The sequence below is a fragment of the Ponticoccus litoralis genome (genome assembly GCF_039769985.1).
In the GTDB taxonomy this organism is placed as follows: Bacteria; Pseudomonadota; Alphaproteobacteria; order Rhodobacterales; family Rhodobacteraceae; genus Ponticoccus; species Ponticoccus litoralis.
Genome location: NZ_JBDNCH010000002.1, coordinates 2,966,063 through 3,023,733, shown reverse-complemented (window position 1 = coordinate 3,023,733; position 57,671 = coordinate 2,966,063). Strand labels below are relative to the sequence as shown.

The 57,671-nt window shown below is 68.9% G+C and carries 41 protein-coding genes and 11 pseudogenes (2 of these 52 running past the window's edge); 32 read left to right on the top strand and 20 right to left on the bottom strand.

The window, feature by feature from the left end; translation table 11 throughout:
* From ABFB10_RS16015 to ABFB10_RS16005, 3 genes and pseudogenes are all read left to right on the top strand, one after another.
* On the top strand, window positions 1-739 hold the 3' portion of the coding sequence (locus tag ABFB10_RS16015) for an MBL fold metallo-hydrolase (RefSeq protein WP_347167268.1). Its footprint begins 62 nt before the window's first position; only the last 739 of its 801 coding nucleotides appear in the window; its start codon lies beyond the left edge, outside the window; it ends in the stop codon at window positions 737-739.
* Window positions 740-1,002: 263 nt separating this feature from the next.
* Window positions 1,003-1,938, top strand: a complete 936-nt coding sequence (locus ABFB10_RS16010; RefSeq protein ID WP_347167267.1) for an AEC family transporter — start codon at window positions 1,003-1,005, stop codon at window positions 1,936-1,938.
* Window positions 1,939-2,377: 439 nt separating this feature from the next.
* A pseudogene (locus ABFB10_RS16005) lies at window positions 2,378-3,308 on the top strand (DMT family transporter).
* A gap of 85 nt (window positions 3,309-3,393) precedes the next feature.
* Here the strand turns inward: ABFB10_RS16005 and ABFB10_RS16000 are convergent.
* Both ABFB10_RS16000 and ABFB10_RS15995 read right to left on the bottom strand, forming a co-directional pair.
* Window positions 3,394-4,062, bottom strand: a complete 669-nt coding sequence (locus ABFB10_RS16000) for a thiamine diphosphokinase (protein ID WP_347167266.1) — start codon at window positions 4,060-4,062, stop codon at window positions 3,394-3,396.
* A gap of 6 nt (window positions 4,063-4,068) precedes the next feature.
* Complete coding sequence (locus ABFB10_RS15995; RefSeq protein WP_347167265.1) at window positions 4,069-4,410, bottom strand: hypothetical protein; 342 nt, start codon at window positions 4,408-4,410, stop codon at window positions 4,069-4,071.
* Window positions 4,411-4,798: 388 nt separating this feature from the next.
* Between ABFB10_RS15995 and ABFB10_RS15990 the strand changes: the two genes are divergently transcribed.
* From ABFB10_RS15990 to ABFB10_RS15920, 15 genes and pseudogenes are all read left to right on the top strand, one after another.
* On the top strand, window positions 4,799-6,772 hold the full coding sequence (locus ABFB10_RS15990; RefSeq protein WP_347167264.1) for a hypothetical protein: 1,974 nt from the start codon (window positions 4,799-4,801) through the stop codon (window positions 6,770-6,772).
* A 235-nt stretch (window positions 6,773-7,007) separates the two neighbouring features.
* Window positions 7,008-7,379 carry a preprotein translocase subunit SecG gene (secG, locus tag ABFB10_RS15985; RefSeq protein WP_206566601.1) on the top strand — a complete coding sequence of 124 codons (372 nt, stop codon included), beginning with the start codon at window positions 7,008-7,010 and terminating at the stop codon, window positions 7,377-7,379.
* 192 nt (window positions 7,380-7,571) lie between these two features.
* Window positions 7,572-9,215, top strand: a complete 1,644-nt coding sequence (gene pyrG, locus ABFB10_RS15980) for a CTP synthase (RefSeq protein ID WP_347167263.1) — start codon at window positions 7,572-7,574, stop codon at window positions 9,213-9,215.
* 544 nt (window positions 9,216-9,759) lie between these two features.
* A complete protein-coding gene (locus tag ABFB10_RS15975; protein WP_347167262.1) occupies window positions 9,760-10,536 on the top strand; it encodes a 23S rRNA (adenine(2030)-N(6))-methyltransferase RlmJ in 777 nt (258 codons plus the stop codon).
* A gap of 85 nt (window positions 10,537-10,621) precedes the next feature.
* Complete coding sequence (locus tag ABFB10_RS15970) at window positions 10,622-11,065, top strand: tellurite resistance TerB family protein (protein WP_347167261.1); 444 nt, start codon at window positions 10,622-10,624, stop codon at window positions 11,063-11,065.
* Between the two features lie 161 nt (window positions 11,066-11,226).
* On the top strand, window positions 11,227-11,667 hold the full coding sequence (locus ABFB10_RS15965) for a tellurite resistance TerB family protein (RefSeq protein ID WP_347167260.1): 441 nt from the start codon (window positions 11,227-11,229) through the stop codon (window positions 11,665-11,667).
* 377 nt (window positions 11,668-12,044) lie between these two features.
* Window positions 12,045-12,820: pseudogene (locus tag ABFB10_RS15960) on the top strand (ABC transporter ATP-binding protein).
* A gap of 62 nt (window positions 12,821-12,882) precedes the next feature.
* Complete coding sequence (locus ABFB10_RS15955; protein WP_347167259.1) at window positions 12,883-13,611, top strand: transporter substrate-binding domain-containing protein; 729 nt, start codon at window positions 12,883-12,885, stop codon at window positions 13,609-13,611.
* Window positions 13,612-14,038: 427 nt separating this feature from the next.
* Window positions 14,039-14,920: an ABC transporter permease gene (locus ABFB10_RS15950; protein WP_347167258.1), complete on the top strand. Its 882-nt coding sequence runs from the start codon at window positions 14,039-14,041 to the stop codon at window positions 14,918-14,920.
* Between the two features lie 90 nt (window positions 14,921-15,010).
* The gene (locus ABFB10_RS15945; RefSeq protein ID WP_347167257.1) at window positions 15,011-15,817 is read left to right on the top strand and encodes an ABC transporter permease; all 807 of its coding nucleotides are present in this window, start codon (window positions 15,011-15,013) and stop codon (window positions 15,815-15,817) included.
* A gap of 105 nt (window positions 15,818-15,922) precedes the next feature.
* Complete coding sequence (locus ABFB10_RS15940) at window positions 15,923-17,269, top strand: glutamine synthetase family protein (RefSeq protein ID WP_347167256.1); 1,347 nt, start codon at window positions 15,923-15,925, stop codon at window positions 17,267-17,269.
* A gap of 73 nt (window positions 17,270-17,342) precedes the next feature.
* Window positions 17,343-18,025: pseudogene (locus tag ABFB10_RS15935) on the top strand (type 1 glutamine amidotransferase).
* A gap of 65 nt (window positions 18,026-18,090) precedes the next feature.
* Window positions 18,091-19,449, top strand: coding sequence for a glutamine synthetase family protein (locus ABFB10_RS15930; RefSeq protein WP_347167255.1), 1,359 nt, complete (start codon window positions 18,091-18,093; stop codon window positions 19,447-19,449).
* Window positions 19,450-19,596: 147 nt separating this feature from the next.
* The gene (locus tag ABFB10_RS15925) at window positions 19,597-20,901 is read left to right on the top strand and encodes an NAD(P)/FAD-dependent oxidoreductase (RefSeq protein WP_347167254.1); all 1,305 of its coding nucleotides are present in this window, start codon (window positions 19,597-19,599) and stop codon (window positions 20,899-20,901) included.
* Window positions 20,902-21,003: 102 nt separating this feature from the next.
* Window positions 21,004-22,203 carry a DegT/DnrJ/EryC1/StrS family aminotransferase gene (locus ABFB10_RS15920; protein ID WP_347167253.1) on the top strand — a complete coding sequence of 400 codons (1,200 nt, stop codon included), beginning with the start codon at window positions 21,004-21,006 and terminating at the stop codon, window positions 22,201-22,203.
* Window positions 22,204-22,534: 331 nt separating this feature from the next.
* Here ABFB10_RS15920 and phaR read toward each other — a convergent pair whose 3' ends face one another.
* Window positions 22,535-23,071, bottom strand: a complete 537-nt coding sequence (gene phaR, locus ABFB10_RS15915; RefSeq protein ID WP_347167252.1) for a polyhydroxyalkanoate synthesis repressor PhaR — start codon at window positions 23,069-23,071, stop codon at window positions 22,535-22,537.
* Between the two features lie 126 nt (window positions 23,072-23,197).
* A complete protein-coding gene (gene xseA / locus ABFB10_RS15910; protein WP_347167251.1) occupies window positions 23,198-24,742 on the bottom strand; it encodes an exodeoxyribonuclease VII large subunit in 1,545 nt (514 codons plus the stop codon).
* A 146-nt stretch (window positions 24,743-24,888) separates the two neighbouring features.
* Between xseA and purD the strand changes: the two genes are divergently transcribed.
* Window positions 24,889-26,151 carry a phosphoribosylamine--glycine ligase gene (gene purD, locus ABFB10_RS15905; RefSeq protein WP_347167250.1) on the top strand — a complete coding sequence of 421 codons (1,263 nt, stop codon included), beginning with the start codon at window positions 24,889-24,891 and terminating at the stop codon, window positions 26,149-26,151.
* A gap of 285 nt (window positions 26,152-26,436) precedes the next feature.
* Here purD and ABFB10_RS15900 read toward each other — a convergent pair.
* A pseudogene (locus ABFB10_RS15900) lies at window positions 26,437-26,868 on the bottom strand (5-formyltetrahydrofolate cyclo-ligase); the annotation flags it as partial.
* Between the two features lie 128 nt (window positions 26,869-26,996).
* Window positions 26,997-28,389 (bottom strand): annotated as a pseudogene (gene mgtE / locus ABFB10_RS15895) (magnesium transporter).
* Window positions 28,390-28,516: 127 nt separating this feature from the next.
* Between mgtE and guaD the strand changes: the two are divergent.
* Window positions 28,517-29,818 carry a guanine deaminase gene (gene guaD, locus ABFB10_RS15890; protein ID WP_347167249.1) on the top strand — a complete coding sequence of 434 codons (1,302 nt, stop codon included), beginning with the start codon at window positions 28,517-28,519 and terminating at the stop codon, window positions 29,816-29,818.
* Window positions 29,819-29,956: 138 nt separating this feature from the next.
* Here guaD and ABFB10_RS15885 read toward each other — a convergent pair whose 3' ends face one another.
* From ABFB10_RS15885 to ABFB10_RS15870, 4 genes are all read right to left on the bottom strand, one after another.
* Window positions 29,957-30,373, bottom strand: a complete 417-nt coding sequence (locus ABFB10_RS15885) for a CAP domain-containing protein (protein WP_347167248.1) — start codon at window positions 30,371-30,373, stop codon at window positions 29,957-29,959.
* A 48-nt stretch (window positions 30,374-30,421) separates the two neighbouring features.
* Complete coding sequence (locus ABFB10_RS15880) at window positions 30,422-31,771, bottom strand: 8-oxoguanine deaminase (protein ID WP_347167247.1); 1,350 nt, start codon at window positions 31,769-31,771, stop codon at window positions 30,422-30,424.
* Between the two features lie 88 nt (window positions 31,772-31,859).
* Window positions 31,860-32,666 carry a histidinol-phosphatase gene (hisN, locus tag ABFB10_RS15875; RefSeq protein ID WP_347167246.1) on the bottom strand — a complete coding sequence of 269 codons (807 nt, stop codon included), beginning with the start codon at window positions 32,664-32,666 and terminating at the stop codon, window positions 31,860-31,862.
* Between the two features lie 49 nt (window positions 32,667-32,715).
* On the bottom strand, window positions 32,716-33,087 hold the full coding sequence (locus ABFB10_RS15870) for a helix-turn-helix domain-containing protein (protein ID WP_347167245.1): 372 nt from the start codon (window positions 33,085-33,087) through the stop codon (window positions 32,716-32,718).
* A gap of 415 nt (window positions 33,088-33,502) precedes the next feature.
* On the opposite strand from ABFB10_RS15870, the gene ABFB10_RS15865 reads away from it, so the two are divergent.
* The gene (locus ABFB10_RS15865) at window positions 33,503-34,342 is read left to right on the top strand and encodes an NADPH:quinone oxidoreductase family protein (protein WP_347167244.1); all 840 of its coding nucleotides are present in this window, start codon (window positions 33,503-33,505) and stop codon (window positions 34,340-34,342) included.
* An 85-nt stretch (window positions 34,343-34,427) separates the two neighbouring features.
* On the opposite strand, the gene ABFB10_RS15860 is transcribed toward ABFB10_RS15865, so the two are convergent.
* A complete protein-coding gene (locus tag ABFB10_RS15860) occupies window positions 34,428-35,396 on the bottom strand; it encodes a Gfo/Idh/MocA family protein (RefSeq protein WP_347167243.1) in 969 nt (322 codons plus the stop codon).
* A 64-nt stretch (window positions 35,397-35,460) separates the two neighbouring features.
* Complete coding sequence (locus ABFB10_RS15855) at window positions 35,461-35,940, bottom strand: Lrp/AsnC family transcriptional regulator (RefSeq protein ID WP_347167242.1); 480 nt, start codon at window positions 35,938-35,940, stop codon at window positions 35,461-35,463.
* A gap of 118 nt (window positions 35,941-36,058) precedes the next feature.
* On the opposite strand from ABFB10_RS15855, the gene phhA reads away from it, so the two are divergent.
* Complete coding sequence (gene phhA, locus ABFB10_RS15850; protein WP_347167241.1) at window positions 36,059-36,847, top strand: phenylalanine 4-monooxygenase; 789 nt, start codon at window positions 36,059-36,061, stop codon at window positions 36,845-36,847.
* An 83-nt stretch (window positions 36,848-36,930) separates the two neighbouring features.
* Here the strand turns inward: phhA and rpoH are convergent, their stop codons facing one another.
* Window positions 36,931-37,827, bottom strand: a complete 897-nt coding sequence (gene rpoH / locus ABFB10_RS15845; RefSeq protein ID WP_347167240.1) for an RNA polymerase sigma factor RpoH — start codon at window positions 37,825-37,827, stop codon at window positions 36,931-36,933.
* Between the two features lie 265 nt (window positions 37,828-38,092).
* Here rpoH and ABFB10_RS15840 point away from each other — a divergent pair, with 265 nt between their 5' ends.
* On the top strand, window positions 38,093-38,746 hold the full coding sequence (locus tag ABFB10_RS15840; RefSeq protein WP_347167239.1) for a DUF4386 domain-containing protein: 654 nt from the start codon (window positions 38,093-38,095) through the stop codon (window positions 38,744-38,746).
* Here ABFB10_RS15840 and ABFB10_RS15835 read toward each other — a convergent pair.
* Window positions 38,730-39,758 (bottom strand): RluA family pseudouridine synthase, encoded by a 1,029-nt coding sequence (locus ABFB10_RS15835; protein ID WP_347167238.1) that lies wholly within the window; start codon window positions 39,756-39,758, stop codon window positions 38,730-38,732. The genes ABFB10_RS15840 and ABFB10_RS15835 overlap by 17 nt on opposite strands.
* A 1-nt stretch (window position 39,759) precedes the next feature.
* Here ABFB10_RS15835 and ABFB10_RS15830 point away from each other — a divergent pair, with 1 nt between their 5' ends.
* On the top strand, window positions 39,760-40,077 hold the full coding sequence (locus ABFB10_RS15830; protein ID WP_418591739.1) for a DUF6476 family protein: 318 nt from the start codon (window positions 39,760-39,762) through the stop codon (window positions 40,075-40,077).
* Between the two features lie 69 nt (window positions 40,078-40,146).
* Here the strand turns inward: ABFB10_RS15830 and ABFB10_RS15825 are convergent.
* Window positions 40,147-41,551 (bottom strand): annotated as a pseudogene (locus ABFB10_RS15825) (pyridoxal phosphate-dependent decarboxylase family protein).
* A 191-nt stretch (window positions 41,552-41,742) separates the two neighbouring features.
* Between ABFB10_RS15825 and ABFB10_RS15820 the strand changes: the two are divergent.
* The gene (locus tag ABFB10_RS15820) at window positions 41,743-43,026 is read left to right on the top strand and encodes an O-acetylhomoserine aminocarboxypropyltransferase/cysteine synthase family protein (RefSeq protein WP_347167236.1); all 1,284 of its coding nucleotides are present in this window, start codon (window positions 41,743-41,745) and stop codon (window positions 43,024-43,026) included.
* Here the strand turns inward: ABFB10_RS15820 and ABFB10_RS15815 are convergent.
* The gene (locus tag ABFB10_RS15815) at window positions 43,008-43,766 is read right to left on the bottom strand and encodes an SIMPL domain-containing protein (protein WP_347167235.1); all 759 of its coding nucleotides are present in this window, start codon (window positions 43,764-43,766) and stop codon (window positions 43,008-43,010) included. The genes ABFB10_RS15820 and ABFB10_RS15815 overlap by 19 nt on opposite strands.
* A 2,137-nt stretch (window positions 43,767-45,903) precedes the next feature.
* On the opposite strand from ABFB10_RS15815, the gene ABFB10_RS15810 reads away from it, so the two are divergent.
* Together ABFB10_RS15810 and ABFB10_RS15805 are read left to right on the top strand one after the other, a co-directional pair.
* Complete coding sequence (locus ABFB10_RS15810) at window positions 45,904-46,548, top strand: hypothetical protein (protein WP_347167234.1); 645 nt, start codon at window positions 45,904-45,906, stop codon at window positions 46,546-46,548.
* A 4-nt stretch (window positions 46,549-46,552) separates the two neighbouring features.
* Complete coding sequence (locus tag ABFB10_RS15805) at window positions 46,553-47,398, top strand: hypothetical protein (RefSeq protein WP_347167233.1); 846 nt, start codon at window positions 46,553-46,555, stop codon at window positions 47,396-47,398.
* Between the two features lie 216 nt (window positions 47,399-47,614).
* On the opposite strand, the gene hppD is transcribed toward ABFB10_RS15805, so the two are convergent.
* Window positions 47,615-48,712 carry a 4-hydroxyphenylpyruvate dioxygenase gene (gene hppD, locus ABFB10_RS15800; RefSeq protein ID WP_347167232.1) on the bottom strand — a complete coding sequence of 366 codons (1,098 nt, stop codon included), beginning with the start codon at window positions 48,710-48,712 and terminating at the stop codon, window positions 47,615-47,617.
* A gap of 165 nt (window positions 48,713-48,877) precedes the next feature.
* On the opposite strand from hppD, the pseudogene ABFB10_RS15795 reads away from it, so the two are divergent.
* Window positions 48,878-49,320 (top strand): annotated as a pseudogene (locus tag ABFB10_RS15795) (Lrp/AsnC family transcriptional regulator).
* A gap of 275 nt (window positions 49,321-49,595) precedes the next feature.
* On the opposite strand, the pseudogene ABFB10_RS15790 reads toward ABFB10_RS15795, so the two are convergent.
* Window positions 49,596-52,035, bottom strand: a pseudogene (locus ABFB10_RS15790) (ligase-associated DNA damage response DEXH box helicase).
* 232 nt (window positions 52,036-52,267) lie between these two features.
* Between ABFB10_RS15790 and ABFB10_RS15785 the strand changes: the two are divergent.
* Together ABFB10_RS15785 and ABFB10_RS15780 are read left to right on the top strand one after the other, a co-directional pair.
* Window positions 52,268-53,317, top strand: a complete 1,050-nt coding sequence (locus ABFB10_RS15785) for a CaiB/BaiF CoA transferase family protein (protein ID WP_347167231.1) — start codon at window positions 52,268-52,270, stop codon at window positions 53,315-53,317.
* 25 nt (window positions 53,318-53,342) lie between these two features.
* Window positions 53,343-54,017, top strand: a complete 675-nt coding sequence (locus ABFB10_RS15780; protein ID WP_347167230.1) for a nitroreductase family protein — start codon at window positions 53,343-53,345, stop codon at window positions 54,015-54,017.
* 119 nt (window positions 54,018-54,136) lie between these two features.
* On the opposite strand, the pseudogene ABFB10_RS15775 reads toward ABFB10_RS15780, so the two are convergent.
* Window positions 54,137-55,068 (bottom strand): annotated as a pseudogene (locus ABFB10_RS15775) (aldo/keto reductase).
* Window positions 55,069-55,375: 307 nt separating this feature from the next.
* Between ABFB10_RS15775 and ABFB10_RS24210 the strand changes: the two are divergent.
* On the top strand, window positions 55,376-55,750 hold the full coding sequence (locus tag ABFB10_RS24210) for a type 1 periplasmic-binding domain-containing protein (RefSeq protein WP_430523023.1): 375 nt from the start codon (window positions 55,376-55,378) through the stop codon (window positions 55,748-55,750).
* A gap of 21 nt (window positions 55,751-55,771) precedes the next feature.
* Window positions 55,772-56,111, top strand: a pseudogene (locus tag ABFB10_RS15765) (ATP-binding cassette domain-containing protein); the annotation flags it as partial.
* 115 nt (window positions 56,112-56,226) lie between these two features.
* On the opposite strand, the pseudogene ABFB10_RS15760 reads toward ABFB10_RS15765, so the two are convergent.
* A pseudogene (locus ABFB10_RS15760) lies at window positions 56,227-57,671 on the bottom strand (ATP-dependent helicase) (it continues 914 nt past the right edge of the window).

The window sequence follows — 57,671 nt, the reverse complement described above, 5'->3', positions numbered from 1 at the left end:
CGGCGGCCATTGGGGCGATTGCGACCCGGAGAACCCGAAGAACCGCCGCCGCCGCTGCGCGCTGCTGGTCGAACGGGAAACCGGCGCGGGCACGACCCGCGTGCTGATCGACACCGGCCCGGACATGCGCGCGCAGCTGCTGGACGCCGGGGTCGGGCATCTCGATGCGGTGGCCTGGACCCATGCCCATGCCGACCACGTCCACGGCCTCGACGATCTGCGCCAGATCGTCTTCAACACAAGCGAGCGCCTGAACGTCTGGGCGGATGGCGATACCCAGACCAGCCTGCTGTCGCGCTTCGGCTATGCCTTCGTGCAGCCCGAAGGCTCGCCCTATCCGCCGATCCTGAACCTGCACACCATCGACGGCCCCTTCACCGTCGAGGGCGCGGGCGGGCCGGTGACCCTGACCCCGTTCGAGGTGAACCACGGCAGCATCGACGCACTGGGGTTCCGCATCGCCGATCTGGCCTACCTGCCGGACGTGGCAAAGATGTCCGACGCGGCCTGGCCGCATCTGGAAAACCTCGACTGCTGGATCCTCGACGCCCTGCGCCGCAAGCCGCACCCCACCCACGCGCACCTCGACCTCGCGCTGGAGTGGATCACCCGCGCCGCGCCGCGCCGTGCCGTGCTGACCAATATGCACATCGACCTCGATTACGCGACCGTGGAGGCCGAGACCCCCACCAATGTCACCCCCGCCTACGACGGCATGGTGCTGAGCTATGCGGACTGACCTGCTGACAGCCCCCGGCGCGCCAAGATGCCGCGCCCCCCGGCCCGACCGGACGCCCCCAGCGCGCCAAGGGACAGAGATCGCAAGGCCCCGCCCCCGAAACACAGGCAGCCGAAGCCTGCCCCCCGCCCGCCGCCCCCTCCGGTACGGCGCAGACGGCCCCGCGAAGGCACAGCCCATGTTTCTTCTTGGCCCAAATACCTCTTTACCCGATGTCCAACCGCGCGCCGCCAGCCCGGACATACAGCCAAGGGCCTTCCCCCATGCAGGGGCTGATCGACGTCATCCTCCCGGTCTTCCTGGTGATCGGGGCGGGCTATTTCGCGGTCTGGCGCCGCATCGTCTCGGACGCGGCGGTGGACGGCATCATGGCCTATGCCACCGGCTTCGCGGTTCCCTGCCTGCTCTTCCGGGCCATTTCCAACCTGCACCTCGAAGAGGCCTTCGATCCCTGGATCCTGATCAGCTTCTACAGCGGTTCCGTCGCCGCCTTCGCCGCCGGGCTGCTGGGGGCGCGCTATGCCTTCACGCGTTCCTCGGAGGATTCGGTGGCCATCGGCTTCTGCTGCCTCTTCGCCAACTCTCTGCTCATGGGGCTGGCCATCACCGAACGCGCCTATGGCCCGGACGCGCTGCAGGCCAATTACCTGATCGTCTCGATCCACGCCCCGCTGTGCTACGCCATCGGCATCACGGCGATGGAACTGGTGCGCGCGAAGGCCTCGGGCGCCTCGCTACGCCACCTGCCCGCCAAGGTCGACCGCGCGATCTTCCGCAATGCGCTGGTGATCGGCATTCTGCTCGGGGCGCTGGCGAATCTCTCGGGCCTGTCCCTGCCCGGCCCGGTCGCAGAGGCGCTGGACATGGTGGTGCGCACGGCGCTGCCGGTGGCGCTTTTCGCCATCGGCGGGGTGCTGTGCCGCTACAAGCCCGAGGGCGACACGCGGGTGATCGCCATGGTCTGCGTGATATCGCTGCTGATGCACCCGGCGATCACATGGGGGATGGGATCGCTGACCGGCATCTCGACAGAGGCCTTCCGCTCGGCGGTGCTGACCGCCTCCATGGCACCGGGCGTGAACGCCTATGTCTTCGCCAACATGTACGGCACCGCCAAGCGTGTCGCGGCGACAAGCGTGCTGGTGGCCACCGGACTGTCGGTCGCCACCGCCTGGCTCTGGCTGACGCTGTTGCCGTAGCGGGACGGCCCCGCCCTCGCGCGCCGAAGCGGTCGGGACAGCCCCGCGACACGGGCTGACAGCCAGCGCCCCTCCCGTCTCGCGGCGCTCTGAAACGATCGCCGCCCCCGCCGGGTCCGCGAAGCGGCGCGAAAATGCGCCTGTCCGACACCGCTTTCCCCGCCCAGCCCCCCCGAAGAGCCCCGCCTTCACTTCAAGACAACCTGACAGGCTGGCGGCTGGCCAGACCGACCCACTGGTGTTCTCAGACCGCTTGCCAATCTCTCCTCAAACGAAGGAACCCGGGTCCGTTCACCTCGCCCCACAGCCGGGTCCGGGGACAAGCCCCCGCCCGCATCCCCCACGGGACGGTGGGCGGGGCGAGGTCGCGCGCAGCGAGACCAGCGCCCGCCCCCGTCCGCGCTGGACGCCGCTCCGATCCCTCCCTAGGCTCCGCGCCATGGCTACGGATCGTCCCCTTCTCGGTATCGCCCTCATGCTGGGCTTCTGCATGCTGGCCCCGCTGGGCGACGCGCTGGCGAAACTGCTGGGACCCGAGATGGCCGTGGGACAACTGGTCTTCCTGCGCTTCGCCTTTCAGGCCGGGCTGCTGCTGCCCCTGGCCCTGCTGACCCGGCGCCCCCTGCGCATGACCCGCCGCGTCGCCGCCCTCGTGGCGCTGCGCACGATCCTGCACATCCTCGGCATCGGGCTGGTCTTCACCGCCCTGCTCTACCTGCCGCTCGCCGATGCCATCGCCATCGCCTATGTCATGCCCTTCATCGCGCTTCTGCTGGGGCACTGGATCTTCGGCGAAACAGTCGGGCCCCGCCGCCTGATCGCCTGTGCCGTGGGTTTCGCGGGCACGCTGATGGTCGTGCAGCCCGCCTTCGCCGAGGTCGGCTGGCCCGCGCTGCTGCCGCTGGGCGTGGCCCTCGGTCTTCGCGCTCTTCATGCTGACCACCCGCGCCATCGCCCCCAGCACCGATGCGATTGCCATGCAGGCGGTCTCGGCGCTCTTGGCGCTGGCGCTGACCGGCCCCGCGCTGCTTCTGTTTAGCGACGCGCCGGGCCTCGGCTGGACCGCGCCCTCGGCCCGCGGCTGGGGCCTGATTGCCGCCATGGGCTGCGCCGGCACCTTCGCCCACCTGCTGATGACATGGTCGCTGCGCTACGCCCCAACGGCAACGCTCGCGCCCATGCAATACCTCGAGATCCCCTTCGCCACCGCCATCGGCCTGCTGCTCTTCGACGACCTGCCCGGGCCGCTCGCCACGCTGGGCATCGCCGTCACCATGGGCTCGGGCCTCTACGTGATCCTCCGAGAGCACCGCGACGCCCGCGCCCGCCCGGTGCCCAAGCCGATCCACAGCGGCACCCCGCCGGCCTGAGCCGCCCCCGGCGGCGCCGCCAGCACCGGTCCCGCGCGCGCCCCCCGCAGGGAATCGCGCCCTCGGACCCAACCCCGGCCCGCCGTCACCAACCCGGCGCCCTCTCCAGCCCGGCCAGCAGGGCGTCGAGGCAATCGACCGGCAGAATCAGCAGCATCAGCGGCGCCTCCAGCGTCAGCGTCACCGGTCCAAGCGCCTCGTTCGAGGTTCCGCCCTGCACGGCGGGCGCGAAGTCGAGGCCGTCAATCGGCCAGCGCAGCCCCTCGGAGCGCCCCCGCACCGGCCCCATGGGAAAGAGCGAGACCCGCTCTCCCGCCGGAAGATCCAGCGCCAGCCGGGGCGGGCAGAGGCAGACCACATCCTCGGCCCCCACCAGCACGCAGCGCTGCGCCGCGCGCCGGACAAGCACGATCATCGCCGCAAGCTGATGGTCCAGCCGCTTGCCGAGAAAGCCGTGGCCCAGAACCAAGGGTGCCGCAATGGAACGCAGCCCCTTGTCGAAATCGGTGCTGTCCTGTTCGGATATCTCGTGCAGGACATGCGCCGGAATCCGCGCCCGTATCTCCGGGCGCAGCGAATCCATGTCCCCGATCACCGCGTCCGGCGTCCGGCCCGCCGCCAGAACCGCCTCTGTCCCGCCATCGGCGGCCACGACCACGCGCCCGGTCATCGCGGCTTTCAAGGCCGGCAGATGGCAGGCGCCACCCCCGACCAGGACAACCGTCTCCGGACTTTCTACAATCTTATCATTCATGGCGAATTAATGGCGCTTTGGGAAACCGACCACAATCAGGTCACGAAATGATACCCTTCGGGGCACAGATTCGGTCGGCTTTCGTCCCGGTGACCGGTGTAAACACTTTGTTGCAAAACGAATGAAAGTGAGCAGCACATGGTGAGTTCGAGCAAGATCCTGACGGTGTCCTACGGCACCTTCTCGTGCACCGCCGAAGGGTTCGACGACCCGCTCGCCGTGGTCAAGGATACCACGCAGTTCTTTCGCGGCGTCGTCGGTGAAGATCGCTTCTTTGGCGCCGAGCCCCCGCAATTCGACCCCGAGCTGGCGACGGAACTGATGCGCGAGCAGCTGGGCACGACCCATGGCGCGGGCACCGTGTCGCTGGGCCGGCCCGGCGCCGCCTCTTCCGGCGCGATGAGCGCCGCGCTCTCGGCCGGTCCCGCCCGCACCCGGGCCGAGGCCCCCGCCCTGCCCGACGACGACACGATCGAGGCGACCGCCGTCCTGACGGAACGGCCGCTGACCGACGGCGGCCTGACCGCACCGCTGGCGCAGGATACCGCCCCGACCGCCGCGCCCCGACCCGATCCCGGCCTCGACGGGGCCCCGGCAGAGGGGCTGCGCGCCGATCCCGAAGCCCCGGCGCCGGTGACCGACACGGCCCCGGACGACGGGCTGACCCCGGCCCTCGACAGCGCCGATCTTGCAAAAACGTCACAGCAGCTGCGTGCGGACGACAGTGGCGCAACGGATGCCATTGCCCCCCGCCGACATGGTGGAAACCCCCGCAACCCCGGTCGGGGCTGCCACCCCGACCATGGTCCCCGAGGCACCGGCCTTGGAGGGGGACGCGCCTGCTCCGCGTCCCTCCGACCATGGGGGCATCGCCGCCAAGCTCGACCGGATTCGCGCCGTCGTGGCCGGGAACGCCGGTGCCCCCGTCGCGGCGGTGGCCGCCGCCGCGGGCCCGATGGGGGCCCAGTCCTTCATGCCCGAGACCCCGGCCCAGGAGGCATCCGACACCGACAGCCGCGAAGCGGACGAGGCCTCCGGCCCCGGCGACCAGGTCGACGATGCCGCGCTCTCGGCCCTGCTGACCGAGCTGGAAGCCGAGGACATGGGCACCGAGGTCGAAGAGACCGCCCTGAAAGCCACGGAAGAAACGGCGGAAGACGACGACGACAGCCGCTTCGCGGACAGCCTCGCCGGGCTGATGGCCGAGGAACGCGCCATGGCAGAGGGCACCGGCACTCTGGCCGGTGACGGCCCGGACGCCCCCGCCGCGGTGGCCGCATGGGATCGGGACGGCGAGGATGACCGCCAGCCCTTCGAATCCTTCGACGATGCAGAAATCTCCGACGCGGTGGCGCCCGCCGCGACGGTCGACGCCGAGAACGACGGGGATGACGCGGATGACGGCTTCGACGACGAAGCCCTCGCGCCCCGACCCGATGCCCCGCAGCGCACCGCAAACCCGATCCGCGCCCGCGTGGTGAAGGTCAAGCGCGCAGACTTCGAAAAGGCCGTCGCCTCGGGCACGCTGGAAGAGATCGAGGACGACAGGCCCGCGCCCGCCACGGGCAGCAGCCTCTCTGCCGAGGAAGAAGAGGAACTCGCCCGCGAACTCGCCGCCGTGAAGGCAGAGCTTTCCGCCGGTTTCGAAGACTGGGACGACGAGGACGAAGACACAGAGACCGCCAGCGCCAAGGACGCCGATGCGCATGCCGCTGCCGGTGACTGGGACGCGGACGATCTGGACGACGAGGCGGACGAAGACGACTTCGACGCCCGCCTGACCGGCACCGAACCGCTGCGCCTCGACAACCCCATTGCGCGGCCCGACCGCGACTGGGGCACCGATATCGACGCGCTCGACGCCCGGGCCTCTGCCGCCTTCGGCCAGGACCTGGCGCAGGACGAGGACGACGAGGACGCGGAGGACACCCCCCGTCCTGCCATCGACGAAGCGGTCCGCGACAGCGCCCGCAAGGCGGTGAAGATGGCCAGCCCCGCCCGCGCCATGCTGACAGAGCGCGAGGTCGCGGATCAGGACACCTCGCGGCTGATCGACCAGACCAACTCCGAGATGGACGAACCCGAGGGCAACCGCCGGCGCTCTGCCATCGCGCATCTGCGCGCCGCCGTCGCCGCGACCAAGGCCGACCGGCTGCTGGGCCGCAAGGCGCAGGCCGAGGACGAGGAAGAGGCCTATCGCGAAGATCTGGCCAGCGTCGTGCGCCCGCGCCGCCCGCAGGCGCCCGCCGAACGGACCGAGCGTCCCGCCCAGCCCGCAGCACCGCTGAAGCTGGTGGCCGAACAGCGGGTCGGGGAAGAGGCCGCGCCCGCCGCCACGCCGCAGACCGTGCCGATCCGCCCGCGCCGCGTGCGCCGGGTGGCCGACGCACCGTCCCCGCGCGACCTTGCCCGGTCCGAAGAGGCAGAGACCGGCTTCGCCGCATACGCCGAAAGCGTCGGCGCGGACGCCCTGCCCGAGCTGCTGGAAGCCGCCGCCGCCTACATGTCCTATGTCGAGGGACGCGACCAGTTCTCGCGCCCGCAGTTGATGACCACCGTCCGCCAGGCCGAGGCCACGGAATCGAGCCGCGAGGACCGGCTGCGCAGCTTCGGCCAGCTTCTGCGCGAGGGCAAGATCCGCAAGACCACCTCCGGCCGCTTCACCGCCTCGGACCGGATCAGCTTTCGCCCCGACCGCGAAGCGGTGTGACCGCCGCCGCCGCGCCCCGCCGGGCCGGCCCGTGACACCATGCCCCGCCCGCCGCCCGTGAACCGGGTCGGCGGGCGGGCGCTTTTCGGCGCAGCCGGAACAGAGCCGCCCCGGCCCGGCGGCACAGCGCCCGGCGCCGCGCCGCCCATCCCGCCACCGGGGCAATGCCCGCTTGCACCCCGCGGCCCGATCCCATACATCACCCCCGATACCTTCGACCGATGCACTGGGCCCCATGGAAAACGTCATCCTGATCATCCACCTTCTCCTTGCCCTCGGCCTGATCGGGGTCGTGCTGCTGCAACGATCCGAGGGCGGCGGCCTTGGCATGGGTGGCGGCGGCGGCGCCATGAGCGCCCGCAGCCAGGCCACGGCGCTCGGCAAGGTCACCTGGATCCTCGCCATAGCCTTCATCGTGACGTCGATCACCCTGACGATCTTCGCGGCGCGCAACGCCTCGGGTTCTTCGATCCTCGACCGGCTCGGCTCTGGCCCCGCCGCCGAGCAATCCGAGGACGCGGACGCCCCGGCGCTCGACTTCGAGCTTCCCCCGCCCTCCGCGGAGGAGGGCGATGCCGACGCGCCCCTGACACCGCGCGCCGACTGATCCACTAGACATGGCCTGAACATATCCGACCGCAACAGCATCTTGCGGTCGGCTGGACAAACCGTTCCGAATCCGATAAGCGTCAAATCCCGTGATGCTGCCGTCCTCAGGGCCGGCGGGATGGCAAGACATTGGCCCATGGTCCGACAGGAACCGGGTCAGAACACAGTCAGAATTCACGGGGTCGCCCACATGGCACGCTTTATCTTCATCACCGGCGGTGTGGTTTCTTCGCTCGGCAAGGGTCTCGCCTCTGCCGCGCTCGGGGCGCTGTTGCAGGCGCGTGGCTATTCGGTCCGGCTGCGCAAGCTCGACCCCTACCTGAACGTCGACCCCGGCACCATGTCGCCCTTCGAGCACGGAGAGGTCTTCGTGACCGACGACGGCGCCGAGACCGACCTCGACCTCGGCCATTACGAGCGTTTCACCGGCGTCGCCGCGCGCAAGACCGACTCGATTTCCTCGGGGCGCATCTACACCAACGTGCTCGAGAAAGAGCGCCGCGGCGACTATCTTGGCAAGACGATCCAGGTGATCCCGCACGTCACCAACGAGATCAAGGACTTCATCTCGATCGGCGAGGACGAGGTCGACTTCATGCTCTGCGAGATCGGCGGCACCGTCGGCGACATCGAGGGCCTGCCCTTCTTCGAAGCGATCCGCCAGTTTTCTCAGGACAAGCCGCGCGGCCAATGCGTCTTCATGCATCTGACGCTGCTGCCCTTTGTCAAGGCCAGCGGCGAGCTGAAGACCAAGCCGACGCAGCACTCGGTCAAGGAGCTGCGCTCCATCGGTCTGGCGCCCGACATCCTCGTCTGCCGCTCTGAAGGGTCGATCCCGGCGAAAGAGCGCGAGAAGCTGGCGCTGTTCTGCAACGTCCGCCCCGAAAGCGTGATCGCCGCGCAGGATCTGAAATCGATCTACGAGGCCCCCATCGCCTACCACCGCGAGGGGCTGGACCAGGCGGTGCTGGATGCCTTCGGCATCGCCCCCGCGCCCAAGCCCAACCTCGACAAGTGGGAGGATGTGGCCGACCGCGTCTTCAACCCCGAGGGCGAAGTGACGGTTGCCATCGTCGGCAAGTACACGCAGCTGGAAGACGCCTACAAATCCATCGCCGAGGCGCTGACCCACGGCGGCATGGCCAACCGCGTCAAAGTCAACATCGAGTGGGTCGACGCCGAGCTTTTCGACCGCGAGGACCCGGCCCCGCATCTGGAAAACTACGACGCGATCCTCGTGCCCGGCGGCTTTGGCGAGCGCGGCACCGAGGGCAAGATCAAGGCCGCGCAATACGCGCGCGAGCACAAGATCCCCTATCTGGGCATCTGCCTCGGCATGCAGATGGCGGTCATCGAGGCGGCCCGCAACGTCGCGGGCGTGGCCAAGGCGGGTTCGGAAGAGTTCGACCATGAGGCCGGGGAAAAGCGTTTCGAGCCGGTGGTTTACCACCTGAAGGAATGGGTGCAGGGCAACCAGAAGGTCAACCGACGCCCCGACGATGCCAAGGGCGGCACCATGCGCCTTGGCGCCTACGACGCGGTGCTGGCCGAGGGGTCGAAGGTGGCGAAGGCCTACGGCACCACCACCATCGACGAGCGCCACCGCCACCGTTACGAGGTCGATGTGACCTACAAGGCCAAGCTGGAAGAGGCGGGCCTGCGCTTCTCCGGCATGTCCCCGGACGACCGCCTGCCCGAGATCGTGGAATGGCCCGACCACCCGTGGTTCATCGGCGTGCAGTTCCACCCCGAGCTGAAATCGAAACCCTTCGACCCGCACCCGCTCTTCCGCGACTTTGTCCGGGCGGCGAAAGAGGTGTCGCGGTTGGTGTGAGCGGCACGCCGCGTCACGCAAACCCGACCGTACCATACACCGAAACGCACGATTTTCCTTGGAAGCAGTAAGATCCCTTTGCTTTTCTTTCTTTGAAAGGCAAAGGGATGGCTTTCGCCTCGAAGACAGCTCTCAGGCGGCTTTCCTGATCCAACGAGAGGCCCTCGGTGTGTCCACCGGTGTCGCAAACGTGGCACATGCACAGCCCCCACGTCTTTCGACCAGGCCAAGGGCCGGGCGCAAAGTGGAATTCTCACAAGTGTCACACCTGTAGTGCGTCCTCGTCTCGATGCTGCTCATTCCGAACATTCCACATTTCTGAGGGGGTCGGATCACGATCTGATCGCGCAGTCTCGAATGCACAGGGAATCGCCGCTCTGAGCCGGGCCAGCGCCGACCGGCGGGGGGCGCGCGTCCGGCGCTGGCCGCCAGCCCCCCCTAGAACCTCGCCGCCACAGCCGGACCCGACCAAAGCGCCGCCCCCGCAGGCGGGACCGGGCAGTCGCCCCTTCATCCCCCCGCCGAAACCGCGTAGACCCCTGCCATGCTGTCCTATCAACACGCCTATCACGCCGGAAACCTCGCTGACGTGCACAAGCACGCGGCGCTGGCCCTTGTCTGCGACTACCTGACCCGCAAGGACAAGCCGCTCAGCTACATAGAGACCCACGCGGGCCGGGGTCTCTACGACCTGCGCAGCCCCGAGGCCAGCCGGACCGGCGAGGCCGAACAGGGCATCCTGCGCGCCGCCCCGTGGTTCCCCGAAGACCATCCCTATAGCCGCGCCCGCGCCCGGATCGCCGAGACGCACGGCCCCGACGCCTACCCCGGCTCGCCGCTGATCGCCCGGACGCTGCTGCGCGCCACCGACAGCCTGCACCTTGCGGAACTGCATCCGCAGGAACACACCGCCCTGCGCAGCGCGCTGCGGGCGCCGAACGTGCATGTGCACCACCAGGACGGCTTTGCCCTGGCGCAAAGCCTTTGCCCGCCGACGCCGCGCCGGGGCCTGATGCTGGTGGACCCCAGCTGGGAGGTGAAGGAGGATTACGCCTCGGTGCCGAAGTTCCTTCAGCAGATCCATGCGAAGTGGAACGTCGGCGTGCTGATCCTGTGGTATCCGATCCTCTCGGACGCCACGCATCGCCCGATGACCCGCGCGCTGGCCGGGGCCTTCCCCGAGGGGCTGATCCACGAGGTCGCCTTCCCGCCCGCGCGCAAGGGCCACCGGATGACCGGCTCTGGCCTCTTCGCGGTGAACCCGCCCCGGGGGCTGGCCGAGGCACTGGCGCGCCTGTCGGACCGCTTCGCCACGCTGTGAGGCCCCGGGGACAGCCCCTGTGTTTCCCCGTGACCGCGGCGGCGCGCGGTGCTAGGATTCGGACAACCGGAAAAGGGGCAAGCCCATGTTCGAGCACCTGAAATCCTTCTTCGACCGCAAGGCTCCGGCGCCGAAACCGCTGCCGGAACCGGACGCCAAGCTTGCGCTTGGTGTGCTGCTGGTCCGCACCGCCTGGGCGGACCAGGCCTATCTCTTCGAGGAGATCGAACAGATCGACCGCATCCTCGCCCATGACAACGGGCTGAACCCGGTCGAGGCGGCCAAGATGCGCGCCACCTGCGAGCGGCTGGCGCATGAGATCCACGACGACATGCACATGGCCGAGCTGATCCGCGAAAGCGTCGATTACACCCACCGCCATGAAACGGTGCAATCGCTCTGGGCCGTCGCCCGCGCGGACGGCATCGCCGACGAACGCGAAGCTGCCCTGGTCGAACTGATCGAATCGACGCTGGGGATAGAGCCGCAGGATTCCGAGGCCGCGCGGATGCAGGCCGTCATTCCCTGACACGGGCCGACCGCGCCGGGCGCGGGCTGTCCCCGCCCTCCGACCGGCGTCGGGGCGCAGCGGTAGGGCCGTCCCGGCGCCACGGACCGCCGTACAGGCCAAAGCCCCCGCGCATACCTCCGCCATTGCCCCCTTGCGGCCTGCGGCATATATCCAGACGCATGTTTGCCGATTTCCTCAAGCGCCTGACCGCGCCGCAGCCCGACCCGCTTGCCGATGCCGACGCGCGGCTGGCCCTGACCGCGCTGCTGGTGCGCGTCGCCCGTGCCGATGCGCATTACGACGCCTCTGAACAGGCGCGCATCGACAGGATCGCCGCCAACCGCTTCGGACTGTCCCCTTTCGAGGCCTCGAAGCTGCGCGGCAAGGCCGAGGCGCTGGAGGCCGAGGCCCCCGACACCGTCCGCTTCACCCGCGCCATCAAGGATGCCGTGCCCTACGAGGACCGCATCGGCGTGATCGAGGCTCTGTGGCAGGTGGTTCTGGCCGACGGCCAGCGCGAGGCCGAAGAGGACGCGCTCTTGCGGCTGGTGTCCAACCTGCTGGGCGTCTCGGATCGCGACTCGGCGCTGGCCCGGCAAAGGGTCGACAGCGCCAGCTGATCCTCGACCTGCCGATGACGGGGCGGCTCGGGACCACCGCGGCCAGCGATACGCTTTGGCAAAGGGTCCGCGACCGGCTGGCTGGCGGCCCCAAAGGCCCGGACCGCGACCGCATTCACCGGGGCTTGCGGAAGGCGCCGGACCTCGTGCCGGGCCAGACCGGCCCTGTGCCCCAAGAGACAGGGCTGCGCGCCAAGGGCGTCGCCCCCGCCGCCCAAGGCCCCTGTCGCGCCCTGCCCGACCCGCCCGCTGACCGGGCTGGGCGCTTGTGACCTTCCGTCATCCCGGGCATTAACCGCCCGGGGCAGGCGTTTTCGTGATTGCATCCCGCGAAGGTCCTGCGTCATGCTGCCCGCATAGCGACAGCAAGGTGGGACGTGACCAGCCAGGACCCCGTTATCGAGATCCGCGATCTGCACAAGGCCTACGGGCAGCTCGAAGTCATCAAGGGCGTATCCATCTCGGCCCCCAAGGGGCATGTGGTCTCTCTGATCGGTTCTTCGGGCTCTGGCAAATCCACGCTTCTGCGCTGCTGCAACCTGCTGGAGGACAGCCAGCAGGGCGAGATCCTCTTCAAGGGCGAGCCGGTGCGCTGGAAGGAGAGGGCCACAACCGCCGCCCCGCAGATCCGAAACAGGTGCTGCGCATCCGCACGAACCTGTCGATGGTCTTCCAGCAGTTCAACCTGTGGGCCCATATGACCATCCTGCAAAACGTGATGGAGGCGCCCTTGACCGTGCTGGGCCGCGACCGGGCCGAGGTCGAGGCCTCTGCCCGCGGCTATCTCGACAAGGTCGGCATAGGCGACAAATGCGATTCCTATCCGGCGCAGCTTTCGGGCGGCCAGCAGCAGCGCGCCGCCATCGCGCGCGGGCTGTGCATGGAACCCGAGGCGCTTCTGTTCGACGAACCCACCAGCGCGCTCGACCCCGAGCTGGAACAGGAAGTCGTCAAGGTCATCAAGGACCTCGCCCGCGAAGGGCGCACCATGATGATCGTCACCCACGACATGAAGATGGCCAGCGATGTCAGCGATCACGTCGTGTTCCTGCATCAGGGCCTGATCGAGGAAGAAGGCCCCCCCGATACGCTCTTCGGGGCGCCGAAATCGGAACGGTTGCAGGGCTTCCTGCGCTCGACCGTTCACGCCTGAGGCCACGGCCCAAGGCATATGACAGGCGGGACAGCCGCCGCATGACAACAGGGAGTAAAACCATGAAAAACCTTCTGATCGGGACAGCCGTCCTTGCGATGACCGCGGGCGCCGCGCTGGCGCAGGACGTGGTGCGCCTTGGCACCGAGGGCGCCTACCCTCCGTATAACTTCCTCGACGACAACGGCGAGGTCGCCGGGTTCGAGCGCTTCCTTGGCGACGAGCTGTGCAAGCGCGCCGAGCTGACCTGCGAATGGGTGACCAACGACTGGGATTCGATCATCCCGAACCTGGTGTCGGGCAACTACGACGCCATCATCGCGGGCATGTCGATCACGCCCGAACGCGAGGAAGTCGTGGCCTTCACCCAGAACTACACCCCGCCCTCGCCCTCGTCCTACGTGGGCACCTCGGATGGCATCGATCCGACAACGGCGGTGATCGCGGCGCAGACCGGCACCATCCGGGCAGCGCATGTCTCGACCATGGAAGGCGCGACGCTGGTCGAATTCCCCAGCCCGGACGAGACGGTGGCGGCGGTCATGGGCGGCGAGGCCGACCTGACGCTGGCCGACAAGGACTTCCTGATCCCGGCGGTCGAGGAATCCGGCGGCGCACTGGTCTTCGTCGGCGACGACATCCCGCTGGGCGGCGGCATCGGCATGGCCTTCCGCCAGTCCGACCCCGAGCTGCGCGACAAGTTCGACGCCGCGGTCCAGTCGATGAAGGACGACGGCACGCTGAACGAGATGATCCTCGAGCATCTGGGCGCCAACAGCCCGACCTTCTGATCCAACGCCAAAGACAGATCCTGCAAAGGCCCCCGGACCCCCGGGGGCCTTTCGCGTTTCGGCGCCCCTGCCCCCTCAACGGCAGCCCTGCCGCCCTTGGCGCGACAGGCCCTTGCCCTCTTCCCAAGCGGTCACCCCGGAGGGATCCCGGCCCGCAGTCCGCCGCCGGGGCATCCGGGGCTGCACCGGTTGGGCCGGGGCCGACACCTCCTGTCCGGGGCCGCTGCCTTGCGGACAGGCGCGCGCCGGAGCCGCCCCGCCGGTCCGCCCCTGCCCGCCCCGGCGCCTGCTGCCGATCGCGGCATCGGCGGCATCGGGGCCGCAGGGCGCGGTCTGACGCAGCGAAACACCAAGGAAAGTCTTGCGCGAGTCGCGGATTTCCGCGCAGGCTGGGCAAAACCAGACAGGACTGACAAAGCCCGCCCTCGTGTTTTCCTACTGCGCCGATCCCTCCGCCCTCGAAGGCCTGTCGTGGTACCTTTGCTACCTGACAACGGGTAAGCACATGGCCTTCTACAGCTCTTTCGGAACGGTGCTGCTGTTGCTGGCGATCACCGCGCCGGTTGCCCTTGGCTTCGGCTTCCTGGGCGCCATGTCGGCGCGGTCGCAGTTTGCGCCGCTGTCCTGGCTGGGCAAGGGCTATATCGCCGTGGTGCGCGGCGTGCCGGACATCGCCTTCTTCCTGTTCTTCGTGATTGCGCTGGACCAGTTCTTCGAATGGGTCCGGCACGAGGTGAAATGCCCCGACTGGGAGCAACCGATCCGGCAGGGCAACGATTTTGTCGTCTGCGCGGCGGCCAAGCTGCCGCTGGGCAACGCGCCGCAGATGGTACACGAGATCTACGGCTTCTCGCTGGCGGTGCTGACCTTCGCCATCGTCTTCGGCGCCTTTGCGGCCAACGTGCTGTTCGGCGCCATGCGCGCGGTGCCGCGCGCGCAGCTGGAAACCGCCGAGGCCTATGGCATGAGCCAGCGCCAGTGTTTCTGGCGCATCCTGGTGCCGCAGATGTGGGTCTATGCGCTGCCCGGGCTGTCGAACCTCTGGATGGTGCTGATCAAGGCGACGCCGCTGCTGTTCCTGCTGGGGGTCGAGGACATTGTCTTCTGGGCACGCGAGCTGGGCGGGGCCAAGACGCCGCGCTTCACCGACTACCCGCATGGCGACTGGCGGATGTGGTATTTTCTTGCGCTGCTGGTCTTCTACCTTGCCTTCACGCGGGTCTCCGAAGTGGTGCTGGACCGGCTGATGACGCGGCTGACCCGCGGACAGGCGACGCTGGCGGGCGAAGCGCAGAGGAAGGCCGCATGAGCCTGCTTGCCACGGTCGAAGGGGGCTCTGCCCCCGCGCGTGCCGCGCTCCCCGGGATATTTCGGGACAGAAGAAACGCCGGGGGCGCGCATGAGTTGCTGGGAGACCCTTGCCGATTACGGGCTGCGGTCCCCGGGGATCGGCGAGCGGCTGTTGCCGCGGGACAATTTCACCCTGTGCCAGCAGGTGGTGCTGATCGGCTCGGGGATGATCTGGAACATCTACTTCGGCGTGCTGGCGCTGTGTTCGGGCTTCTTCCTTGCCACCGCCGTGGCGCTGGGGAAGGCCGCCGCAAACCCCTGGCTGCGCAAGCCTGCGGAGTGGTTCATCTTCGTCTTCCGGGGCTCGCCGCTGTTCATCCAGTTCTTCTTTGCCTATTTCGCCTTTCTCAGCCTGAAAAGCGTCTCGCCCATCTTCGATCCGCTGACGGCGGCCTGGGCCGGGGCGCTGATCGTGCTGTTTCTGAACACCGCCGCCTATTCCGGCGAGATCTTCTACGGCGCGCTTCTGTCGATCCCCAAGGGCGATCTGGAGGCGGCGGATGCCTATGGCTTCACCGGCTGGGCCAAGTTCCGCAAGATCACCTGGCCCACCATGCTGCGGCTGGCCTGGCCCGCCTATACAAACGAGGCGATCTTTCTCTTTCACGCGACGACGCTGGTCTTCTTCTCGGGCTTTCCGGCCTGGCAGCAGCGCGGCGACGCGCTGTATTACGCCAGCTATTTCGCCGACAAGACCTTCAACCCCTTTGTACCCTACCCCATCCTCGCGGGCTATTTCATCGCCCTGACGCTGGTGGTGATCGGCCTCTTCGGCCTGGCGAACCGGCGGCTGAACCGGCACCTGCCGCAGGCCGCGGGGCGGCGGCTGAAGATCCGGCCCAACCTGATCCGCTGAGAAGTCCCGCAGCGCGGCGCCCGGTTCCGCGCAGGGCGGCCCCCCTTGCCAGCCCTCCGGTCCCGGTCTATCAATTTGATCAAATTCCAACCCCAAGAGGCCCCCATGCCCGCCCCCAGTGCCGACTGGCTCACCGATCGCCCGCAAGTCAGAACCATCCGCGCCGCCGCCTGCGACCTGAACGGCGTCGCCCGCGGCAAGCGCATGCCGATCCCCTCGGCGCGCAAGCTGCTGACGGAGGGCACGCGCTTTCCGCTGTCCGCGCTGAGCCTCGACATCTGGGGCGAGGACATCGACGACAGCCCGCTGGTCTTCGATACCGGCGACCGCGACGGCACCCTGTTTCCGACCGAGCGCGGTTTCGTGCCGATGCCATGGCTGGAGGCGCCGACCGCGCTGGTGCCGATCTGGATGTACCGCGAGGACGGGCGCGCCTATGACGGCGACCCGCGCCACGCCCTGCGCTTCGTCATGGAACGGTTCAAGGCGCGCGGGCTGACGCCGGTGGTCGCGGTCGAGCTGGAGTTCTTCCTGATCGACGATTCGGGGCGCAACCTTCAGGTGCCGATCTCGCCTCGGTCCAACAAGCGGCGCAAGGCGGCAGAGATCCTGTCGATCCGCGCGCTGGATGCCTTCGACAGCTTCTTCACCGACCTTTACGAGGCCTGCGAGGCCATGGATATCCCCGCCGACACCGCCATTTCCGAGGCGGGTCTGGGGCAGTTCGAGATCAACCTCGTGCATACCGACGACGCGCTGAAGGCGGCGGACGATGCCTGGCTGTTCAAGATGCTGGTGAAGGGGCTGGCGCGGCGGCACGGTTTCGCGGCCTCTTTCATGGCCAAGCCCTACGAGGATTACGCGGGTTCGGGCATGCACGCGCATTTCTCGGTGCTGGACGAGGAGGGGCACAACATCTTCGACGACGGCACCCCGCGCGGCACGGATGTGCTGCGCCATGCCATCGCCGGCTGCCTGAACGCCATGTCGGACAGCACGCTGGTCTTTGCGCCACACCTGAACAGCTACGACCGGCTGGTGCCCGACGCCCACGCGCCCATCGGCATCGCCTGGGCCTACGAGAACCGCACGGCGGCGATCCGCGTGCCCTCGGGTGCGCCGGTGGCGCGGCGGATCGAACACCGGGTCTCGGGCGGCGACGTGAACCCCTACCTTGCGCTGGCCGCCATCCTGGGCGCGGCGCTGACCGGCATCGAGGACGGCGTCATGCCGCCCGAGCCGATCACCGGCAATGCCTATGCGCTGGACCTGCCGGTGATCCCCACGGACTGGGGCTCGGCCATCGCGGCTTTCGAAACCTCGGAGCTGATCCCGCGCATCTTCCCGGCGGAACTGATCCGCAACTTCCTGCTGACCAAGAAGCAGGAGCGGCACTACATGGCCGAACTCAGCGAGACCGAGCAGGTCGAAATCTACCTCGACACGGTCTGAGAAGACGCGCGCGGGCCGCTTGCGGCGCGGCGCCCGCGCGCATACGGTCGCCGCGATCTCCAACAGGTGACTCATGAAGATCGGCATTCTGCAAACGGGCCTCGTGGTGCCCGAACTGGCAGCCGAATACGGCCAGTACCCCGACATGTTCGCGCGCCTCCTGGCCCGCGAGGGCTTTGACTTCGAAAGCTGGTCGGTGGTCGAGGGCGACTTTCCCCCGGCCCCGAGGCGGCGGAGGGCTGGCTTATCACCGGCTCGAAACACGGCGTTTACGAGGATCATCCCTGGATTCCGCCGCTGGAGGCGCTGATCCGCGCCATCGTCGCCGCCGACAAGCCGCTGATCGGGGTCTGTTTCGGCCACCAGATCATCGCGCAGGCGCTGGGGGGCCGGGTCGAGAAATACCCCGGGGGCTGGGCCGTCGGGCCCCGGGTCTACCAATTCCCGGACGGGCCCAAGGTGATCCAGGCCTGGCACCAGGACCAGGTGACCCAGGCGCCCGAAGGCGCGGTGACCGTGGCCTCGAACGATTTCTGCCAGCACGCCGCGCTGCTCTACCCGGGCAAGGCCTACACGGTTCAGCCGCACCCGGAATTTGGCGCCGGTTTCACCCGTGGCCTGATCGAGAAGAGGGGCCGGGGCGTGGTGCCGGATGCCGTGCTGGACGAGGCCCGGCGGACCGTGGACAGGACGCTGGACAGCGCCGATATCGCACAACAGTTCGCGCGGTTCTTCCGCGACAGGACGCTCTCGTGACCGCCCGCCACACCCCGCCCGCCCCGGCGGAGACCGGGGCCCCGCGCCCCGCAAAGGAGACCCCCATGACCGACTGGACCGACACCCTGCCCGAGTCCGCCACCGCCTACCTGGAGGGCCGGCGGCTGGACGAGGTGGAATGCGTGATCTCGGACCTGCCGGGCATCGCGCGCGGCAAGGCGGTGCCTGCCAGCAAGTTCGCCAAGCAGAAGCATTTCCACCTGCCCGACTCGATCTTCTTCCAGACCATCACCGGCGACTGGTCCGAGGCCGCGGACGAGGACGGCTTCATCGAGAAGGACATGATCCTGAAGCCCGACATGAGCACCGCCACGGCGGCGCCCTGGACCGGGGACTGGACGCTGCAGGTGATCCACGACGCCTACGACCGCCATGGCGCGCCGATCCCCTACGCGCCGCGCAACGTGCTGAAACGGGTGGTGGCGCTCTACGAGGCGCAGGGCTGGACGCCGGTGGTGGCGCCCGAGATGGAGTTCTTCCTGATCGCCCGCAATCTCGACCCGGCCAAGGATATCGCGCCGATGACCGGGCGCTCGGGCCGCCCCGCCGCAGCGCGGCAGGCCTATAGCATGACCGCCGTGGACGAGTTCGGGCCGGTGATCGACGACATCTACGATTTCGCCGAGAGCCAGGGCTTCGAGATCGACGGCATCACCCAGGAAGGCGGGGCCGGGCAGCTGGAAATCAACCTGCGCCACGGCCACCCGGTCAAGCTGGCCGACGAAGTCTTCTACTTCAAGCGGCTGATCCGCGAGGCGGCGCTGCGGCACGACTGTTTCGCGACCTTCATGGCCAAGCCCATCGCCGACGAGCCGGGCAGCGCCATGCACATCCACCACTCGATCCTCGATATCGAGACGGGACAGAACCTGTTCTCCGGCCCGCAGGGCGGCGAGACGGACATGTTCTATCACTTCATCGGCGGGTTGCAGACCCATCTGCCCGCGGCCATCGCGGTCATGGCGCCCTATGTGAACAGCTACCGGCGCTACGTGAAGGACCACGCGGCGCCGATCAACCTGGAATGGGGCCGCGACAACCGGACCACCGGCATCCGCATCCCGCTGTCCGAGCCGCAGGGCCGCCGGGTCGAGAACCGGCTGGCGGGGATGGATTGCAACCCCTACCCGGGCATCGCGGCCTCGCTGGCCTGCGGCTATCTGGGGCTGATGGAAGAGCGCCGCCCGACCAAGCAGTTCCGGGGCGATGCCTACGAGGGCGACGGCGACTTCCCGCAGGTGCTGGGACAGGCGCTGGACGTCTTCGACGAGGCCAGCGCGCTGCACGAGGTGCTGGGGCCGGAGTTCTGCCGGGTCTATGCCACGGTGAAGCGGGCGGAATACGAGGAGTTCCTGCAGGTGATCTCGCCCCGGGAGCGCGAGCACCTGCTTCTGAACGTCTGATCCGCTGCGGGTTCCCGGCCCGCCCTTTCACCGGATGGGCGCCTTGCGGCGCGCATTCACTCTTGGGGGCCTTGCCCCCAAACCCCCGCCGGGGCGCTGCCCCGGACCCCGGGATAGTTTTGGACAGAAGAAGCCGGGAGACGCTCCGTGGACCTGTTGTTTTCCAATGATCGGCGGGGCGAGTACCCCGGAAGCTGGTATGCCGCCTCTGTCGATCTGCCCGAGGCGCGGCCCGCGCTGGAAGGCACGGTGCGGGCCGATGTCTGCGTGGTCGGCGGCGGCTATACCGGGCTGTCGGCGGCGCTGCATCTGGCGGAGGCCGGGCTGGAAGTGGTGCTGCTGGAGGCGCATCGGGCGGGCTTTGGCGCCTCGGGGCGGAACGGCGGGCAGCTGGGATCGGGCCAGAGGCAGGACCAGCAGGTGCTGGAGAGCATGGTCGGCATGGAGGCCGCGCGGCGGCTGTGGGATCTGGGCGAGGACGCCAAGGCCCTGGTGCGGGACCCGGTGGCGCGGCACGGCATCGACTGCCACCTGAAGGACGGGGTGGCCCGGGCCGCGTCCTCGGAGCGGCATTTCCGCGATTTCGCCGGCTATGCCGAACACATGCAGCGGCGCCATGGCTACGGGATCGAGGTGCTGGAGCGCGAGGCCTTCCATGCGCTCTGCCCCTCTCCGGCCTATCGCGGCGGTCTCCTTGATATGGGCGCCGCGCATCTGCATCCGCTGGCGCTGGCCTTGGGGCTGGCGCGGGCGGCGGAGGGCGCCGGCGCGCGGATCCACGAGGGATCCTGGGTCACCGGGATCGCGCACGGGGCACGGCGGGTGACGGTGCGGACCGAGCGTGGCAGCGTCGAGGCGGATCATCTGATCCTGGCCTGCAACGGCTATCTTGGCGGGCTGGACGGTCAGGTTGCCGCCCGCGTCATGCCGATCAACAATTTCATCGTCGCGACCGAGCCGCTGGGCGCGCGCAGCGCCGAGGTTCTGACCCGCGACGTCGCGGTCGCCGACGACAAGTTCGTCGTCAACTATTTCCGGCTGTCGCATGACGGGCGGCTCTTGTTCGGCGGCGGCGAGAGCTATGGCTACCGCTTTCCCGCCGACATCGCCGCCAAGGTGCGCAAGCCCATGCTGGAGATCTATCCGGCCCTGAAGGACGTCAGGATCGACCATGCCTGGGGCGGCACCCTGGCGATCACCATGAAGCGGCTGCCCTTCCTTGCCCGCCTGGCGCCCAATGTGCTGACCGCATCGGGCTATTCCGGCCATGGTGTCGGCAATGCCGTGCAGGCGGGCAAGCTGATGGCCGAGGCGGTGCGCGGGCAATCCGCCGGTTTCGACAGCTTCGCCGCCCTGCCCGCCCCGGCCTTTCCCGGCGGCGCCGCGCTGCGCACCCCGCTTCTGGTGCTGGCGATGAGCTGGTTCGCGATGCGCGACCGGCTGGGGCTGTAGATTTCACACAGATGTAACCAAACGGAGCATTTCCGGCGGGACAAGACTGTCTTCGCCGTGATATAAGCATTTTGAAAGACAGAATTCAGGAAATCGAAAGATATGCTTCCAAACATGCATGACGCAGAGCCGATCCCGGCCGAGGCCCGCGCCGAGATCGACCGCCTTCTGCAAAGCGGCGACCTCTTCCGCTACACCGCCGCCGAGGATGCCCCCGTCACGCTGCTGGAACGCGAGTTCGCCGCCCATCTTGGTGCGCGTTACGCGCTGGCCGTCTCCAGCTGTTCCGCCGCGCTGTTCCTGTCGCTGAAGGCGCTGGACCTGCCGCGCGGCGCCCGCGTGCTGATCCCCGGCTTTACCTTTGCCGCCGTACCGTCCTCGATCATCCATGCGGACTGCCTGCCCGTGCTCTGCGAGGTGGGCGAGGATTACCGCATCGACATCCGCGACTTCGAGGCGAAGCTGGACGGCGTGCAGGCGGTCATCGTCAGCCACATGCGCGGGCATACCTCGGACATGGACGCCATCATGGCGCTCTGCGCGCAGCGCGACATCCCGGTCGTCGAGGACGCGGCGCATTCGCTGGGCACCACCTGGCATGGCCGCAATATCGGCACGCTGGGCCGCATCGGCTGCTTCAGCTTCCAGAGCTACAAGCTGCTGAACGCGGGCGAAGGCGGCATCCTCGTCACCGACGACGCCGACCTCGTGGCGCGGGCGGTGATCCTGTCGGGCGCCTACGAGCATATGTGGAAGAAGCATTTGGACGACAGCGACCCGGCGCTGGCCGAGGCCTTCGACCGCTGGCAGAACCAGCTGCCGCTGTACAATCTGCGCATGTCGAACCTTTCGGCGGCGGTGATCCTACCGCAGATGCCGCATATCGCGCAGCGTGTCGCCGACGGGCGGCGCAACCACGACCGCGTGGCTGCGCAGATCGACCGCAGCGCCTGGATCTCGGTCCCGGCCAAGCTGCCGCCCGAGGAACGCGCGCCGGATTCGCTGCAATTCAACCTCTGCGGCATGGATGACGCGCAGGTCGCCCGCTTTGTCGAGGCGGCGGGCGCGGAGGGCGTCAAGGTGCAGGTCTTCGGTCAGAGCCAGGACAATGCCCGGGCCTTCTGGAACTGGCAGTTCCTGCCCGAGATGCCCGAGCTTCCGCGCACCCGCGCCATGCTGGCGCGCGCCTGCGACACCCGCCTGCCCGCCCGGCTGACAGAGGCCGATTGCGATGCGGTGGCGGGCGTGCTTCTGGCCGCCGCCGAGGCTGCCATGGGCGAGGTCAAGCGATACGGCACCTGACCCCAGTGCAGGGACCCGGGACAATCAAGCGGGCGCGGTGCATGCCATCCGTGCCCGCTTTGCCTGCCCGGCGGGGCGACCCGGCGCGGTCGGCAATTCGGTCAAATCCGGCCCGCTGGGTAGCGATCGGCGGGGGGAGAGATCAGCGGGCGTCGACGGCGGCAATGGCCCAGCGGGCGGTTCCCCCACGAAGCGTCAAAGCAGGCGATACGCCAAAGCCCCTGTAACCGCGCGCGCGGGTGGCCCCTGCGACGGGGACAACGGCGATCATGGGTACAGAGGAAGACCCGGCGCCCCGGCCCACAGCGTCAGACCGCGCGGGCGGCGGTGATCACTTGCCGAGTTTGGCCAGCTTCTTCTGAAGCTCTGCGAGTTCCTTCTTGATCGCGTCCAGATCCTCTGCGCCCTCTTCGCGCGCGGGACCAGAGCCTGCCGCCATGCCGCCGGTCATGGCCTTCACGAAGGCCTCTTGCTGGGCCTGCATCGCCTCGAAGCCCTTCACGGCCATGGGGTTCACCGAACCCATGTTCTCGACCCACTTGGACTGGCTGTCGCGGAACATCTCGAAGGTATGCGCCAGAAAGGCCGGCACCGCGCTGGTGGCCTGCGTGGTGTAGGATCGCACCAGATCGGTCAGGACATTGATCGGAAGGACCGATTCCCCCTTGCTCTCATGCTCTGCGACGATCTGCAGAAGATACTGCCGGGTCAGGTCGTCGCCGGATTTCAGGTCGACGATCTGGACGTCGCGGCCTTCGCGGATGAAGCCCGCGATATCCTCGAGCGTGACGTAATCCGAGGTCTCCGTGTTGTAGAGACGGCGACTGGCGTATCGCTTGATCAGAAGCGGCTTTTCAGTCATGGCCAAGGGCTCCCCTTCCTCGTGTCTCGCCGCTGTCATGCAGCGTTGCAGAAAAGCCTATGTGAGCGCAGAACAAAAAGGAAGCGTTTGTTTCGGTGATGATTTTTGCGGGTTTCGCGGGCCGAGGGAGGCCTAGAAAAGGCTTCCCTGCTCCGGCGGCCTGGATTTTGCCGCAGGTGCAGCGCGGCGGGCCGGGCCGCCGCCAAGCTTCAGCCTGCCATCCGCGAACTCGATCTCCAGCGCGGTGGCCGCCTCGGCCTGCGCCTTGCTGGTCAGGACCTGGCCCTCGCCGCGCACCACCGCATAGCCGCGCGCCAGCGTGGCGCGGTAGCCCAGCGTCTCGCGCAGACGGTCAAGCGCCTCGACCCGCGCCGTCAGATCGGCCACCCGCGCACCCTGCGCGCCATCGAGACGGCGGGTCAGCTCGGCCAGCCGCTCGCGACCGGTGGCGATGTCGCGCTTCAGCGGCCGCAGGTCCAGCCGGTCGGCGCGCCGCGCCAGCGCCTCGCGCCGGGCGATCACCAGCCGCGTCAGCGCGGGCCCCAGCCGCGCGGCGCGGTCGGCGGCGCGGTTGCGCTCTGCCACGATGGCCCGGTGCAGCGTGGCCGGGCGCAGGCTGCCGGACTGCTCGGTCAGGATCAGGCGCTTGCGGTCGACGGCACGGCGCAGCGCGCCCGGCAGCCGTTCGTCGAGGTGATCCAGTCCCTGGCGCGGGCCGTCCAGCAGCTCCATCGGTCGGGGCAGCGCGCGGGCCAGATCGCGCAGCCGCTGGCCGCGCTGCTCGACCCGGTGGCCCATGGCCCGCGTCATGCGGGCGCCGAAATCCCGCGTCGCCGCCAGAAGCTCCAGCCGCACCGGCACCGCCATTTCGGCGGCGGCGGATGGGGTCGGCGCGCGGCGGTCCGAGGCGTAGTCGATCAGCGTCGTATCGGTCTCGTGCCCCACGGCGGAAATCAGCGGGATCGCACTGGCCGCCGCGGCGCGCACCACGATCTCTTCGTTGAAGCCCCAGAGATCCTCGACCGACCCGCCGCCCCGCGCCACGATCAGCAGGTCGGGCCGCGGCAGCGCGCCGCCCGGGGTCAGGCGGTTGAACCCCTCGATGCCCCGCGCCACCTCGGCGGCGCATTTCGCGCCCTGAACCGCGACCGGCCAGATCAGCACCTTGCGCGGAAACCGGTCGCGCAGCCGGTGCAGGATGTCGCGGATCACCGCGCCAGAGGGCGAGGTCACCACCCCGATGACCTCCGGCAGATAGGGCAAGGGCCTCTTGCGGGCGGCATCGAACAGCCCCTCGGCCTGCAACTGCGCCTTGCGCTTCTCCAGCATGGCCATCAGCGCCCCGGCACCGGCGGGCGCCATGTCCTCGATAACGATCTGGTACTTCGACTGCCCGGGGAAGGTGGTCATGCGCCCGGTGACGATAACCTCCATGCCCTCCTCGGGGCGCATCTGAAGCCGCGCGGCCACGCCCTTCCAGACAATCCCCGAAATCACCGACCGGTCGTCCTTCAGGTCGAGATAGACATGACCCGAGCGCGGGACCATCACCCGTCCCAGCTCGCCGCGCACCCGGACAAAGCCGAACTCGCCCTCGATGGTGCGCTTCACCGCCCCCGAAAGTTCCGAAACGGTGAATTCCGGCGTATTGCCCGGCTCGTCGTCCAGCAGGTCCATGGTGCCTCTCTTGCCCTTTGCGCCGCCCGACCTTAAACCGGCGCGCAACAAAGCGAAACCTGCCCTTCTTCTGTCCTGAAATATCCCGGGGGCGAGCGCAGCGAGCGGGGCAGAGCCCCGTGCCACGCTGCAAAGGAGACCGACCCGTGAACATCCTCATCCTCGGCAGCGGCGGGCGTGAACATGCGCTGGCCTGGGCGACCCTGCAGAACCCCAAATGCGACAAGCTGATCGTGGCCCCGGGCAACGCGGGCATAGCGCTGATCGCCGAATGCGCGCGGCTGGATATCGAGGACGGCAACGCGGTGGCCGAATTCGCGGGCGAGAACGCCATCGACCTCGTGATCGTCGGGCCAGAGGCGCCGCTGGCCGCCGGGGTGGCGGATCGCCTGCGCGACGCGGGCTTCGCGGTCTTCGGCCCCTCTGCCGCGGCGGCCCGGCTGGAGGCCTCGAAAAGCTTCACCAAGGAAATCTGCGACGCGGCACAGGCCCCCACCGCCGCCTACGGCCATTTCACCGATGCCGAGGCCGCCAAGGCCCATGTGCGCGCAGAGGGCGCGCCCATCGTGGTCAAGGCCGACGGGCTTGCGGCGGGCAAGGGCGTGATCATCGCCGAGAGCGTGGACGAGGCCTGCGCCGCCATCGAAGACATGTTCGGCGGCTCCTTCGGCGCGGCGGGCGCCGAGGTGGTGATCGAGGAATTCATGACCGGCGAAGAGGCCTCGTTCTTCGTGCTGGTCGACGGCGAGACCTGCCTGCCGGTGGGCACCGCGCAGGACCACAAGCGCGTCGGCGAGGGCGACACCGGCCCCAATACCGGCGGCATGGGCGCCTATTCTCCGGCGCCGGTGATGACCCCCGAGGTCACGCAGCGCGCGCTGGACGAGATCGTCCGCCCCACCATGGCGGAAATGGCGCGGCGCGGGACGCCCTATCAGGGGGTGCTCTACGTCGGCCTGATGATCGAGGACGGCGCCCCCCGGCTGGTGGAGTACAACGTCCGCTTCGGCGACCCCGAGTGCCAGGTGCTGATGATGCGGCTTGGCGCGCAGGCGCTGGACCTGATGCAGGCCGCCGCCGAGGGCCGCCTGGCCGAGGCACAGGTGACATGGGCCGACGACCATGCCATGACCGTCGTGCTGGCGGCGCGGGGCTATCCCGGCGCCTATGAAAAGGGCAGCGTGATCAAGGGGCTGGATGCCCTGCCCGAGGACAGCTTTCACATGACCTTCCACGCCGGCACCACGACGAAGGACGGGGCGGTGACCGCCTCTGGCGGGCGCGTCCTGAACGCAACCGCGCGCGGCGCCACGCTGGCAGAGGCACAGGCCCGCGCCTATGCGCTGGTCGATGCCATCGACTGGCCCGAGGGCTTCTGCCGCCGCGACATCGGCTGGCGCGCGCTCTGACACCGCGCCCCGCCCCGCCCGTCACGCGCGGGGCGGCGCATCCGGCGGCGCTCCATTGCAATCCGATACGCGATTGCCACGGGGCGAGCCGCGCCGCCGTGACGGCATGGCGCGGGGGCACCAACAAACCCGCAACGCGCGGGGGCACCGACAAACCCGCAACCGCAAGCGCACCCCGCCCCGTAGGCCGGCAGATCTTCTCCGGCCTGCCGACCCTATGGACATCAGGCCGCCCGAACGGCTTTGCAATGTAGCGCCAGCCCGGCCCGTGTCACCCGGCCTGCGTCACCCGACCGGCGTGATCACCTCGCGCTCGGTCACGATCAGGTCAAGCGGCTGGTCGGTCGGCTCCAGCGGCAGGCCCTCCATCTCCTGCGCGGCAAAGGCAAAGCCCACGGCCAGCGTGGACCGCTTCGCGCGCAGCCTCTCCAACGTGCGGTCGTAAAAGCCACCGCCATAGCCCAGCCGTCCACCGGCGCGGTCGAAGGCCACCAGCGGCACGATCAGCAGCTCCGGCTCCATCCACTCGGGCGTCTCTGGCACCGCCGCGCCGAAGGGGCCGTCGATCAGCGGCATGTCCGGTTCCCACAGCGCGAAGCGCAGCGGCAGCCCGGCGCCCTCGATCACCGGCACGCCGACCGGCCCATGGGCCGTGGCCTCGGCCATGGCGGGCAGCGGGTCGATCTCTGTCCTGATCGGCAGGAAGCCCGAGACCGGCACCCCCCGGTAACCTGCCAGGACCTCGCTCAACCGGCCTGCCGCGCCGGGGATCCCGGCCTGAAACGCAAGTTTCCGGGCTGCAAAGGCCGCCTTGCGGGCCGCGGCCTTGGCCTCTTCCAGCGGCGTCACAGCAGCACCAGAACGGCAAGGCCGAGGAAGGCGAAGAACCCGACCACATCCGTGACCGTTGTCACGAAAGCGCCCGAGGCCAGCGCCGGGTCGACGCCCGCCTTCTCCAGCAGGACCGGGATCATGATCCCGGCCAGACCCGCGATCACCAGGTTGATGACCATGGCAGAGGCGATCACGCCCCCCAGCGCCGGAGAGCCGAACCAGACGATGCCCACGATCCCCATGATCACCGCGAAGGCGCAGCCGTTGATCAACCCCACCGCCGCCTCGCGCCGGACGACGCGCCAGATGTTCGCGGTGGTCAGGTCCTTGGTCGCCAAGGCCCGCACCGCAACCGTCAGCGACTGCGTGCCCGCATTGCCCCCCATCGAGGCGACGATGGGCATCAGCACCGCCAGCGCCACGACCGTCGCGATGGCATCCTCGAACTGCGCGATCACAAGGCTCGCCAGCACCGCCGTCACCAGGTTCACCGCCAGCCAGTGGAAAGCGCCGCTTGGTGGTTTCCACCACGCTATCGGACAGGCTCGATTCCTCGTCCACACCGGCCAGGCGCAGGATGTCCTCGGCGTTTTCCTCGTCCAGCACCGCCATGGCGTCATCGATGGTGATCTGGCCCACCAGCCGGTCGTTTTCGTCCACCACCGGGGCCGAGATCAGGTGGTACTGGTTGAAGGCATAGGCCACGTCGCCCTCGTACTGGGTGACGGGGATGGTGTGAAAGGTGTCCTCGACGATGGACTTCAGCAGCACTTCGCGGCGCGAGGCCATCAGCTTGCCCAGCGTGACATTGCCCACGGGGCGCAGCTTGGGGTCCACCAGAACGATGTGGTAGAACTGTTCGGGCAGGTGGTCCGAGTTACGCAGGAAGTCGATCATCTCGCCGACGTTCCAGTATTCCGGCGCCATCACCACCTCGCGCTGCATCAGGCGCCCGGCGGAATACTCCGGGTAGGTCAGCGACTGTTGCACGGCGGCGCGGTCGCCCGCCTCCAGCGCGCCAAGGATGGCCTCTTGCTGCGGCGCGTCGAGGTCTTCCAGCAGGTCGACCACGTCGTCGCTGTCCAGCTCGCGCACGGCGTCGGCCAGCACCTGCGGGTGCAGGATGCCGATGACTTCCTCGCGGATCGCCTCGTCCAGTTCCGACAGGATCTCGCCGTCGAACTCCTTGCCGTAGAGCTTGATCAGCCGCATCCGGTCGAAGGCGTTGATCTGCTCCAGAAGGTCGGCGATGTCGGCGGCGTGCAGCGGCTCCATCAGGGCGACCAGCTGCGCGCGGTCCTCGACATCGACCGCGTAGAGGATCTGCGCCACCGCCTTGCGGTCCAGCGTATAGGCGTCCTCGCGCTCCGCCTCCGCCGCCGGGGCCTCTGCGTCTTCTGCCATGTTCTGCCCTCCGGATTCCTGCTGGCCGAAACCTAGGGCAAGGTCGCGCGCGGCAACAGGGGGCACGAACGATTTACCTTTCTGCACGCGCAGCATAGGCTGATTTTCGACCAATTGGAGAGCGCGCATGGCCGAAGAAACCCTGCACCTGGGCCAGACCCTGCATTTCGAGGCCGATCCCTTCGCCGCCGGCCCGTCAGCCGCGCGCCACGACAGCGCCGGCGCGATTCTGGTCGCGGGCGGCAGGATCCGCGCGCTCGGCAGCGCCGCCAGCCTGCGCGCCGCCCATCCGCGGGCCCGGGTGGTGGACCACGGACAGGCGCTGCTGACCGCGGGCTTCGTCGATGCCCATGTGCACTACCCGCAGACCCGAATCATCGCCAGCTGGGGCAAGCGGCTGATCGACTGGCTGAACAGCTATACCTTCCCCGAGGAAATGCGCCTTGCCGACCCCGCCTATGCGCGCGCCGTGGCGGAAGATTACCTCGACCTCGTGCTGGCACAGGGCACGACGACGGTCTGCAGCTATGCCACCATCCACCCCGGCTCGGTCGATGCGATTTTCGAGGCGGCAGAGGCGCGCGGCATGCGGGTGCTGGCGGGCAAGACCTGCATGGACCGCAACGCGCCCGAGGGCCTGCGCGACACGGCGCAATCCGCCTATGACGACAGCAAGGCGCTGCTGGACCGCTGGCACGGGTGCGGGCGCGCCTCCTACGTGATCACACCGCGCTTCTCGCCCACCTCGACCCCCGAACAGCTCTCGGCGCTCGGCGCGCTCTGGGCCGAACACCCGGACTGCCTGATGCAGACCCACCTCAGCGAACAGCTGGACGAAATCACCTGGGTCCGGTCGCTGTTTCCGCAGGCGCGCGACTACCTCGACACCTACGAGGCACACGGGCTCCTGGGCCCGAACGGCCTCTACGGCCACGCCATCCACCTCGACCCCCGCGAGATCGACCGCCTGTCCGAGGTCGGCGCCGCCCTCGTCCACTGCCCGACCTCGAACAGCTTCATCGGCTCCGGCCTCTTCGACATGGCCGGGCTGACCGCGCGCGGCCTGCGCGTGGGGCTGGCCACCGACACCGGCGGCGGCTCGTCCTTCTCGATGCTGCGCACCATGGCGGCGGCCTACGAGATCGGCCAGCTGCGCGGCACGCCGCTGCATGCCAGCCAACTGATCTGGCTCGCCACCCGTGGCTCGGCCCGCGCCCTGCGCCTCGACGACCGCATCGGCAATCTCGCCCCGGGGATGGAGGCGGATTTCATCGCGCTGGACCTCGCCTCGACACCGGCCATCGCGCAGCGCGCGGCACGGGCCGAGGACATCTGGGAAGCCCTCTTCGCGACGATCATGATGGGCGACGACCGCGCCATCGCGGGGACATGGGTCGCAGGCCAAAGGACGTCCCCCGCCGCATCCTGAACGCGCCCCGCGCTTCTTCTGTCCGAAAATATCCCGGGGGGCTCCGCAGGAGCGGGGGCAGAGCCCCTCTTTGCGCGCCCCTCCGCGCGGTCATTCCCCGGGCCGGGTTCCGACCGCCGCCCCCACCGGAGCCGCGCCTCAGCAGCCGTCGCGGCCCAGCACCAGCACCCAGATGTCGCCCTGCGCGCGCACCAGCCCGTAGTCCGTGACCTGCGGCATCGCAAGGTTGGCGCGGTGGCCCGGCGATGCGACCCAGTCGCCCATGACCTCCGCCAGACCGCCCTGTCCCCTTGCGATGTTCTCGGCCACCGCGCAGGCGCCGTAGCCTGCCCGGCGGACCCGCGCCATGACATCGCTGCCGTCAGAACCGCGATGATCGAAGAACCCGCCCCGCATCATGTCCAGCGCATGGGCCATGGCCGCCGCCTCCAGCGCCTCGGAGGCAGTGACCGGCCCAAGCCCCTGCTCGGCCCGAAACCCGTTCAGCATCTGCCGCGCCTGTTGGGCGCCTGCCGGGTCCACCCCGGCCCCGCAGGCGGCCAGCCCAATCAGCAAAGGGACTATCCACCGCGAAGCCGTCATGACACCCCTCCGAAACCGGTCTCAGGCGCGCTCGGCCAAAGCCCCGGCCAGACGGGTCTGATTGCGGATCGCCTGTTCAAGGTCGAAGCTGACGATCCGTCCGTCCCGCACCACCGCGCGCCCCTCGACCAAAAGATGGCACACGCGGGTCGGCCCGGCCAGCAAAAGTGCCGCCGGATCCCAGCTTCCGGCGCTCTCGATGCCCGAGACATCCCAAAGCGCCAGATCGGCGCGCTTGCCCACCGCGACCTGCCCGCAATCGAACCGGCCCAGCACCTCGGCCCCGCCGCGTGTCGCGATCCACAGCGCCTCGCGCGCGCTCATGGCGTCGGCGCCGCGCGCCACCCGCTGCAGCAGCATCGCCTGCCGCGCCTCGCCCACCAGAGACCCCGCATCATTCGAGGCCGATCCGTCGACCCCTAGACCGACCCTTACCCCGGCGTCGCGCATGGCGCGGACCGGGGCGATCCCCGACCCCAGCCGGCAATTGGAACAGGGGCAATGCGCCACCCCGGTGCGCGACCGGGCAAAGAGGTCGATCTCGGCCCCGTCCAGCTTCACGCAATGGGCGTGCCAGACATCCTCGCCGGTCCAGCCCAGATCTTCGGCATATTGACCGGGGCGGCAGCCGAACTGCGCCTCGGAATAGGCGATGTCCTCGTCGTTCTCGGCCAGATGCGTGTGCAGCATCACGCCCTTGTCCCGCGCCAGCAGGGCGGCGTCGCGCATCAGCTCGCGGCTGACGCTGAAAGGCGAACAGGGCGCCACGCCGACGCGCACCATGGCACCCTCACGCGGGTCGTGGAAGGCGTCGATCACCCGGATGCAATCCTCGAGGATCGCCGCCTCGCGCTCCACCAGCGCATCCGGCGGCAGCCCGCCCGCGCTTTCGCCGATGCTCATGGCGCCGCGCGTCGGATGAAAGCGCAGCTCGACCTCGGCGGCGGCATGGATGGTGTCCTCCAGCCGGGCGCCGTTGGGATAGAGGTACAGGTGATCCGAGGACAGCGTGCAGCCCGACAGCGCCAGTTCCGCCAGCCCGATCTGGGCCGAGACGAAGATCTCTTCGGGGCCGAACCGGGACCAGATCGGATAGAGCGTCTTGAGCCAGCCGAACAGCAGCGCGTCCTGCCCGCCCGGCACCGCGCGGGTCAGGGTCTGGTACAGGTGGTGGTGCGTGTTCACCAATCCCGGTGTCACGACATGGCGCGCGGCATCGATCACCTCGGCCCCCGCCGGATCCAGCCCCGGCCCGATCCCGGCGATCACCCCGTCGCGGATGCGGATGTCGGTGTTTGCAAGCTCTGCCCCGGCATCGTCCATGGTCAGGACGGTGCGCGCATTGCGAATGAGAATGTCGGTCTGTGTCATGTCAGCCCCTCACGATCTGCCCTTTTCGGTGAGAGACGAAAACGACGCCCGCCGGAAAAGGGAAAGTGCGCGGGGCCGCGCGGCAAGCCTAGACCGTGGACCGCAGGAGGTCCAGCGCCGCCGCATGAACCGACGGGTTCGCCGCCGCCAGCGCGCGACCGCCGCCATGCGCCGGGCCACCCTGCCAGTCGGTGACGACGCCGCCCGCCGCCTCGATCACCGCGATCGGCGCCTGGATGTCATAGGCCTGAAGCCCCGCTTCGATCACAAGGTCGATCTGTCCCGCCGCCAGCAGCGCATAGGCGTAGCAATCCATCCCGTAGCGCACCAGCTTGACCTGCTCGGCGACGCGTTGGAAGGCCGCGCCCTCATCGGGGGTCCCGACCTCGGGAAATGTCGTGAAGAGAACCGCATCGGACAGCCCCGCCGTCGTCCGCGTCGTCATCGGTGCGCCGCCATGCGGTCCGGTCCATTCGGCCAGCCCGGGGCCGCCGACAAAGCGTTCCTGCGTATAGGGCTGGTCGATGACCCCCAGAAACGGGCCGCTTTCGTCGCTGACCGCGATCAGCACGCCCCAGGTCGGGGTTCCGGACAGGAAGCCGCGTGTTCCGTCGATGGGATCGAGCACCCAGGTCAACCCGCTGGACCCGTCGGAGCGCCCGAACTCCTCGCCAAGAATGGCATCCTGTGGCCGGCGCCGCGCCAACACAGTGCGCATCGCCTCTTCGGCGGCGCGGTCGGCCTGCGTCACCGGATCGAAGCCTTCTGCCGCCTTGTTGGCCGCCGACAGGTCGGCGCGCCGGAACCACGGCAGGATGGCCGCTCGCGCGGCATCCGCCACCGCATGGGCGGTGGCAATCAGCTCGTTCTCGATATCACGGTTTCGTCCCGCCATGTGCGTTCTCCCTTCGCCGGCGAAGGGCTAGCGCAGGCGCGGGCCGGGCTCAAGCCACGTCGGACATCACCCGGGCCAGTTCGAACAGGCGGCGGCGCTGGTTCTCGGGCATCGCGTAATAGGAACGCACGAGATCCAGAGCTTCCTTGTCGCCAAGGATGTCCGCCGGGACACTGTCGGTGGCATCGACCTCGGCACCCTCGTTTTCGATACCCTCGAAGAAGAAGCTGACCGGCACTTCCAGAGCGTCGGCGATGTCCCACAGCCGGGAGGCGCTGACCCGGTTCGCGCCGGTTTCGTACTTCTGAATCTGCTGGAACTTGATGCCGACCCGTTCGGCCAGTTGCTGCTGGGTCATGCCCACAAGCCAGCGGCGGTGGCGAATGCGCTTGCCGACATGTACATCAACGGGGTGTGCCATCAAAATCTTCCTATTACTACGGGTTGCGTTTCAGACTTGGCAAAGCCATCGAATCCCGGCTCCAAAACATGCCTCATCCTGCACGTGTATGGCGTAAGGTGCTACATCATTTCAGGATCAAAAATCAAGCAAATCACGCGCCCGATGATAGCAAACAGGCTCCAGAAACACCACAAAGTTGAAATATTGCCGTTTTTGTCACTGTTTCTGATTTTTTCCCCGTCACTTCGTCCCCTATCCCCGCCTCGGGAACGCGTTTAACAAAGTTTAAACAGAACGGAGTCCCCATGCGCGCGCTTTTGCTCTCTTCCCACGAATCTCCCCCTCTCTTGTCGAGGTCGCAGAGCCCACCCCCGCAGAGGGGGAAATCCTGGTCCGCATTGCAGCCTGCGGTTTGAATTTCGCGGATCTGCTGATGATGAAGGGCACCTATCAGGACACCCCCGCCCTGCCCTTCGTCATGGGCATGGAGGTCGCGGGCCGCGTCGAGGCGGTCGGTGCCGGGGTGACGGGTTTCGCCCCCGGCGACCGGGTTGCGGTCTACGGCGGTCAGGGCGGGCTGGCGGAACTCGGCTGCTTCCCGGCGGAGCGCGCGGTGAAGCTGCCCGACAGCATGGGCTGGACCGACGCCGCGGCCTTCCAGATCGCCTATGGCACCAGCCACCTGGCGCTGGACCATCGCGCGCGGTTGCAACCGGGCGAAACGCTGCTGGTGCTGGGCGCGGCGGGCGGCGTCGGCCTGACGGCTGTCGAGATCGGCCACCTGATGGGCGCGCGGGTCGTCGCCTGCGCCCGCGGCGCCGACAAGCTGGAGGCCGCCGGGGCCGCCGGTGCCGATGTGCTGATCGACGCCACCACGCAGGATATCCGCGCCGAAATGAAGGCGCTCGGCGGCGCCGATGTGGTCTACGATCCCGTCGGAGGCGAGCAGTTCGCCGCCGCCTTCCGCGCCTGCCGTCCCGAGGCGCGGATCCTGACCATCGGCTTCGCCAGCGGCGAGGTCCCGCAGATCAAGGCGAACCACCTGCTGGTCAAGAACCTCTCGGTGCTGGGCCTCTACTGGGGCGGCTACCTGAACTTCCGCCCCGAGGTTCTGACCCGCTCTCTGCAGCAGTTGATCGCCTGGCATGGCGAAGGCCGCCTGACCCCGCATGTCAGCAATGTCCTGCCGCTGGACCGCGCCGAAGAGGGCATGGCGCTGCTGCGCGACCGGAAGTCCACCGGCAAGGTCGTGGTCACGGTCCAGGATCTCTGAGCACGACACCGCCGGGCCCTGGCCCGGGGGCGGGCCGCTGCGCCTCGGCAGAGGCGCGGCCAGGGCGCCCGGAAGGGGGCGGCCGCTACCCCGCCTCTTTCGCCCAGACCATGTCGATCATCGCCTGCGTGCCCCGGCTGAACTCCAGCGGGCAGGCATAGGCGGCGCCGTCCAGAACGCTTGCGTTGAACGCTTCGACCTGATGGACGTAATGGTTGTCCGCCGGGAAGCGGTGGACCGTCTCGACAAGATCGGCGGATTGCACGACCACCCGCGCCTCGCCGTAGACATTGGCGTTGAAGGGCGCGGTCAGGCGCATCACGCCGCCCTCGCCGTGGAACACCATCTCTTGCCAGGGCGCCATGCGCATCGACACCACGCCGCTGTAGTGGAAGGACGGGAATTGCGCGGTGATATGGGTCCAGACATCGACCCCGTTCTCGCGCTCCACCTTCGCCGACAGGATCTCTGACGGCTCCTCGCCGGTGACGAAGCGGGCCGCGCCGTAGATGTAGACGCCGATGTCGGGCACCGCGCCGCCGCCGGTCTCGGGGCGGTTGCGGATATTGCCCGCATCGCGGTTGTCGAAGGAAAACGCCCCCGAGACCCGCACCAGCCTGCCGATGGCCCCGGCCTCGAACAGCGCCTTCGCCTTCTGCCACTGCGGATGATGCACGATCATATAGGCCTCGGCGGCACACAGCCCGCTGCGGTCGCGCGCCGCGATCACCGCGTCGAAGTCGCCTGCCTTCATCGCAAGGGGCTTTTCGACCAGCACGTGCTTGCCCGCCTCCAGCGCCTTCAGCGCCCAGTCCACATGCAGGTGGTTGGGCAGCGGCACATAGACCGCATCGATGTCGGGATCGGAAAGCAGCGCCTCGTAGCTGTCATGCACCCGCAGGTCCGGCGCGAAGGCCTGAAACGGCGCGGCCTTCCCGGCGCTGGAGGTGGCCAGCGCCGCCAGCCGCCCGCGCCCGGCGGCGTGGATCGCCGGCCCCATGTGCCGCCGTGCGAAATTCGCCGCGCCCAGAATGCCCCAGTTCACCGTCGCCATGCCTTCCCCCCATGATGTTTGCGCCACCATGACGGTGCTGCCGGAGGGGGTCAATGCGGGCGGGTCACTCGTCCGATGGCAGCAGCGGCCAGGGGCTTCGCGTCTTGGTCCGGCGCAGCACGAAATGCGTCTGGCTCGCCCGCACCAGACCGCTGCCGAGGATCCCGCGCATCAGGAAGGTCTCCAGATCCTCGGGATCGCGCGCCGCGACCTTCAGGATGAAATCGCTGCCCCCGGTGACAGAGGCGCATTCGACAATGCGTTCCTCGCGCTCCACCAGCCCCGCGAACTGGTTGATCGTCCGCTCCTGATGGTCGACGAGGCTGACGAAGACATAGGCCAGCGCGTCCAGCCCCAGCTTCTTCGGATCCAGCCGGGCGACATAGCCCTTGATGGCGCCCGCTTCTTCCAGCCGCTTGACCCGCCGCCAGCAGGGCGAGGGCGAGAGGCCGGCGGCCTCGGCAAGGTCCTGTACGCTTGCCTTGCCGTCCTTTTGCAGGTGCGCCAGGAGCTTTCTGTCCACGGAATCGAGTTTGAGAGGCACGGTCTTCCTTCCTCTGCCGGTTCAGGGGAACGAGCTAGCGCAGGCCCCGGCGTTATCCATGGCATTCGACAAGATTTGCCCCGCCTCCCCGTCCATGCTTGCAGAAACGGAGGACCCAATGCCCAAATCGACCAAGTATCTCGCCAAATTGCCCGATGCCCATGGCTTCATCGCCTATACCGCCGAAGAGGACGCGGTCTGGCGCGATCTCTACGCGATGCAGGCCCCGCAGGTCGCCCGGCACAGCGCGCAGCCCTATCTGGACGGCCTTGCCCGCATCGCGCTGCCGCAGGGCCGGGTGCCGCAATGTCCCGAGATTTCCGAGCGGCTGGGCGAGATGACCGGCTGGCGGGTCGAGCCGGTGCCCGCGCTGATCCCCTTCGACCGCTTCTTCGGCATGCTGGCCGACAGGACCTTTCCGACCGCCTCCTTCATGCGCTCGCGCGAGGATTTCGACTACATCGAAGAGCCCGACATCTTCCACGAGCTCTTTGGCCATACGCCGCTGCTGACCGATCCGCGCTTTGCCGCCTTCAGCCAGGCCATCGGCGCCGCCGGGCGCGACGCCGACCCCAAGGACTACGCCTGGCTGATCCGCCTCTACTGGTTCACCATCGAATTCGGCCTGACGCGGGAAGGCGCCGGGGTGAAGGCGCTTGGCTCCGGCCTGGCCTCTTCCCCGGAAGAGCTGGAGTGGAGCGTCTCGGGGCAGCCGCAATACCGGCCCTTCGACATCATCGACATCCTGCGCACGCCCTACCGCATCGACATCCCGCAGCCGATCTACTTCGTCCTCGAGGATCTCGATACGCTGTTTGCCGCCGCAGAGCGGGACCTGCTGAAGGATGTGGCACAGGCGCAGAAACTGGGCCTGCATGCGCCCGCCTATCCGCCGAAGGCCGCCTGACCCATGTGCCGAGACATGAATGAGACATGAAAAAGCCCCCGTCCGGGTCAGCCGGGCGGGGGCGTCGATTTTCAGGGGCGGCCTCAGCTGGCGGGCAGCATCCCCTGTTCCCCGGCCAGTTCGCGCATCCGGGTCTGCAGCTTCTCGAAGGCCCGCACCTCGATCTGCCGGATCCGTTCCCGAGAGACATCGTAGACGCCCGACAGGTCCTCCAGCGTCACCGGCTGGTCGCTCAGGCGGCGCTGGGTGAGGATATCGCGCTCGCGGTCGTTCAGCACGTCCATGGCCTCTGCCAGAAGCGCGCGCCGCGATTCCAGCTCGTCACGCTCGGCGTAGTCACCGGCCTGATCGGCGTCTTCGTCCTCCAGCCAGTCCTGCCACTGCATCGAGCCTTCGCCCTCGGAGCCGATGGTCGCGTTCAGCGAGGCATCGCCACCCGACAGCCGCCGGTTCATGCTGATCACCTCGGTCTCGGTCACGCCGAGGTCATGGGCGATCTTCTGTACGTGCTCGGGCCGCAGGTCGCCGTCCTCCAGCGCGCCGATGCGGCTTTTCGCCTTGCGCAGGTTGAAGAACAGTTTCTTCTGCGCCGAGGTCGTGCCCAGCTTCACAAGGCTCCACGACCGCAGGATGTATTCCTGGATCGAGGCGCGGATCCACCACATCGCGTAGGTCGCAAGGCGAAAGCCCTTTTCCGGGTCGAAGCGCTTGACCGCCTGCATGAGGCCGACATTGGCCTCGGAAATCACCTCGGCCTGCGGCAGTCCGTAGCCGCGATAGCCCATGGCGATCTTGGCGGCGAGCCGCAGGTGAGAGGTCACCAGCTGGTGCGCCGCGCCGGTGTCCTCATCCTCGACCCAGCGTTTCGCCAGCATGTATTCCTGTTCCGGTTCCAGAAGAGGGAATTTGCGGATTTCCTGAAGATAGCGGCTCAGGCCCGCTTCGGGCGACGGAGCCGGAAGATTGGCATAGTTGCTCACGTTCCTGTCCCTTTCATGTTACGCGGCTTAACATCAACATGGTGTGCCATGGCCGCGGTTACAAGATGTGTTCGCTTTCAAACGTTGATACGCAGTTAAGGTTGCCTTCCGTCGCTGTAACCATTGTGACAGCGCCCTCACGCGGCTGTGCAAAAGATCTGCCCCGCCATGCGGATCCGCACGGCCCTCATTCAAAATCGGGGCACTTTTCTACACATCCGCATCGGTTAATGTCAAGCCAGACCGCCCGTCATGAAAGCCTCCGATGCCCGCACAGCCCCTGCCCGCCCCCACCCGTGCCGTCCGTCTTGCCGGATTGCTGTACCTTGTCATCATCGTCACCGGCCTCTCGGCGGAACTGCTACTGCGCGGGCCGCTGCTGACCGGCGGGCCCGAGCAGATCGCCGCCGCCGTCTCTGCCGCCTTGCCGCGCTTCCGCATGGCACTGTTGGCGGATCTGGTCATGCTGGGCGCCGATATCGCGCTGGCGCTGCTGTTCTGGCGCCTTCTGCGCGGCGTCTCGGAAGGCGCGGCGCTCGCGGCCATGGTGCTGCGGCTGATGCAGGCGACACTGATCGGCGCGGCGCTGGTGCTGCTGTCGGCCCTGCCCTTCGCCCTTGCGCAGGGAGAGATTGCGCTGGCCGCCCTGCTCGCAGAGCTGCATGCGACCGGCTACGATGTCGGCCTGATCCTGTTCGGCGCCAACAGCCTGATCATGGCGCGGCTGCTGTGCATGTCTGGCGGGGTGCCCAAGGTCATCCTCGGCGGCATCGCGCTGTCGGGCCTTGTCTACATGACCGGCGGCCTCGCCCGCCTTGCCGCCCCCGCCGCGCTGGAGGTGATCCAATTTGCCTATGCCCTGCCGATGCTGGCGGAAAGCGCGCTCTGCCTCTGGCTGCTGCTCAGGGGGCGGATCTGAGCGCCGCGATCAGCTGGCTCATGTCCTCCGGCAGGGGCGCCTCGAACAGCAGGGCCTCGCCGGTGGCGGGATGCTCGAACCCCAGCTCCGCCGCATGCAGGGCCTGCCGGGGAAACCGGCTGGCCGCCGCATGGCCGGCGGGGCTCAGCGCCTTTTCCGGGACCCTGCGGCGCCCGCCATAGGTCTGGTCGCCGACAAGCGCATGGCCCGCATGGGCCATATGCACACGAATCTGGTGGGTGCGCCCGGTCTCCAGCCGGCACTCCACCAGCGCCATGCTTCCGGGCGTGCCAAAGCGTTCCAGCGTTCGGGCATGGGTGATCGCGTGCCGCCCCTGCCCGTCGAAATAGACCGCCTGCCGCTGCCGGTCGGTCTTGTGCCGCGCCAGCCCGCTGGTGATCGTCAGCACCCCGGCGCCCGAGGAGGACACCCCCCGCATGCCCATCAGGCGCGGGTCGGCAAGGTCCGGCACGCCATGCACGACCGCAAGATAGGCCCGCCGCGCCGTGTGTTTCTCGAATTGCCCGGCAAGCCCGTGGTGCGCCCGATCGGACTTTGCCACCACCAGAAGGCCGCTGGTGTCCTTGTCGATGCGATGGACAATGCCCGGTCGCTTCTCTCCGCCGATGCCCGAGAGGTCGCCCCCGAAGTGGTGCAGCAGCGCATTGACCAGCGTGCCGTCCGGCGTTCCGGGGGCCGGATGGACCACCATGCCGGCGGGCTTGTCGATCACCAGCAGGTCCTCGTCCTCGAAGAGGATGACCAGCGGGATGTCCTGCGCCACCACGTCGTAGTCCCGGGCCTCGGGCACCGCGATGGTCACGGTGTCCCCTTCCGCGACCGGGGCCTTGGGGTTCGCGGCCACCGCGCCGTTCACCGTCACGGCGCCCTCGGCGATCAACCGCGCGAGGCGGGTGCGCGACAGGGCGGCCTGCTCTGGCACATCGCGCGCAAGCGCCTTATCTAGGCGCGGCGGCGGATCAGCCGCAATTGTCACGCGAAGGATGGTCATCGTGTCCCCTGATCCTGATCCCGAAGCCCTGCCGGAACCGCCGGGCCTGCGTTTCCTGCGGCTGCTGGTCACGGTCCTGACGGCGGTGATGATTGCCGGGATCCTCGGAATCCTCGGCCTGATCTGGGTGCGCTATAACAATGCACAGGCGCCGCTGCCAGAGGTGATCTCCCTGCCGGGCGGCGCCACGGCCACCGCCTACACGCAGGGCACCGACTGGTACGCGGTGGTGACGCAGGGCCCCGAGGGCGAGGCGATCCTGATCTTCGACCGCGCCACGGGCCGCCTGCGCCAGACCATCGGCATCGCGCAACCCTGAAGCCGGGCGCCCAAGAGCCTTGCAAGGCTCTTGCAAATTTCTTCGAAGAAATTTGGCCCCTCGCGGAGGTCAGCGCATGATGCGGGCCATGCCGGTGATCGTGTAGAAGGCGGTTTCCGCATCCTCGCCGGTCATGGCGAAGGCGCCCGCCTGGAAGCGGATCGCCAGCCTGCCGTCCACCCGGGTCTGCGTCAGGTAGATGCGCCCATCCGCGTTGATCTGTTCCAGCAGCTTCAGGTTATGCGCGTCGTCGCCCCTGTGGCGAAAGGTAAAGAGCGACAGGACCGGCTCTGTCACGATCTCGAAGTCGGGCTCGCGCTCCAGCCGCCGGGCCAGCGCGCGCGACCATGTGACGTGGTTGCGCACCATCTGGCGCAGGTGTTCCAGCCCGTAGTAGCGCAGCAGGAACCACAGCTTCAGCGCCCGGAAGCGGCGGCCCAGCGGGATCGTCCACTCGGAATAATCCGTCACCTCGGCATGGGCATGGCTACGCAGATACTCGGGCCGGATCGCCAGGGTCTGGCGCAGGGCATCCGGGTCGCGCACGAAATGGGCCGAGCAGTCGAACTGCGCGCCCAGCCACTTGTGCGGGTTGAAGACCACCGAATCCGCCTTCTCGACGCCGCGCCACAGCTCGCGGAAGGACCGGCAGATCATCGCCGCGCCCGCCCATGCGGCATCGACATGCAGGTAGAGCCCCTGGTTCTCGGCGACCTCGGCCAGTTCCCAGATGCGGTCGCAGGCGCCCATGCTGGTGCCGCCCGTGGCGCCGACGATGCCCGCGGGCAGGTAACCATCCGCGCGGTCAGACCGGATCTGCGCCCCCAGCGCCGCGACATCCATCGGCCTCAGCGGATCGCCCGCGACCGTCGGGATCTTCACGAGGTTGTCCTGCCCGATCCCCGAGACCCAGGCCGCGCGATCCACCGACGTATGCACCTGGTCCGAACAATAGATCCGCACGCGCCGCTGCTCGGACAGGCCCTCGGCATTGCCCTTCCAGCCCAGCACCTTCTCGCGCATGACCAGCATCGCGGTCAGGGTCGCCGAAGAGGCGCTGTCCTCGGATCACGCCGTGAAAACCGAGCGGCAGCCCGACCGCCTGCCGCAGCCAGTCGATCATCCGCGTCTCCAGCTCTGTCGCCGCCGGAGAGGTCTGCCACAGCATGCATTGCGGCGCGATCTGCGCCACCAGCATCTCTGCCAGCATCGAGGGCGGCGCCGCGTTGGCCGGGAAATAGGCGAAGAAGCGGGGGTGCTGCCAATGCGTGATCCCGGGCATCACGATGCGGTCGAAATCCTCGAGGATCGCGGTCATGCTGCACCCCTCCTCGGGCGGGGCCTTGGGCAATTGCCCCAGCACCGCGCCGGGTTTCACGTCCGGGCGGACCGGACGGTGGCGCAGCTCGCGGTGATACCCGGCGCCGTAATCCGCCAGCCTGCGGCCCCAGTCCGCGAATTCGTCCCAGTCCATCGCCTGCGCTCCGCCCTCGTCCGTCCCTGTTGCGCAGCCTATGCGACTGCGGGTTCCCAGCCGGTTAACACCGGCCCCTGCGGTGATCCTGCAACCGGCGGGCACCGCGCGCAACCGGGCCATAACGCCGTTGTCCTGCCCTGCGTGATGACTTACCCCTATGCGGAAATTCACTGGTCAGGGAGGACATCATGACCGACGGCCCCAGCTACGGCTTCGACACGCTTCAGATCCACGCGGGCGCCCGGCCCGATCCGGCCACCGGCGCGCGGCAGGTGCCGATCTACCAGACCACCGCCTATGTCTTCCGCGATGCCGAACACGCCGCCGCGCTCTTCAACCTGCAAGAGGTCGGCTATATCTACTCGCGCCTGACCAACCCCACCGTCGCCGCGCTTCAGGAACGCGTCGCGACGCTGGAGGGCGGCGCCGGCGCGGTCTGCTGTTCATCCGGCCACGCGGCGCAGATCATGGCGCTGTTCCCGCTGATGCGTCCGGGTTGCAACGTGGTCGTCTCGACCCGGCTTTACGGCGGTTCGATCACCCAGTTCAGCCAGACCATCACGCGCTTCGGCTGGTCGGCGAAATTCGTGGATTTCGACGATCTCGACGCCGTGGCAGCGGCGATTGACGACGACACCCGCGCGGTGTTCTGCGAATCCATCGCCAACCCGGGCGGCTATATCACCGACCTCGACGCCATCGCCGCCATCGCCGACAAGGCCGGCCTGCCGCTGATCGTCGACAACACCTCGGCCACGCCCTACCTCTGCCGCCCGATCGAGCATGGCGCCACGCTGGTCGTGCATTCGATGACCAAGTACCTGACCGGCAACGGCACCGTCACCGGCGGTGTGGTGGTCGATTCCGGCACCTTCGACTGGGCCGCCTCGGGCAAGTTCCCCTCGCTGTCGGACCCCGAACCGGCCTACCACGGGTTGAAATTCGCCGAGACCTTCGGCCCGCTGGCCTTCACCTTCCACGGCATCGCCATCGGCCTGCGCGACCTGGGCATGACGCTGAACCCGCAGGCGGCGCATTACACGCTGATGGGCATCGAGACGCTGTCGCTGCGCATGGCACGCCATGTCGAGAACGCGATGCGCGTGGCCAGCTGGCTGGAAAACCACCCGGCGGTCGAGGCCGTGACCTACGCGGGCCTGCCCTCGTCGCCCTACAACGACCGGGTGGCGCGGATCTGCCCGAAAGGCGCCGGGGGCATCTTCACCATCGCCCTGAAGGGCGGCTACGACGCCTGCGTCAAGTTCGTGGATCTGCTGGAGATCTTCAGCCATGTCGCCAACCTCGGCGATACCCGCAGCCTGGTGATCCACTCTGCCTCGACCACGCACCGGCAGCTGACAGAGGAACAGCAGATCGCGGCGGGCGCGGCGCCCAACGTGGTGCGCATCTCCATCGGGATCGAGGATGCCGAGGACCTGATCGCCGATCTTGATCAGGCCCTGAAGGCCTGAACCTGAAAATCGGGGCGGGGGATCACCCCCGCCCCTGTTTCTGCCGCGCGGAGACCCCGCCCGCGCCCCTGCGTGCCCGGCGGGGTCACCCCCGCCCCGGCGCGATCACTCGGACCCGTGGTCCAGATCACCTGCACGTTGGACTGAACCATCGTTTCCCCTACCGCGACCGGCATCTTGCCGCGCGCCTCGAACATCATCGGAGCGCTCATGGGCATCGGGCGGCTCATGCCGCCCTCGGTGATCGAGCGGATCGGACCAAGCGACACACCCGCCGCCTCGGCATAAAGCTCTGCCTTGGCGCGGGCATCGGCGACTGCGGCCCGGCGTGCCTCGTCCTCGACGGGCCGCGGGTCCTGCAGGCCGAAGCTGAGGCCCGAGAAGTCGTTCGCGCCCGCCTCCAGCAGCGCCTGAAGCACCTCGCCCGCCGCATCGACGTCGCGCAGCGTGACCGAGAGCGTGTTGCGCGCGACATAATCCCGGTCGCCGTCCCGCAGCGAGCCGCTGTCATTGCCGTTCATCTGGTTCAGCGACAGCGCCGCCGTCTGCATGTCGCGCGGCTCGATCCCGCGCTCGGCCAGCACCGCCAGCAGGGCGTCCATATGGTCCGAGGCCTCGTTCATGGCGCGGGCCGCGCTTTCGTTGCGCGCCTCCACACCGACCCTCAACACCGCCTGATCGGGCACCGCCGCGATGTTGCCCTCGCCGTTGACGGTCAGGGTCTGCGCCTCCTCGGGCAAGGGCGTTCGTCGGCAGGGCCAAGGGGCTGGCCAGGGCCAGAAGTATCGCGAGATGTCGCATGAGAGCGCTCCAAAGTTGAAATCCTTCTGCAGATCATCATATTGTTCTCTGGAAACAAGGGGGCCGGTCCGGTCTTTCTGTGCTTCGGCAAAGAGTTGCCTTAGACTGTTCAGCATCCGGATAATGACTCCCGCGGGCCCTGCAGGACTGCTAAAGACCGCTCCATGATACCGAATTTCGCGCTCTCGCTCTCTTTCGACGGCATCGGTCTTCTGCGCCGGATGGGCCCCCGGTGGGCCCTGATCGCAGAGGTCGCCATCGACGACCCCGACCTCGACGCGGCCATGGCGGGCCTGCGCGAGCGCGCCGCCGCGCTTGACCCGCGCGGAACGCAGGTCCTGCTGATCATCCCGAACGAACAGATCCGCTATCTCGATCAGGCCGATCCCGGTGGCGCCGACGGCACGCGCGACGCCGCGATCCGGGCGGCGCTGGATGGCGCCACGCCCTACCCGGTCGCCGAGTTGACCCATGACCACACCCTGTCGGGCGGGCGGCTGCTGATTGCCGCCGTCGCGAACGAAACCCTGGCCGAGGCCGAGGGCTTTGCCGAGATGCACGGCTTCACGCCTGTCGGCTTCGCGGCGATCGCGCCGCAGGGGGCCTTCGACGGCACGGTGTTCTTCGGACGCGCCGCCTCGTGGCGCCGCGCCGCAGACCGCCCTGCCCGGGCCATCGAGATCGTCGCCGCGGACGAAGCCGCCCGGACACCGGTTGCCGTTTCTGCCGCACCCGCACCGCAAGAGCCCGCGCCGGTCCCGGATGCAGCCAAGCCTGCCCCGGCAACCGCAACGCTTGAGGCACCGGCAGCCGCAAAGCCGGAGGCACCGGCAACCCCAACACCCACGGCACCGGCAACCACAACGCCCGAGGCACCGGCAGCCGCAACGCCGGAGGCACCGGCAACCTCAACTCCCGAAGCACCAGCACCGGCAGCCGCAACGCCCGAAGCACCGGCAATCGCAAAGCCAGAGGCTCCGGCAGCCGCAAAACCTGCTGACCCCGCCCTCTCCAGTCCTGCACAGGCTGCCGACGCGATCCCCGAAAAGGCCCACACCCTGCCCCCCGGCACGAGGCGGCGCAAAGCGAAACCGCGACCGTCAAAGCACCGGCACCGACACCGGAGAAACCGGCGCAAAGCGCGACCGCAGCCCCCCAGCCCGCAGCGTCCAAGCCCGCGCAGCCGATGCCCGGGCCGCAACCTGCCACCCCCGACCCGGCGGCCACCGCTGGCCGCGCCGGAGGTAAGGCCACGGACCCCGCAGATCTGCCCCCCTGCCCGAGATGACGCCCCTCGACGACAACGACGCGCAGGGCAGTTTCACCTTGCCTCCGTCCGGGCCAAGCGGGACGAGACGATCCCTCCGGCCGCGCGACCGTTGAAACTGGGGCCGGATCCGGCTCGTCGCAGCGCCCCCGCTTCTCGCCGGTGGCCGCTCCGCGCGGCACCCCGCCCGCCGCCTCGGCCCAGACCCCGGACGCCGACCGTTCCGCCACGCCGCAGGCCGCGACCCTGCGCGCCGACCCGCCGGTCAAGCGGCCAGCCACCTCCGAGCCGCCCGCACCGGGCAAGGCCACGCCTCCGGTGACGCGGGCCGTTGCCGGGAAGGTCACGCCGCAGGCGGCCGTGCCCGCGGCCACACCCGGACCGGTGCCGCCCCGCGCCCCTGCCCCGGATGCCGCCGCCAAGGCCGCCGGGACACCGGCACCCGTGGCGCCCGCCGCGGCAAGGGACACCGCCGACGGCACGGGCCCCGTGCCGCCGCTGAAGACCCCGAGCGGGGCGCCAGCGCCGGGCGACAGATCGCCTGCGGCCCCCGCCGCGACAGTGCCCGAAGCCGCGCGCCCGGCCCCGAAACCGGCGCCCACCCCGGCGGCGAAACCGCCCGTCACGCAGGCAACCCCCGCAGGCGCGGCCCCCCGGCGGCAAAGCCTGCCGCCCCCGGCGCACCCGCCCCCATCGCGGCCCGCACCGCCGCCGAAGCCCCCGGCCCCAACCCGCTTGCGCGCCTCGCCGCGCTGCGCTCGCAGGGGTTGAACGCACCCGCCACCACGCCCGCCGTCGCCGCACCTGTGATGGCCCGAACGGCGGCGGCAGTCGCGGCCCTGCCAGCAGAGGACGCCGGTCGCTTCGCCTCTGCCAAACAGACCGGGCGCACGCTGACCTCCAGTTCGGAAGAACGCGAGCGCATGACCGTCTTCGGCGCCCGCAACAACGCCCCTGTCGGCGGCAAGCCCCGCTTCCTCGGGCTGATGCTGACCGCGGCGCTGCTGATCTTCCTTGCCGGTGTCGCCGCATGGGCCTCGGTCTTCCTCGACGACGGGCTGGCCCGTCTCTTCCGCAGCGCCGAGCCCGAGACACAGATCGCCACGCTTCCCGCCGACACCGACCTGCAGCCGGACACCGCGACAGGCCCCGACACGCCGCCGCAGTCCGAGGCCGCCGAGGCGCTGCGACTGGCGGCCCTCGACCCGGACCCCGAAGCGGGACCCGCGGCCCCGCAACCCGAGACGGCCCGCGACGGCCCCGCGGCGCCGGAACCGGCCTCGCCCGCGCTGTCGCGCCCGGTGGCGCCCCGCGCCCTGTCGCCGGAAGAGGCCGCCGCCACCTATGCCGCGACCGGCATCTGGCAGCGGGCCCCGGCCTCGCCGCTCACCCCCGGACGAAGGGGTCGAGGATGTCTACGTCGCCTCGATCGACCCGAGGGTGGAAAGCTCTGACGCGGTGGCCCTGCCGGCAGCCCTGTCGCCGACGGAGGAACCTCTGGTCGAGGACCCCGGCCTGCCGCCGCCCCCGGGCATGACCTTCGACATCGACGACCGCGGGCTTGTGCGGGCCACACCCGAAGGCGCGCTGACACCCCGTGGCCTGCGTATCTACGCGGGCCTTCCGCCTGCCGTGCCGCCGCTGCGCACGCCGCCCGAGGCCGAGCCCGAGGCAGAGGCAGAGGCAGAAGACGCCGCCCCCGATGCGCCCCCCGTGGCGGACCAACTGGAACGCTTCCGCGACCTGCGCCCGCGCGCCCGCCCGGAAGACGTGATCGAACAGCGCGAGCGGGCGACGCTGCAAGGCATTTCCCGCAGCGAGTTGGCGGCCTTCCGCCCCACCGCCCGCCCCCAGTCGGTCCAGGAAGAGGCCGAGGCGGCAGAGCCCGCCACCCCCTCGACCGCGCAGGCGGTGCAGGCCTCGCCGCCGCCGGTCCAGCGGCCCGGCAATTTCGCCGCCCTGGTGCGCCGCGCCGAACGCACACCGCAGCCGCAGGCCCAGGCGGAACCTGTGCAGACCGCCGCGGTTGCGCCGCGCACGGTCTCTCCGGCGGTGCCCTCAAGCGCCAGCGTTGCCCGCTCGGCCACCGTGCGCAATGCGATCAACCTTGGCCGGATCAACCTGATCGGCGTCTACGGCACCCCCAACAACCGCCGCGCCCTCGTGCGGCTGGCAAACGGCAAGTACCAGAAGGTCAAGGTCGGCGACCGGCTGGACGGCGGGCGCGTCGCCGCCATCGGCGATGCCGAGCTGCGCTATAGCAAGGGCAGCCGCACTATCACCCTCGACATGCCGGGCGGCTGACCCGAAAGGCCCGCGCCCCGCTTGACCACGCCGCAGCGCACAGCTCCCGGCCCCCTTCCGCCCCCCTCTTCTCTGGTCCCGAAATACCTCGGTGAGCGCGAGAGGCAGCGCCTCTCGCAGGCGCGCAGCGCCTCCCCCGTCCCCAATCCGCGCAAAGAAAGAGGGCGCCCCCAAAAGGGACACCCTCTCCTCCTCCCTGCCGGACGGCGGGCTGTCTTATTCCGCCGCGTGCAGTTCCCCGTTGTCGATCTGCTCCTGTTCGATCGACTCGAAGAGCGCCTTGAAATTGCCCTCGCCAAAGCCGTCGTCACCCTTGCGCTGGATGAACTCGAAGAAGATCGGCCCGATCACCGTCTTCGAGAAGATCTGCAGCAGGATGCGGGTCTCGCCCCCGTCCACGACCCCTTCGCCGTCGATCAGGATGCCGTGCTTCTTCATCCGCTCGATGGGCTCTTCGTGGTCCGTGACCCGCTCGTGCGAGAGGTCGTAATAGCTGTCGGGCGGCCCCGGCATGAACGTCAGACCGTTCCCGGCAATCGCATCCGTCGCGTCGTAGATGTCCTTCGCGCCGACAGCGATGTGCTGGATGCCCTCGCCCTTGTACTTCTTCAGATAGGCCACGATCTGCCCGGTCTCGCCCCGGTCCTCGTTGATAGGAATGCGGATGCGCCCGCAGGGCGAGGTCAGCGCCCGGGAAAACAGCCCGGTGAACTTGCCCTCGATGTCGAAGAAGCGGATCTCGCGGAAGTTGAACAGGTCCCCGTAAAAGCGGAACCAGGTGTCCATATTGCCCTTGAAGACATTATGCGTCAGGTGGTCGAGATACCAGAAGCCGACGCCCTCGGGCTTCGAGGTGGCGATCCAGTCGAATTCCTCGTTGTAGGGCGAGGTCGCGTAATACTGGTCGGTGAAGTAGATCAGCGAGCCGCCGATGCCCTTGATCGCGGGCCAGTCGACGGTCTTGTCGGCGCCCTCGTAGGGCTCGGCGCCCAGCTTCACCGCATGCTCGAAGGCATGCTGCGCATCCACCACCCGCCAGGCCATCGAGGGCGCGCAGGGGCCGTGTTCATCCACGAAACGGTCCGCGAAGGAACCCTTCTCGGCGTTCAGCACATAGGTAATGTCGCCCTGCTGCCAAAGCTCGACCTTCTTCGTCTTGTGATTGGCCACATGGGCATAGCCCATCCGCGCAAAGAGATCGCGCAGCTCCTGCGGGTCCGGATGGGCAAATTCCACGAATTCGAAACCGTCGGTGCCGGCGGGGTTCTCATCGGTGATCGTCGCCTGCGGGGCGTCGTGCGGGAAGGGTCCCATGGCGCTCTCCTCCTGTGCTCTTCGCGTTTGCGTCCCCTGCAGTATAACTTTACCCGGGCGCGAATTCCGCGCATTCTGGCCAGGATTGACACAGATCACGCGCAGATCACGCGCCGAAAGGGACAGCCATGACACGATCACGCATATCCCTCGGATGCCACCGACATCGCCCTGCTTCAGGCGCTGCAGAAGAACGGGCAGGCCACGGCACAGGAGCTGGGCGACACCCTCAACCTCTCGGCCAGCCGAGGCCGGGCGCCGCCGCCAACGGCTGGAAGAGCGCGGCGTGATCCAGTGGCTACCGCGCACGCCTCGACCCGGCGCGGCTGGGACTGGAGGTGCAGGCCTTCATTCAGGTGCAGCTCGCCCGCCACGGCGAGAAAGAGGGCACGGGCTTCACCCGACTGCTGCGCACCCGCCCCGAGGTCATCTCGGCCTGGACCATGACCGGCGAAGCGGATTACCTGCTCAGGGTCTTCTGCGCCGACCTGCCGGGCCTGAACCGCCTGATCCACGAGGTCCTTCTTGCCCATCCGGCGGTCTCGCGGGTCCACAGCCAGATCGTCATGGACCAGCCGAAAGGCGACGCGCCCCTGCCGGTGGGCTAAGGCGCCGCCCCATCTTGCAAAGGCCCGTGCCAGGCCAAGCCCGCTGGCGCCTCGATCCGAAACCGGCATGGGCATCGGTCCACGCCCCCCGGCGGCGCGACGCCCTTCCTTCTTCTGTCCGGAAATATCCTCGGGGGTCCGGGGGCAAAGCCCCCTACCGGTCGCCTGCCGTCAGGCAGGCGAAACACCGCGCCCCTGCCGAGACTTCCCGGCCTGCCCGATCCGGTCCGGGACAGGGTTCACCGGGGGCCCGCGCGGCACGGCCAGTGCCGCCGCTAGAAAGGCCCCCGCCAGCCGCGCGGTTTCGCCTCGACCTGCGCCAGCCCGGACGCCTCCAGAAGGCGCGTGACCTCCTCTTCCAGCAGGCGTTCGTCCGCGGCGCCCCGGATCGGCACGCGGCCCGGCTCCAGGAACAGCGGTGCGGCCAGCGGCGTCACGCGGCTCAGGGCCATGTGGTCGATGCGGCCCGCAATGCGGTCCTGCATCTCGCGGATGCGGGCGAAATCCACCAGCCCGCGCATCGCCTCTTCGCGGGTGATCTGCATCAAGAGGTGATCCGGATCGTATTTCAGCAGCGTGTCGTACAGGATGTCCGAGGACATGGTCGCCTGCCGCCCGCTCTTGCGCTGGCCGCCGGTCTGGCGCTCGATCAGCATGGCGATGGTGGCGCTGGCGCGAAAGGTCCGCTTCATCACCGCGTTGCCCGCCAGCCAGCCGTCGAGCCCGGCCTCCAGCGCCGCCGGATCGAAGAGCGGCGCCGGGTCCGTCACCCGGTCCAGCCCCCAGATCAGCGTGGCGTAATCGGTGGCGACAAAGCCCATGGGCGCCAGCCCCATCTCTTCCATGCGCTTCGTCAGCAGCAGCCCCAGCGTCTGCTGCGCGTTCCGCCCGGCAAAACCGTAGGCCACCATCTGCTGGCGCCCGTCATGCGGAAAGGTCTCGACCAGCAGCCGCCCGGGTTCCGGCAGGCGGCTGACCGCGCGCTGAAGCGCCAGCCACTCGGCGGTATGGGCGGGCAGCTCGGGCCAGTGCTCCTGCCGGAACATCCGCAGGATACGCTGCGACAGCTGCGTCGAGGTGGCGAACTTGGTGCCCATGAAGGTGGCGATCTTCGGCTTTTTCCCGGGATCGCGGGTCACTTCGACGGTCAGCTCGCGCAGGCCCTCGTAGCGCACGATCTGCCCGCCGATCAGGAAGGTGTCGCCCTTGGTCAGGCTGGCCGCAAAGCCCTCCTCGATCTCGCCCAGCGGCGCCCCCCGCGCCCCCGCCACTTCACCTTCAGCGTATCGGTGTCCTGGATCGTGCCGACGTTCTGGCGGATACGCACCGCGGATCGCGGATCGCGCAGCTGCCACAGCCCGTCCTCGCGCTGTTTCAGCCGCTGCCACTGGTCGTAGGCGCGCAGCGCATAGCCGCCGGTGGCGCAGAAATTCAGGCAATCGTCGAAAGAGGCGCGGCTCAGCCCGGCATAGGGCCCGGCGCTGGCCATTTCCCGGTACAGCGCATCGGCCTCGAAAGGGCCAGAGGCGGCGGCGATCAGGATATGCTGGCACAGCACGTCACGCGGCCCCGGCCCGCGCGGGTCGCCGTCGAGGTCCTGCGCCTTCACCGCCTCCGGGGCCGCCACGCATTCCACCACCTCGAAGCGGTTGGCCGGCACCAGCAGCGCCTTGGAGGGCGCGTTGTAGCGATGGTTCGCCCGCCCGATCCGCTGCACCAGCCGCTTGACGTTCTTCGGCGCGCCGATCTGGATCACCAGATCCACGTCACCCCAGTCGATGCCCAGATCCAGCGACCCGGTGCAGACGATGGCGCGCAGCTCTCCGCGCACCATGGCGGCCTCGACCTTCTCACGCTGACCCCGATCCAGCGAGCCGTGGTGGATGCCGATGGGCAGGGCCTCTTCATTGGCCAGCCAAAGATTGTGAAAGAAGATCTCGGCCTGCGCGCGGGTGTTGTGAAAGATCAGCGTGGTCCTGTGACGCCTGACCGCGTCCAGCACGGCGGGGATGGCATAGGCCGCGCCGCCCCCGGCCCATGGCGGCGCCTGATCGGTTTCCAGCATGCGGATGTCCGGCTCCGGCCCCGGATCGGCGGTCAGGATCTCGCAGGGGTCGGGATGGTGCGCCAGCAGCGCCGCCACTGCCCCCGGATCCTCGACCGTCGCCGACAGGCCCACCCGCCGCAGCCCCGGCGCCAGCGCCTGCAACCGCGCCAGCGCCAGCATCAACTGGTCGCCGCGCTTCGACTCGGCCAGCGCGTGGATCTCGTCCACCACCACCCGTTGCAGGCCCGCAAAGGTGCGCGCCGCATCCTCGTAAGAGGTCATCAGCGCCAGCGACTCGGGTGTCGTCAGCAGGATATGCGGCGGATCGGCCCGCTGCCGCCGCTTCTTCGCATAGGATGTATCGCCGGTCCGGTCCTCCACCCGGATCGGCAGCCCCGCCTCCTCGATCGGGATCAGCAGATTGCGCCGGATGTCCGCCGCCAGCGCCTTCAGCGGGCTGACGTAAAGCGTGTGCAGACCGGGCCGCCCCCCGCGGCCAGCTCGGTCAGGCTCGGCAGGAAGCCCGCCAGCGTCTTGCCGCCCCCGGTGGGCGCAATCAACAGCAGCGCCGGCGCGCCCGCCCGCTCCAGCATGGCACGCTGATGGGGATGCACCGACCAGCCGCGCCGGTCGAACCATCCCTGCAAGGCTTCGGGCAGATCCATCATCGCCCTGACATAACGCGGCCCGAACAAAAGGAAAACGCCCCGCGCTGCCACCCCGCCGCAAAGGCGCCGCTGGCCCTCTCTCTCCCGCCCGTTCAACAAATCCGCTCGATCAGATCCCCCCTCTGCTTCTCTGGTCGTCCAAATACCTCGGGGTGAGGCCCGCAGGGCCGAGGGGCAGCGCCCCTTTCCTTCCCCGGCCAAATGCGCTTCCCTCGGCGGTGGAGGACACCCCATGCTCGCAGGCATCCGCATCGTCGAATTCGAGGCTCTTGGCCCTGCGCCCTTTGCCGGGATGCTGCTGGCCGATCTGGGGGCCGAGGTCACGGTGGTTCACCGAAGCGGCGGCTCCCCGGCTCCGGGGGCGCCCGCGCGCAACCTGCTCGACCGGGGCAAGCGCTCCATCGCGCTGGATCTCAAGGCACCCGGGGATCTTGCCGTGGCGCGCGCGCTGATCCGCGACGCCCACGGGCTGATCGAGGGGCTCCGCCCCGGCGTGATGGAGCGTCTGGGCCTTGGCCCGGACCCCGCCCGCGCCCTGAACCCCGGGCTGGTCTACGGGCGCATGACCGGATGGGGGCAGGACGGGCCGCGCGCGCAGCAGGCCGGGCACGACCTGACCTACCTCGCGCTCAGCGGCGCGCTGTTCTACGCGGGCCTGCCCGGGGCGGTCCCCGCCGTGCCGCCGACGCTACTGGGCGATATCGGCGGCGGCGCGCTGTATCTCGCGCTCGGCATGCTGGCCGGGCTCATGCAGGCGCAGCAGAGCGGCAAGGGCTGCCTGGTCGATGCCGCCATCGTCGACGGCACCAGCCACATGATGGCGCTGCTCCGGTCGATGGGTCCGGGGTTCTCGAGTGCCGCGCGCGGCGCCTCATTGCTGGACGGGCCGCACTGGTCGCGCTGCTATGCCTGCGCCTGCGGGGGCCATGTTGCGGTGCAATGCCTCGAACCGCAGTTCTACGCGGCCTTCCTCGACCGGCTGGGCCTGACCGGCGATCCGGTCTTTGCGGCGCAGCACGACCCCGCCCAATGGCCGCGCCAGACCGCCCGGCTTGCGGGGCTCTTCGCGCAACAGGACCGTGCCCATTGGGCGGCGCTCTTCGAAGGCAGCGAGGCCTGTGTCGCACCGGTGCTCTCCCCGGACGAGGCGGCGCGGGATCCGCATATGGCGGCGCGGGGTCACGGCCAGCCGGAGGGGCCGGTGCCGGCGCCGCGCTTCGACGGCGCAATGCGCCGCCCCGGCCCGCCCCCGCGCGCGGAGAGCACGGGGCCGAGATCCTGACAGAGCTGAAACGCAAGGGGCTGCTATGACCGAAACCGATGCCGAGAGGCTGGGGCGCCTGCTGCGCAGCCGTTACTCATGCCGCGCTTTCGCCCCCCGCCCGGTCGAGCCCGCCCTGATCGACGCGGCGCTGGCGGATGCGCAGCATGTCGCCTCGTGGTGCAATTCGCAGCCCTGGCAGGTGATCGCCTGCGGCGCGCCGGAGACCGCGCGGCTGGCCGAGGCGCTTTACGCCCACGTGGCCGAGGCCCCGCATGCCAGCGACATCCCCTTTCCCACCGCCTATGAGGGCGCCTATCGGGACCGCCGCCGCCGCTGCGGCTGGCAATTGTACGAGGCGGTGGGGGTGCAGAAGGGCGACCGCGCCGCCTCTGCCCGGCAGATGCGCGAGAACTTCCGCTTCTTCGGCGCGCCGCAGCTGCTGCTGATCACCACCCCCGTGGCGCTGGGGACCTACGGGGTGCTGGATTGCGGGGCCTATGTCTCGGCCCTGCTGACGGCCCTGACGGCGCGCGGCATCGGCAGCTGTGCCATGGCCTCGATCGCGGGCTTCGCCCCCTTCGTGCGGGACTGGTTCGACCTCGCCGGGGATCGCGACGTCCTGTGCGGGATCGCCGTGGGATATCCGGATGCCGATCACCCGGCGAACGGTTTCCGCACCGAACGGGCCGCGCCGGGTGAGGTGGTGGACTGGCGGTGACCTTCGGTCTTCGGCGGGGATGGCGGAGGGGGCTCTGCCCCCGCCTTCGGCTCCCCCGGGATATTTCCGGACAGAAGAAACCGGGGGCCGGTGCGACGATCCGGCCCGGCCCTGCGGGTTCAGCGTTCCTCGAGCCGGTCGGTCGCGGGGGGGCGTCGGGCTGAGGCTTGAGAGGCGATCATAGAGGGCATCCTCCATCGCGTAGCGCATGCCCTCCAGCGAGGGGCGGAGCTGCGCGACCGAGCGGGCCGAGAGGATCGGGTGCGGCTGCGCGGGGTGGCGGGCGGCCCAGTGCCACGGCCAGCGTGGCGGAATGGGTGCCGAGCTCCTGCGCGACGTTTTCCAGCGCGGCGGCGGTGTCGAACATGTTGCCCTCGCCGTAGCGGCGGGCGTATTGGTCGTTTTCGGTCAGGCGCCCGGTTTCGCCGCGCGCGTATTTGCCGCTGAGCAAGCCGCCGCCCAGCGGAGAATAGGGCACCGGCACGATGCCCTCCGAGGCGCACATCGGCAGGATCTCGACCTCGGCCTGCCGTTTCACCAGGTTGTACATGGGCTGGATCGCGTCGATCCGGGTGCCGAAGCTGGCCGCCACCGCCTGCGCCTTCATCACCTGCCAGGCGGCGTAGTTCGACACGCCGATGTAGCGGATCTTCCCCGCCTGCTGAAGTTCCGCGAGGGTCTGGAAGGTCTCTTCGAGCGGTGTCTCCGCGTGCCAGCGGTGCATGTAGAACAGGTCGACCACATCCATGTCCAGCCGCTTGCGGCTGCCCTCGAAGCTGTCGAGGATGCCCGCGCGGGTGCCGCCCCCGGCCATGTTCGCCTTGGTGGCGATAAAGAGATCCTCGCGCCTCTCGGTTGCGGCGAAGCGGCCCAGCAACGTCTCGGACGCGCCCTCCGTATAGACATAGGCGCTGTCGAAATGGCTGAGACCGGCGGCGCGGCAGGCATCGTAGAGCGCGCGGCTGGCGGTCTCGTCGGCCTTGCCGCCGAACTGCATCGTGCCAAAGGCGAAGCGGGCGGGCGTGGCGCCCGAGAGCGTGGTCATGGTCATGGCCCGGACGGTGGCACGGATCGGGGCAGAGGAAAAGGGCTGACATGTCACCGGGCCCGGCGCGGCTTCTGTCCCCGATCCGGCGAAGCGCGCATGCGCCCCTTCGCAGGCTCCGATGCCCATCCTGGCGGCGCGGCGCCCGCCCCAGCGTAACAGGAAACCCGGCCCCGCCGGCCCGCGTGGCCTGCGGCGGCGCGCCGGTGTTCAAGGGGCCAGGTAGCGGGATACCCGTGATGGCGAACGGGACGCGGATGCCGAGGAATGCCTTCGGCCACCTGCCCACATCCGCGCGGGCGGAGCCGGTCGGATGCACCATCCCCGCTGCCGACGGCACCGCGCCGGGGGCCATAGGGGCCGTGTCCTGCCGCTGGCCGGGACCCGGAAGGCCGGCAAGCGCCGCCGGAACGACCTGTGCCCTTCCGGCCAGCTGCAGCGAGGCGCCCCGGCCTGGATCCAGGTCGCGATGCTGGCCGAAGAGGCCACCAAGACCGGCGCGGTGACCTACGCCACCATCGTGCGGGACTACGCCAACGGTCAGGATGCCATCGCCGCCTTCAGCGAAGACCTGACGCGGCTGAAGCCCGAGGTCGCGTCCGTCGCCAAACAGTGGCCCGCGCTGTTCAACATCGACGCGGGCGCCGAGGCGCAGGCCATCGAGCGCGCCAAGCCCGATGCCATCTAGAACGTGACCTTCTACCGCTCCCCCAACCTCGGCGCGCGGCGCGGCCACCGGGGCAGGTTCTTGTCGAGCGGCGAACAGCAGATGCTGAGCATCGCGCGGACGGTGATGGGCAACCCGATGCTTCTGCTGCTGGAGGAACCCTCCGAGGGCATCGCCCCGGTCATCGTCGAACAGATGGGCGACCATCCTCCGCCTCAAGGCCGAGGGGCTGACCGTGATGATTTCCGAGCAGAACCTGCGTTTCGCCCGCGCCGTGGCCGACCGCGCCATCATCATCGAAAGCGGCGTGAAGCAGTTCGACGGCACCTTCGCCGACCTCGAAGCTCAGCCAGAAATCCGCGATGCCAACCTCTCGGTCTGACGCGGCGGGCCATGCCGAAGGCCGGTCTCTGGCATGACGCTGCCCGGCGTGCCCGCCGGGCGGGCCATTTCTGCGACGCCAGAAGCAAACACTGAGCAACGGACGAAAGCGCCCTTTAGAACGGCACGTCGTCCGCCGCGCAGATGAAGCGGGCCACGACCTTTTTCGTCCCGGCCTTCTCGAAGGCGATCTCCAGCTTGTCGCCCTCGATGCCCTCGACGCTGCCGTAGCCGAACTTCTGGTGAAACACCCGCTCGCCCACCGTGTAGGCGGATACCGCCTGCAGGTCGATCACCGTCGAGGTGCTCTCGCGCGGCTGGCTGATGGGGCGCTGGCCCTGCCGCTCCTGCAACCGCCGCCAGCCCGGCGAATTGTAGACATTCGCCTCCGCCGCTCGGTCATGCAGGGTCGATCCGACGCTCCCCATGCCCATCGCAGCGCCGCCACCCGGCCCGCCGTAAAGACCCGGCGGCGTCAGCACCTCGACGTGTTCCTCTGGCAGTTCGTCCACGAAGCGCGAGGGCAGCTGCGACTGCCACTGCCCGAACACCCGCCGGTTGCCCGCGAAGGAGATCGTGCAGACCTCTTCCGCCCGCGTGATGCCGACATAGGCCAGCCGCCGCTCCTCCTCGAGTCCCTTGACGCCGCTCTGATCCATGCTGCGCTGGGACGGGAACAGCCCGTCCTCCCAGCCCGGCAGGAAGACCGCCGGAAATTCGAGCCCCTTGGCCGCGTGCAGCGTCATGATCGAGACCTTGGCGCCCTGCTCGTCGCTTTCGTTGTCCATCACCAGGCTGACGTGTTCGAGGAACCCCTGCAGGTTCTCGAACTGCTCCAGCGCCTTGACCAGTTCCTTGAGGTTCTCCAGCCGGCCCGGCGCCTCGGGCGTCTTGTCGTTCTGCCACATCGCCGTGTAGCCCGACTCGTCGAGGATCACCTCGGCCAGTTCCATGTGGGTCATCGCGGCGTCGCCGGTCATCCGGCCCCAGCGCGCCAGCCCGGCGACCAGTTCGCCCAGCGCCTTGGCGCCCTTGCCCTTGATCTCGCCCTGTTCGACCGCCAGCGCCGCGCCGTCCAGAAGCGAAACACCATTGGCCCGCGCGATGGTCTGGATCGTCTGCTGCGCCTTGTCGCCAAGCCCGCGCTTGGGGGTGTTCACGATCCGCTCGAAGGCGAGGTCGTCGGACGGCGAGACCACCAGCCGGAAATAGGCCATGGCATCGCGGATCTCCATTCGCTCGTAGAAACGCGGGCCGCCGATCACCCGGTAGGGCATGCCGATGGTCAGGAAACGGTCCTCGAAGGCGCGCATCTGGTGCGAGGCGCGCACCAGGATCGCCATCTCGTCCAGCGAGAAGGGCCGCATCCCGCGGGTGCCGGACTGCATCGCCTCTATTTCCTCGCCGATCCAGCGCGCCTCTTCCTCGCCGTCCCAATGGCCGATCAGGCGGACCTTCTCGCCCTCCTGCGCCTCGGTCCACAACTCCTTGCCAAGGCGCGAGGCATTGCCCCGGATCACCCCCGAGGCGGCAGCCAGGATATGCGGGGTCGAGCGGTAGT

Excerpts from the sequence above, each read along its gene's own strand:
- ABFB10_RS16010 (WP_347167267.1), top strand. The coding sequence starts at position 1,003 with ATGCAGGGGCTGATCGACGTCATCCTCCCGGTCTTCCTGGTGATCGGG.
- ABFB10_RS16000 (WP_347167266.1), bottom strand. The coding sequence starts at position 4,062 with ATGAATGATAAGATTGTAGAAAGTCCGGAGACGGTTGTCCTGGTCGGG.
- ABFB10_RS15995 (WP_347167265.1), bottom strand. The coding sequence starts at position 4,410 with ATGGGTCGTGCCCAGCTGCTCGCGCATCAGTTCCGTCGCCAGCTCGGG.
- ABFB10_RS15990 (WP_347167264.1), top strand. The coding sequence starts at position 4,799 with ATGCCATTGCCCCCCGCCGACATGGTGGAAACCCCCGCAACCCCGGTC.
- secG (WP_206566601.1), top strand. The coding sequence starts at position 7,008 with ATGGAAAACGTCATCCTGATCATCCACCTTCTCCTTGCCCTCGGCCTG.
- pyrG (WP_347167263.1), top strand. The coding sequence starts at position 7,572 with ATGGCACGCTTTATCTTCATCACCGGCGGTGTGGTTTCTTCGCTCGGC.
- ABFB10_RS15975 (WP_347167262.1), top strand. The coding sequence starts at position 9,760 with ATGCTGTCCTATCAACACGCCTATCACGCCGGAAACCTCGCTGACGTG.
- ABFB10_RS15970 (WP_347167261.1), top strand. The coding sequence starts at position 10,622 with ATGTTCGAGCACCTGAAATCCTTCTTCGACCGCAAGGCTCCGGCGCCG.
- ABFB10_RS15965 (WP_347167260.1), top strand. The coding sequence starts at position 11,227 with ATGTTTGCCGATTTCCTCAAGCGCCTGACCGCGCCGCAGCCCGACCCG.
- ABFB10_RS15955 (WP_347167259.1), top strand. The coding sequence starts at position 12,883 with ATGAAAAACCTTCTGATCGGGACAGCCGTCCTTGCGATGACCGCGGGC.
- ABFB10_RS15945 (WP_347167257.1), top strand. The coding sequence starts at position 15,011 with ATGAGTTGCTGGGAGACCCTTGCCGATTACGGGCTGCGGTCCCCGGGG.
- ABFB10_RS15940 (WP_347167256.1), top strand. The coding sequence starts at position 15,923 with ATGCCCGCCCCCAGTGCCGACTGGCTCACCGATCGCCCGCAAGTCAGA.
- ABFB10_RS15930 (WP_347167255.1), top strand. The coding sequence starts at position 18,091 with ATGACCGACTGGACCGACACCCTGCCCGAGTCCGCCACCGCCTACCTG.
- ABFB10_RS15920 (WP_347167253.1), top strand. The coding sequence starts at position 21,004 with ATGCTTCCAAACATGCATGACGCAGAGCCGATCCCGGCCGAGGCCCGC.
- xseA (WP_347167251.1), bottom strand. The coding sequence starts at position 24,742 with ATGGACCTGCTGGACGACGAGCCGGGCAATACGCCGGAATTCACCGTT.
- guaD (WP_347167249.1), top strand. The coding sequence starts at position 28,517 with ATGGCCGAAGAAACCCTGCACCTGGGCCAGACCCTGCATTTCGAGGCC.
- ABFB10_RS15880 (WP_347167247.1), bottom strand. The coding sequence starts at position 31,771 with ATGACACAGACCGACATTCTCATTCGCAATGCGCGCACCGTCCTGACC.
- hisN (WP_347167246.1), bottom strand. The coding sequence starts at position 32,666 with ATGGCGGGACGAAACCGTGATATCGAGAACGAGCTGATTGCCACCGCC.
- ABFB10_RS15870 (WP_347167245.1), bottom strand. The coding sequence starts at position 33,087 with ATGGCACACCCCGTTGATGTACATGTCGGCAAGCGCATTCGCCACCGC.
- ABFB10_RS15865 (WP_347167244.1), top strand. The coding sequence starts at position 33,503 with ATGATGAAGGGCACCTATCAGGACACCCCCGCCCTGCCCTTCGTCATG.
- ABFB10_RS15860 (WP_347167243.1), bottom strand. The coding sequence starts at position 35,396 with ATGGCGACGGTGAACTGGGGCATTCTGGGCGCGGCGAATTTCGCACGG.
- phhA (WP_347167241.1), top strand. The coding sequence starts at position 36,059 with ATGCCCAAATCGACCAAGTATCTCGCCAAATTGCCCGATGCCCATGGC.
- ABFB10_RS15840 (WP_347167239.1), top strand. The coding sequence starts at position 38,093 with ATGCCCGCACAGCCCCTGCCCGCCCCCACCCGTGCCGTCCGTCTTGCC.
- ABFB10_RS15835 (WP_347167238.1), bottom strand. The coding sequence starts at position 39,758 with ATGACCATCCTTCGCGTGACAATTGCGGCTGATCCGCCGCCGCGCCTA.
- ABFB10_RS15820 (WP_347167236.1), top strand. The coding sequence starts at position 41,743 with ATGACCGACGGCCCCAGCTACGGCTTCGACACGCTTCAGATCCACGCG.
- ABFB10_RS15810 (WP_347167234.1), top strand. The coding sequence starts at position 45,904 with ATGGCCCGAACGGCGGCGGCAGTCGCGGCCCTGCCAGCAGAGGACGCC.
- hppD (WP_347167232.1), bottom strand. The coding sequence starts at position 48,712 with ATGGGACCCTTCCCGCACGACGCCCCGCAGGCGACGATCACCGATGAG.
- ABFB10_RS15785 (WP_347167231.1), top strand. The coding sequence starts at position 52,268 with ATGCTCGCAGGCATCCGCATCGTCGAATTCGAGGCTCTTGGCCCTGCG.
- ABFB10_RS15780 (WP_347167230.1), top strand. The coding sequence starts at position 53,343 with ATGACCGAAACCGATGCCGAGAGGCTGGGGCGCCTGCTGCGCAGCCGT.
- ABFB10_RS24210 (WP_430523023.1), top strand. The coding sequence starts at position 55,376 with ATGCACCATCCCCGCTGCCGACGGCACCGCGCCGGGGGCCATAGGGGC.